Here is a 56,846-nt window from a genome sequence, read left to right as displayed (position 1 = left end):
ATAGCCGTTCAGCATCGGCCCGCCGGTGACCACGATCGACGGCACATCACACGAAGCGGCGGCCATCAGCAGCGAGGGGGTGGTCTTGTCGCAGCCCACCATCAGAACCGCGCCGTCGATGGGCTGGCCGCGCAGCTGCTCTTCGATCGAGAGCGCCGCGAGGTTGCGGTACATCATCGCCGTCGGGCGGAAGGTGTTCTCGGAGGCCGAAAAGGCCGGGACCTCGACCGGGAAGCCGCCGGCCTCCCAGATGCCCGCCTTCACCTTCTCGGCCAGCTCGCGCAGGTGACCGTTGCAGGGGGTCAGGTCGGACCAGGTGTTCATGATCCCGATGATCGGGCGCCCGTCGAAGAGATCGTGCGGGTGGCCTTGGTTCTTCAGCCAGCCGCGGTGGTAGATCGTGTCGCGGGAATTGCCGCCGTACCATTCCTGCGAGCGCAGGCGCCGGGGCCAGGGGGCAGGTTTGAAAGTCATGTCGGTCGGTCCATTGCTAGGGAGATCTTGGCGAGGCGGGCAGGGCGCGACAGCCGCGCGCCCGTGATGGCGCCTCAGGCCTTGTTTTTCTGGTAGACGTCGAAGAACACCGCGGCGAGCAGCACGAGGCCCTTGATGACCTGCTGGTAGTCGATGCCGATGCCCATGATCGACATGCCGTTGTTCAGCACCCCCATGATGAAGGCGCCGACCACCGCACCGATGATCTTGCCCGAGCCGCCGGACATCGACGCGCCGCCGATGAACACAGCCGCGATCACGTCGAGCTCGAAGCCGAAACCGGCCTTGGGCGTCGCGGTGTTGAGACGGGCGGCAAAGATCAGCCCGGCCAGCGCCGCGAGCATCCCCATGTTCACGAAGGCGAGGAAGGTGAGCCGCTCGGTCTTGATGCCCGAGAGCTTGGCCGCCTTCTCGTTGCCGCCGAGCGCATAGATGCGGCGGCCGAGCGTGGTGTTCTCGGTGATGAAGGCATAGATCAGCGTTAGGACCACCATCGAGATCATCACGTTGGGCAGGCCACGGAACCCCGCGAGCTTGTACATGACGTAGAACAGCGCGCCGCTGACGATGATGGTGCGCGCCCAGAAGAAGGCGGCGGGTTCTTCCTCCATGCCGTACTTGCGATTGGTGATGCGCTGGCGCAGGCCGAGCCAGACGATCAGCATGACCGCGATGACCCCGGCGACCAGCGCCGTGCCGTTGGGGCGGCCAAGCCCGGTGAAGTCGGGGATGAAGCCGGTGGACAGCGACTGGAAGCTGCGCTCGAACGGGCCGACGGACTGGCCCTCGAGCAGCCACAGCGACAGGCCGCGGAACACCAGCATGCCCGCCAGCGTGACGATGAAGGCCGGGATCTTCCAGTAGGCGACCCAGTAGCCCTGCCAGGCACCGATCACGATGCCGGCCACGAGGCAGGCCGGGATCGTGGCCCAGACCGGCCAGCCCCAGTTCACCATCATCACCGCCGCCAGAGCGCCGATGAAGCCCATCACCGAGCCGACCGAGAGGTCGATATGCCCCGCCACGATGACGATCAGCATACCGAGCGCCATGATGATGATATAGCTGTTCTGCAGGAACAGGTTGGTGATGTTGACGGGTTTCAGCAGGGTGCCGTCGGTCACCACCTGGAAGAAGAGCATGATCGCGATGAGCGCCACCAGAAGCCCGTATTCTCGCAGGTGCTTCGACAGGTACTGAACGAGACTTCCGCCGTTGTTCCCGCGTTTGTTTTCAGCCAGTTCCAACTGTCCCTCTCCCTATTCCGCCGCGCCCATGGCGGGCTCGTCGACCACGTCGGTCACGATCATCGACATGATCCGCTCCTGGCTCGCTTCGGCTGCACTCAGCTTGCCGACCAGCGCGCCCTCGTTCATCACGTAAATCCGGTCGCACATGCCCAGAAGTTCCGGCATCTCCGACGAGATCATCACCACGCCCTTGCCCTGCTCGGACAGGCTGTTGATGATGTTGTAGATTTCAAATTTCGCCCCCACGTCGATGCCGCGCGTGGGCTCGTCGAGGATCAACACCTCCGGCTCCGAGAACAGCCACTTCGACAGCACCACCTTCTGCTGGTTGCCCCCGGAGAGGTTCATCACCTTCTGGAAGACCGAGGGGGTACGGATGTTCATTGCCTTCCGGTAGCGCTCGGCCACGCGGGTTTCCTCGCCCTCCGAGATGATGCCGTTGCGCGAGACGCTGGGCAGGTTCGCCAGCGTGGTGTTCTTCTGGATCGTCTCCTCGAGGATCAGGCCCAGCGACTTGCGGTCCTCGGTGACATAGGCGAGCCCGGACTCGATGGCGCGCCCGACGGTCGAGGTGTCGACCTCGCGACCGTGCATCTTGACCCGGCCCGAGATGTTCTGGCCGTAGCTGCGGCCGAAGATCGACATCGCAAGCTCGGTACGGCCCGAGCCCATCAGCCCGGCGATGCCCACCACCTCGCCGGCGCGGACCCGGAACGAGGCGTTGCGGATCACCTGCCGGTCCTTGTGCTCGGGGTGCCAGACCGACCAGCCCTCGACCTCCATCAGCATCTCGCCGGCACGATGCGGGCGCGGCGGGTAGCGGTTCGACATGTCGCGGCCCACCATGTCGCGCACGATGCGGTCCTCGGTGATGTCATCGGTGCGGGTGTTCATCGTCGACACGGTCGCGCCGTCGCGGATCACCGTGACGCTGTCGGCCACGCGGCGCACCTCGTTGAGCTTGTGGCTGATGATGATCTGGGTGACGCCCTGCGCCTTCAGCTCGAGCATCAGGTCGAGCAGCGCCTGGCTGTCGTGCTCGGACAGCGCCGCGGTCGGCTCGTCGAGGATCAGCAGCTTCACGTCCTTGGACAGCGCCTTGGCGATCTCGACCAGCTGCTGCTTGCCGACGCCGAGGCTGTCGACCAGCGTGCCCGGCGCTTCGCTCAGCCCGACCTTGTCGAGCAGGTCGGTGGTCATCCGGAAGGTCTCGCGCCAGTCGACGACGCCCTTGGTGGCGCGTTCGTTGCCGAGGAAGATGTTCTCGGCGATCGACAGCAGCGGCACCAGCGCCAGCTCCTGATGGATGATGATGATCCCCAGTTCTTCGCTGTCGTTGATGTCGGCGAACTGCGCGGGCTGGCCAGCATAGCGGATTTCGCCGTCATAGGTGCCGGCGGGATAGACGCCGGAGAGCACCTTCATCAGGGTCGACTTGCCGGCGCCGTTCTCACCGCAGATGGCGTGGATCTCACCCCGGGCCACCGTCAGGTTGACGTTGTCGAGCGCCTTCACGCCGGGGAATTCCTTGGTGATGGCGCACATCTCGAGCAGGGATGTCATGCCGCTGACCTCTCGTATTCATGGGTGGGATCCGCGCGGGGCGGCGATGCGCGCCCGCTCCGTGGGAGACCGGTGCGGATCCCGCTGGGTCGACGCCGTGGCCGGCCCGGGTCCGGGCGTCCGGGGCCGGTGGCCCCGGCTCCGGTTTGCTCAGAACTCCGAGGCGTCGTGATAGCCGCTCTCGACGACGATCTCTTCCCAGTTCGAGCTGTCCACCAGCACCGGCTTGAGCAGGTAGGACGGGACCACCTTCTCGCCGTTGTCGTAGGTCTCGGTGTCGTTGATCTCGGGCTCGGTGCCGTTCTGCAGCGCCTCGACCATGTCGACGGCGACGCCCGCCAGCTCGCGGGTGTCCTTGAACACGGTGGAATACTGCTCGCCGGCGATGATCGACTTCACCGAGGGCAGCTCCGCGTCCTGACCGGTGACGATGGGCATCTCGAGATCGCCATTGCCGTAGCCCACACCCTTGAGCGAGCTCAGAATGCCGATCGACAGCCCGTCATAGGGCGACAGGACGCCGTGCACCCGCTCGTCGGTGTAATGCGCGGAGAGCAGGTTATCCATCCGCGCCTGCGCCACCGCGCCGTCCCAGCGCAGGGTACCCACGGTGTCCATGCCCATCTGGCCCGAGACGATATTGATGGTGCCGTCATCGATCAGCGGCTGCAGCACCGACATCGCACCATTGTAGAAGAAATACGCGTTGTTGTCGTCCGGCGAGCCGCCGAACAGTTCGACATTGTAGGGTCCGTCGCCGAACCGCTCCTTCATGCCGTCGACCAGGGACGAGGCCTGCAGAACGCCGACCTGGAAGTTGTCGAAGGTGGCGTAATAGCTGACATAAGGGCTGTCGCGGATCAGGCGGTCGTAGCTGATCACCTCGATATCGGCGTAGTAGGCATTCTCCAGTGCGTTCGAGAGCGTGGTGCCGTCGATCGCCGCAATCACGAGGACATCCACGCCGCGGGTGATCATGTTCTCGATCTGGCTGACCTGGTTCGGGATGTCGTCTTCGGCATATTGCAGGATCGTCTCGTAGCCGGCGGCCTGAAGCTGCTCCTCCATCGAGTTGCCGTCGGAAATCCAGCGGGCGGACGACTTGGTCGGCATGGCGATGCCGATCAGGCCGTCGGCATAGGCGCCGGTAGCCAGCACGAGAGCGGCGGCCGAAACGGCCGCAAGTGACTTGATAGTCATGATCTCCTCCACATTCGCGGCCGGCTCCTCACGCCTTGGTGGCCGCTGATCAGTTCCTGGTCTCCTCAACCATCAACTGCGTAGCGCTTTCGATCTATATCTGTAAAATGCTATTATGGAAGAAATGCATATCATTTCAGGTATGGCGACCGGATGGATCTGAGCAGACGGCTGAAGCCGAACCACCTCAAGTTGATCGATGAGATCGCGAAGAAGCAGAAGCTGCAACTCGCGGCCGAGGCGCTGTCTATCTCGCAGCCGGCGGCAAGCCGGATGCTGGCGGATATCGAGACCAATATGGGCACGCCGCTATTCGTGCGGCACCCCCGCTGGATGGAGCTTACCCAGGCGGGGCAGGCGGTCCTGCGCCACGTGCGCGTGGTCCTTTGGGAGCTCGAGACGCTCGAGGCCGAGGTCGAGAGCATCGCGGGCGGCCGGTCAGGCGTGGTGCGGGTCGGAGCGGTGACCGGTCCGGCGGTGGGCTGCCTGATGCCGGCGCTGCGCAAGGTGAAGGACGAGAGCCCCGATATCGAGACCACGATCGAGGTCGGCCCGTCGGTGCAACTGGTTCGCGGCCTGCGCGAGGGTCGGCTTGATTTCGTTATCGCGCGGCTGACGCCGGAGCAGGACAGCAGCGAGTTCCACGTCTACCCGGCCCGCTCGGAGCGCGTCACGCTACTGGTGCGCGACACGCATCCGCTGGCGGGCGTACCGGATCTGCCCCTCGAGGCGGTGGCGGGTTACGAATGGGTGATTCAGGAGCGCGGCTCTCCGATCCGGCAGGCGGTGGAGGCGGCGTTCCTCGAGGCCGGCACGCCGGTGCCGGCGAACGTTTCGAACTCCTCGTCGCTGTTGATCGTGCTCTCGATCATCGCGCAGGCGGACGTGATCTCGCCGCAGTCCGAGGAGGTCGCCGAGATCCTGACCGGCAGCGCGCTCGGGGCGCGGCTGGTGGCGCTGCAGATGGCCTGCGACATGACGGTCTCGCCGTATTTCGTCCTTTCCAACCGCAGCCAGCAACTGCCGCGCGCCTCCGAACGGGTCTTGAAGGAAGTGCTGAAACGGTTGTGAGCAAGGCCAAGCGCGCGGCCCGGGATGACCTGACTGCTAGAGCATCGCGGACAGGCCACGCGCTCCGGCCGAGAGGGCGGTCGCGAGCAGCACCGAGAGCGACACCAGCCGGTAGCGTCTCTCGCTGGTCAGCGCGAACAGCCTGCCGCCGAGCCAGGTGCCGCCAAGCATCACCGGAAAGGCACAGAGCGCCGCGACGAGGTCGCTGCCGTGCAGGAGGCCTGCGACGGCAAGACCGGGCAGCGCGATGGCGGCGGTGATGGCCACGAAGATCATCAAGCTCGCCCGCATGCGCGCGGCGGCTGCGCCGGTATAGAGGAAATATGTGATCGCTGGCGGTCCCGGCATAGCGGCAAGCCCGCCGAAGAATCCTCCCGCGAACCCGGCCGGAAAGGCCAGCTGCAGCGCCCCGGCACCGCGCGGTTTCGGCGGCAGCGCCAGCATCGGGATGGCAAGGCAGATGATCGCCGCGATCACCACGCGCATCACGTCGGGATCGAGCCAGCCCAGAAGCAGGATGCCCGGCGGCGTGCCGATCAAAGCGCCAAGGCCCATCCGGCCGAGCTCGCACCGGTCGAACTGGCCGCGCAGGCTGATCAGGTCGCGCACCCCCACGAGGCACTGCAGCAGCACCGCGATCACCACCGCCTGCGCTGGCGGGATCACGAGGCTGAGCAGCGGCACCGCGGCGAGCGCGAAGCCGAAGCCGGTGAGGCCGCGGAGCACCGCCGCGATCCCCACCACGCCGCAGATCTCTGCGATCGTCACGAAGGCAAGACCGGTCAGCATCAGCTCATCGATAGCACGACGGTCTTCTTGCGGGTGAAATGTTCGAGCATCGACTCGAGCGAGGCCTCCTTGCCAAGCCCCGAGCGCCCGAAGCCGCCATAGGAGAGGTTCGGCTGGATGGTGAAGCCGGCATTGACCTGCACGAATCCCGCGTCGAGCTGCTTGGACGCGGTCAGCGCGGTGGCGAGGTCCTTGGTCCAGATCGAGGCGGCGAGGCCGAAATCGGTGTCGTTGGCCTGCGCCATGACCTCGTCATAGCTGGTCCATTTCCGGATCACCGTGACCGGGCCGAAGATCTCTTCCTGCACCACCGGGCTCTGAGGGTCGATGCCGAGAACCAGCGTTGGCTGAAGGAAGAGATCGGGCGCGAGCGTGTCGGCCTCGGGCAGTTTTGCGCAGCGGATCACCTCGGCCTCGGGCGCGGCATCGGCCAGCGCGACGTAGCCTTTCACCTTTGCCACCTGCTGCGGCGAGGAGATGGTGCCGATATCGGTGGCCTCATCGAGCGGATCGCCGATCACCAGCGTGTCGAGCCGCGCCTTCAGGGCCGCGACAAAGGCGTCGTGGATGTCCGCGTGCACGTAGATCCGGCTGGCGGCGGTGCAGCTCTGGCCCTGCCGGGTGAACCGCATGCCGGTCACGGCACCTTCGACCGCGCGCTCGAGATCGACATCCGCGCAGACGATCATCGGGCTCTTGCCGCCGAGTTCGAGCGACACCGGGATCAGCCGTTTCGCGGCCGAGATGTAGATCTTCTCGCCGACGGCTTCCGAACCGGTGAAGGTGATCTTGGCAACGTCGCGATGATCGACAAGCGCCTGTCCGCATTCGGCACCGCTGCCGCAGACCACGTTGATCACGCCCTCGGGCAGCAGCGCGGCCAGCATCTCGGCGCAGGCGTAGGTGGCGAAGGGGGCGACCTCGGAGGCCTTGATCACCACCGGGTTGCCGGCAACCAGCGCCGGCGCGATCTTGAGCATCATCAGCACCAGCGGCACGTTCCACGGCAGGATCGCACCAACCACGCCCACCGGCTCGCGGGTGGTGGCGGCGAAGACGTCAGGGGCGAATGGAAGGGTCTCGCCCTTGATCTCGGAGCCCAGCCCGCCGAACATCTCGAGCAGGTCGGCGGCGACGCGGATCTCGCCGCGGCACTCGGTGCGGATCGCCTTGCCGGTCTCGCGGGCCAGCAGATGCGCCAGCGGCTCGAGCTGCGCCAGCATGATGCGGCCGGCTTCGGCCACCAGCCGGCCGCGCTCGCGCGCCGGGGTCTCGGCCCAGTCATGCGCTGCGGCCTTCGCGGCGGCGACGGCGGCATTCACGTCGGCGGCGTCGTTGGCGGCCACCTCGCCAAGCACCGTCATGTGGGCCGGCTCGATCACCTCGATGGCGTTGGCCGAAGGGACCAGCCTGCCGCCGATCAGGGCAACCTTGGAATAGCGGTCGCGCCAGAGTTCGGCCTGCGCGGCGGGGGAGATATCGTGCGTGTCTTTCATCTGTCCTTGTCCGGGCTCAGGCCCGGTTATCCTTGAAATGATACCAGTGATCGGCGCAGCGCTGTCCGATCCGGCGGAGCGGCGTCGGGACGCCATGACGGGGCAGGGCGCCCCGGAAGATCGTCAGGTCCGGGATAGACGTCCTGTCGCCGGCTGCAAGCTGTGCAAGCCGCCGCCCGGCCTGCGCAGGACGCATCGCGCCGTTTTCCGGTGTCGCCGATGCTGGAGTAGATCGAATTTTCGGCATCCACGGAACGATCCCGCGCATGAGCTGGTGGCCGAGATGACTCCAGCCCACCACGCTTGAGGCGGGCGCAAAGGGCTCTGGTCGGCTTGGTTGGCCGGTCAAAGGACCCTCTCGCTGCGCGAGACCATAGCAGCGACCAAACCCTTGGAAATCCGTCATGCGTTCGTTCCGCGCCGCCGATCTACGGACCGTCAGCCTCGCTGTCCTCCACGAGAAGCGCCCCGGCAATCGAGGCCGTATTGCTGATATGAGTGCGCATCGTGAGGGCCGCCATGGCACCATTGCGCGCCCTGAGGGTTGCGAGGATCGCGTGATGTTCCGAGATCGAAGCCTCCATTCTCGAGACCTCGGTGTTCGGGATCGGAACCCTCTGGCTTTCGGTCAGCACGTCATGAATGGACCGGTAGAACATGCGCAGCATCCCGTTCGGGCAGGCGTCGGCGATCTGCGAGTGGAAATCGAGATCGGCCTCCACATGCGCCAGAAGATCACCCTTTCGCCAGGCCTGTTCGAAGGTCCGCGCGGCGGCTTCGAGCGCTGCGAGTTGTACGTCCGTCATCACCGGGGCCGCGAGGCGACACATCTCGCTTTCGATGACGAGCCTGGTCTGAAACACTTCGGTGATCGAATAGCGGGCATCATGGCGCCAGTTCTGGCCGGCCTTCGGTGCGCGCGTGCGCTCTCCGGTCACGAAGGTGCCGCGCGCGGGCAGCGTGCGGATGAGCCCGAGCGTTTCGAGGGTCAGAAGCGCCTCGCGCAAAGAGGCGCGGGAGACACCCAGTCGCTCCGACAGGATCCGCTGCGAGGGAAGCTTGGCATCGGGAGGGAATTCGCCGCTACGGATCATCTCCTGAATCCGACGCGTCACGACCTCCGTGACCGGCAGCTTTCCAAAGTCTTCTTCCATCGCTCTGTTCCTAATTCTGAGCATTGCCTGCGGCCGCGGCTCTCGCAGCGCCGAAATTAGTGATTGCACACTTGCAAAAATCTTGCCAGCGTGATCCTACCGGTATGACTGGTCTGACCGGTTGATCCGAACGCTTCGGATCCAAAACAACAGGGAGAAAAAAATGCTCAGAAAATTCATCGTTCCGGTTTGGGTCGTCGCCGCTGGCGCAGGTGCTGCGGCTCAGGCGCAGGAAGCGCTCGAGGTCGGTGCGAATATCGGCAACGTGCCTTGGGAGTTCCAGGACGAGAGCGGCGAATTCGTCGGCTTCGAGGTCGAGCTCGCAAACGCGGTCGCGTCGCAGCTCGGACGCGAGGTGGAGATCGTCAACATCCCGTTCAACGGGCTGTTCTCGGCGGTGCAGTCGGGCCGCATCGACATGGCGATGTCCTCGATCACCATCACCGACGAGCGCCTGCAGTCGGTGAGCTTCGCGCAGCCCTACTATGACAGCGACCAGTCGCTCACCGTTGGCGCCGAGGGGCCTGCCTCGCTGGACGAGATGAAAGACAAGGTCGTCGGTGTCGACACCGGCTCGACCGGCGACATGTGGGCCACCGAGCACGCCGAGGACTACGGCTTCGCCGACATTCGTCGCTACGAGGGCCTGCAGCCGGCCATGCTCGACCTGACCGCTGGCCGCATCGACGGCTACATCTCGGACATCCCGGCGCTTCAGTACTACGTGAAGGACAAGCCCGCGCTGGAGGTCGTGCAGCGCATCGAGACCGGTGAGAAGTACTCCTTCATGTTCGCCAAGGACGCGGAGCTGGCCACCGAGGTCAACGAGATCCTCAGTGGTCTGAAAGAGGACGGGACGCTCGCGGAGCTGCACGAGAAATGGTTCGGCGCAGCGCCCGAGGCCGGAACCTCGACGGTGACCGTTCTCGACATGCCGAGCGCCGAGTAAGCGCGCGCGATCCGGGCGCGGAAGCGCCCGGGTCCCTGCAGGGGATCCAGATGGACTTGTTCGAAACCTTCCTCAATTTCGAGGTGCTCGCCCGAAGTTTTCCGATGTTGCTCAAGGGGCTCTGGCTCACGCTCAAGCTGGGCGCCGCGAGCATCCTGGCCGGGCTCGTGCTGGGCCTCGCGCTGTGCATGATGCGGCTCTATTCGGTGCGGCCGGTGCAGATCCTCACGCGCATCTATATCGACGTCTTCCGCTCGATCCCGCTGCTGGTGCTGCTCATAATCGTTTACTACGCGCTGCCCTTCGTCGGGGTGCGGCTCTCGCCCTTCGCGTCGGCGATGACCGCGCTCACGATGGTCTCGGGGGCCTACACGGCCGAGATCTTCCGCTCGGGGATCGAGGCCATCCCGAAAGGCCAGTTCGAAGCCGCCGCAGCCCTGGGCCTCGGTCATCGTCAGACCATGGTCGACGTCATCCTGCCGCAGTCGATCCGCATGGTGATCCCGCCGCTGACCAACAATTCGATCAACGTCGTCAAGGACACGGCGTTGGCCTCGGTCGTGGCGATGCCGGACCTGCTGAAGCAGGCGACGCAGGCGCAGGCGCTTGCGGCCAACCCGAGCCCGCTCATCGGTGCCGCGGCGATCTATCTCGCGTTTCTGCTGCCGCTGGTGCTGCTGGTGTCGCGTCTGGAGCGGCGGCTCAACCGGGGGAAAGCATGATGTCGGGCTATATCAGCATCCGGAACCTGCAGAAGTTCTACGGTCACTATCACGCCCTGCGTGGCATCGACCTCGAGATTGCGCGCGGTGAAGTGGTGTGCGTTGTCGGCCCTTCGGGCTCGGGCAAGTCGACACTGATCCGATGCATCAACAGGCTCGAGGATTTCTCCGCCGACAGTGCCATCCATGTCGACGGCGTGCCGGTGTTGCCCGGGGCCAATCTGGCCAAGGTGCGCGCCGAGGTCGGCATGGTCTTCCAGAGCTTCAATCTCTTTCCGCACCTCACCGTGCGCCAGAACATCATGCTCGCGCCGCGCCGCGTGCGGGGAACGACGAAGGCCGCGGCGGCCGCCCAGGCCGACCAGCTGCTCGCGCGCGTCGGGCTGGAATCGCAGGCCGAGAAATACCCCAGCGGCCTGTCTGGCGGCCAGCAGCAGCGCGTGGCGATCGCCCGTGCGCTGGCGATGGAGCCGCAGGTGCTGCTCTTCGATGAGCCCACCTCGGCGCTCGATCCCGAGATGGTCGGCGAGGTGCTCGACGTTATGCGCGACCTCGCGCAGACCGGCGTGACCATGGTGGTTGTGACCCACGAGATGGGTTTTGCCCGGCAGGTCGCCGACCGCGTGATCTTCATGGATGGCGGCGAGGTGATCGAAAGCGCGCCGCCCGCGGAGTTCTTTTCCGCCCCGCGCGAGACGCGCACCCGCAACTTCCTGCACGCCGTGCTGGACCACTGACCACCACTTCGAGACAGACACAGGGGCAGCCGATGTCAGAGTACACAGATCAACTGGATATGGAGTTCGTGCGCGGCCAGTTTCCCGCGTTGGCCAAGGACTGGGCGTTTTTCGACAACGCTGGCGGCTCACAGACGCTGCAGGGCGCGATGGACCGGATCGTCGAATTCCTCACCCATCGCGATGTGCAGATCGGCGGCAGCTACGAGATCTCGCAGCTTGCGGCCGAGGCCCTGATGGAAGGGCGCCGCGCCGCTCAGACCTTCGTCAACGCCGCGCGGCCCGAGGAAATCGTGTTTGGTCCCTCGACCACGGTGTTGGTCCAGACCCTCGCGGCCGCCATGCGCAGCCAGTTCGAACCCGGCGACGAGATCATCGTGACCCATGCCGACCACGAGTCCAACATCGGGCCGTGGGAGCGGCTGCGCGAATTCGGTGTGGTGATCAAGGTCTGGCCCATCGACACGTCGTCGATGCAACTGCGTCTCGAAGACCTCGCGCCGCTGATGGGGCCGCGCACGAAGCTGGTCTGCGTGCACCATGTCTCCAACATTCTCGGCGCGATCAACCCGGTCGGCGAGATCGCAGACTTCGTTCACAGCCATGGTGCGAAGATCTGTGTCGACGGCGTCGCCTACGCGCCGCATCGCGCCATCGACGTGGCGGCCTGGGATGTCGATTACTATATCTTCAGTCTCTACAAGTGCTACGGCCCGCACACCGCGATCATGTACGGCAAGTACGAGCTGCTGGCCGAGCTCGACGGTCTGTATCACTACTTCTACGGCAAGGATAAGGTCCCCGGGAAGCTCGAGCCGGGCAATCCGAACTACGAGCTGGCCTACTCCATGACGGCTGTGGTCGAGTACGTGCAGGCGCTGGGTCGCCGCGCCGGATCGGATGCGGAGGGGCGCGCGCTGTTTGAGGCCGGCTTCGCGGCCATAGCGCGTCAGGAGGAAGTGTTGACCAACCGTCTGCTGGATTGGCTGGGCGCGCGCAACGACTGCCGGGTGATCGGCGATCCCGGGAATGGCGGCAACCTGCGCGTTCCGACGATCTCCTTCCGTGTCGAGGGCGTGAACTCGGGGGCAGTCGCGCGTGGGATGGACGACCACAAGGTCGCAATTCGGTTTGGTGATTTCCATTCGCGCCGTTTGGTCGAACGTTTGGGGGAAGATCACGACGACGGCGTCGTGCGCGTCTCGATGGTGCACTACAACACCCTCGCAGAGCTCGAGCGCATGCTCTCGGCACTGCCTGACGTTCTGAGCGGCGTCGAGCTGACACTTGCGGCGGACGCGGATTAATAGCATCGCCAGCGGAGGCCTGTGGCGCGGCTGTGATGGTCGCGCCCGCTGGGCGCGCCCGACGCCTCGGACCACAGCAGTCCGGGCGTCTGTGGGGCTTGGCTCATCCCTTCGTCCGGGTGAGTTGCAGAAGCAGCGTTTCCTGCGGTTGTCCCCGGGGGCGTGATGCCCTTCACTGTAAGGGGCAGTCTCGACCGTCGGTTGGAGGGTGCCCCTGCAGGTGCACCGCTTCTATGGGGCACGACCATTGCAGCCTGCCAGGCTGTACAATCAGAGACCCGGACAGCCCCAGGACGAATGCCATGGACCAGACCTATCACATCGCACAGCGCCTTTTGCTGGCCTACGACGAGATGCCGCGTGGAGAGCGGCGGCTGGCCGACCTTCTGCTCGAGGATGTCGGCGTGCTCGCCTACATGACCGCAGGCGATATTGCTGATCAGGCAAACGTGTCGAAGGCCACCGCGGCACGGCTCTTCCGGCGGCTCGGCTATCGCGGCTATCGCGAGGCACAGCACGAAGTGCGCGAGAGCCAGTCCGCCAAGCCCACGGCGCCCGAGGTTCCGGCGTTCTCGGGCGGGTTTCTCTCTCCGGGAGAGTATCTCGACGCGGAGGTGAAGCATCTCGTGCGGACCTTCGAAACCCTTCCGGCAGAACAGATGTCGGAAGCCGTCGAGATCCTCTGCCGCGCCGCCAAGCTCTGGGTGGTGGGCTTCGGCGAAGGCTATCCGCTGGCGCTCTTCGCTCGCGCGCTGCTCATCAAGGTCTTTCCGGACATCCGAATGATCCCCCTGAGCGGCTTCCCGGTGCCGGAGGAATTCGCCTCGATCAGCCCCGAGGACGCGGTGCTGGCCTTCGGCCTCGGTCGGCGCACGGCCGAGCTGCGCAACGTGATCGGCTCGTCACGGCGCGCGGGCGCCAAGGTCATCCTCGTCACCAACTCGCTCGCGGCGGGCGACAAGCGGGGCGCCGACCTGATCCTGCGCGGTCGCTCGGAAGGGCCGACGGTCTTCGGTTCGATGACCGCGCCGCTGAGCCTCGTCACCTATCTCTGCGCCCGGGTTGCGACGCGGACCGGCGATTCGGCGCAGAGGCGACTCGACCACATCGAGTCGATCCATTCGCAATGGGCTGAAGAAAGCAGCAAATGAGATCGCTCGGTTTTCAGAACTGAAAAGAACGATCCGCCGCGCACGTGAAAAAGATTCATTTATGAAAATCGACATGTCGTTTGTGAACCTTTTTCTTGCGCCGGCCTGTATCCTGCCCGGAGCCTTGTCTGCATGTCGCTCCTCGATCCGAGGCGACGCACCGCGACTTGATGGAGATGAGGAACATGGACGACACACGCAGAAGACCGCGCGGATTGCCCGCGCTGCCCGGGCTCGCGCTGACGGCGTCACTGGCACTCGGCGCGACAGCGGCCAGCGCTCAGGAGCTGGTCTGGGCACGCTATGGCGACATCGACAGTCTCGACCCGCACCGCGCCACAAGCACCCTGTCGATGCAGGTCTGGGACCAGATCTACGACACGTTGCTCGCCTTCGACATGGAGGGGAACCCCGGACCCAACATGGCCGCAAGTTGGGAGGCCAGCGAGGACGGGCTGGAGTACACCTTCACCCTTAACGACGGGATCATGTGCCATGACGGCTCGCCGTTCGACGCCAATGACGTGAAGTTCACCATCGACCGGGCCTTCGGCGACACGCCGAGCCTGACCAAGACCAGCTGGGGCCCGATCACCGACGTGACGGTCGTCGATCCGCTGACCTTCAAGGTCACTCTGGCAAGCAAGTTCGGCGCCTTCCTGCCGTTCCTCGCCGACAGTTTCTCGTCGATGATCTGCGACAGCAACACGGCCGAGACCTTCGGCTCGACCACCGCCATTGGCACCGGGCCGTTCAGTCTTGACGAATGGGTCAAGGGCAGCGAGGTCGCGCTGTCGAAGAACCCGGATTACGTCAATTACGGCGAGCCCTACGACAACGAGGGCGCCCCGCATATCGACAGGCTGCTGATCCGAACCGTGCCGGAGGCTCAGACCCGCCTTGCTGCGCTGCGCACCGGCGAGGTGCATATCGCCGAACCGCCCTTCGATGACATCGAGGCCATCAGGGAGGCCGGCGAGCTGGAGATCATGGTCGCCGAGAACACCGGTCAGGACGTCTTCTGGGAGTTCACCACCTCGCGTGCGCCCTTCGACGACATCCGCGCCCGGCAGGCGGTGGCCTATGCCACCGATCCGCAGATGGCGATCGACATCATCTACGGTGGCCTGACCAACCGCGAGTGGTGCCCGGTGGCGCGCGGTGTCTTCGGCAACGACCAGGAGTTCTGCAAGCAGTACGGCTACGAGTACGACCCGGAAAAGGCCAAGGCGCTGCTCGCCGAGATGGGCTACGGCCCGGACAATCCGCTCGAGACGACGATGTTCGTCTGGACCGGTGGCAACCGGCACAAGCTGGCCGAGATCTTCCAGTCGCAACTGGCGCAGGTCGGCATCGATGCGGGCATCGAGATCATGGACATCGGGACCATGAACGCCCGTGTGAAGGCGCAGAACGAGGACACCACCTCGGACGAGCCGGGCACGTTCGACATGATGACCTGGTCCTGGTACGACCCGGATATCCTCTACCAGCTGTGGCACTCGCCGGGCGCCTATTCAGGCTACCAATCGCCAGAGCTCGACGCGATGCTCGAGGAAACCCGCACCACGATCGATCCCGACGCCCGGCTTGAGAAGGTGCAGGCGGTGATCAAGTACCTGATGGAAAACGCAGTGCATATCGGCCTCTACAGCCCCGGCTGGGAGTGGGTCTTTGCGGTGCGTCCCGAAGTCGAGGGGTTCAAGGTCGGTCCCTTCCTGCACCCGAACTTCCTTGACGTGACGGTGGTGAGCGGGGGCTGAGGACCGTACCCCCACGGATCGCTTCCCCTCACGACCTCGGCGCGCGGCCTTGCTCCCGCCGCGCGCCGGACCCTTCCCTTCGGCAAGGAGATGCCCCATGGGCAAGTTCATCCTGCAGCGCCTGCTCGCCGCGCTCGTGACCATCTGGATTGCGACCATCGCGGTGACCATCCTGATCCACCTGGTGCCGGGCGATCCGGTGCGGATCATGTATGGCAGCTTCCAGACCACCCCCGAGGAACTCGAGGCGATCCGCGTGCGGCTTGGGCTCGACCAGCCGATCTGGACCCAGTACCTGATGTATCTCGAGCGCCTCGTGCAGGGCGATCTCGGCCGCTCCATCGTCGGCGACCAGCCGGTGCTCGACGTGCTGCTGACGCGCTTCCCGGCAACACTCGCGCTCACCGTGTCGAGCCTTGCGATCGCCATCGTGGTGGGCATGAGCCTCGGCTTCCTTGCCGCCTACAAGCGCGGCACATGGGTCGATGTCGGTGCCATGGTGCTGGCGATCGTCGGGGTGTCGATGCCGCATTTCTGGCTCGGCCTTCTGTTGCTGTTCCTGTTTGCCCTTCAGTTGCAATGGTTGCCCGTGGCGGGCGGTGACTGGCGCAGCCTGCTGCTGCCGGCATTGACGCTCGGGCTCGCCAATGCCGCCGTGCTGGCGCGCCTGACCCGCTCGGCGATGATCGACATCTTCGACCAGGATTTCATCCGTACCGCCCGCGCCAAGGGTCTGCCGCGCTCGATCGTGCTGTACCGCCACGCGCTTCGCTCGGGGCTCGTGCCGGTGGTGTCGATGCTGGGCCTGCAGTTCGCCTACCTCATGGGCGGCGCCATCGTGATCGAGAATGTCTTCGCCTGGAACGGCGTGGGGCGGCTGGCGATCGAGGCGGTGCTGTCGCGCGACTACCCCCTGATCCAGGGCTTCATCCTGTTCTTTGCAACCGTGGTCGCGCTGGCATCGGTGGTGATCGACATCGCCTACGCCTTCCTCGACCCCCGCATCCGGTATTCGTGATGATCCACTCATCCTCCACCGCCGAGCTGGCGGACGATCTCGCCACCGCCTCCGCGCCGCGCAAGCGCAGTTTCTGGCGGGCGCTCCTTGCCAGCCCGTCCGGCCTGATCGGCCTCGTGATCGTGGCGGTCCTGATATTCGCGGCACTGACCGCTCCGGTGATCGCGCCCTACGATCCGCTGCGTATGGCGGCCGGGCCTCGGCTCGACGCCCCATCCACGAGCTATCTCATGGGCACCGACGATTTCGGCAGGGACGTGCTGAGCCGGATCATCTACGGCGCGCGGCTGACGCTGCAGATCGGCGTGATCGCCGTCGGCATCTCGCTGTCCTGCGGACTGCTGCTCGGCCTCGTGGCCGGCTATTCCTCGGGCTGGACCGAGCGGGTCCTGATGCGGCTGGTGGACGTGCTCTTCTCGTTCACCGAGATCGTGATCGCGCTCGCCTGCCTTGCCATCTTCGGCGTCGGCCTGACGAACGCGATGATTGCCATCGGCATCGCCTCGATCCCGTTCTACGCCCGTGTGACCCATTCCGTGGTGCTGGTGGAGAAGGGCAAACCCTATTTCGAGGCTGCCGTCGCCGCGGGCGCGGGCCACCTGCGGCTGATCTTCCTGCATCTGCTGCCCAACGTGGTGCCGACGCTGATCGTCATCGGCACACTGGGGGTCTCCACCGCGATCCTCGCCGCGGCCGGGCTGTCCTTTCTCGGGCTCGGTGCACAACCGCCACAGCCGGAATGGGGCTTTATGCTGTCTTCGTCGCGCGATCTCATCAGTCGCGCTCCGTGGATGATGATCTTTCCCGGCCTCGCCATCGCCACCACCGTCCTGGGGTTCAACCTGCTGGGCGACGGCATCCGCGAGGCCCTCGACCCGAGGCAGACAGACCGATGACACCAGACACAGACGCCCCGCTCCTGTCCGTCAGGGACCTGACCATCTCGTTCGGCAAGGGCCGCCACCGGAACGTCGCTGTGAAGGACCTGAGCTACGATCTGCGCGCCGGTGAAACGCTGGCCATCGTCGGCGAGAGTGGCTCCGGCAAGAGCGTATCTTCAATGGCGCTGCTGGGCCTCTTGCCGCGGGGCGCCGCGACCATCGAGGCCGGAAGGGCCCGGTTCGACGGTCGGGATCTGCTGCACCTGAGCGACGAGCAGCTGCGCGGCATCCGGGGCGACCGGGTGACGATGATCTTCCAGGAACCGATGACCTCGCTCACACCGGTTCTGCGCATCGGCCAGCAGCTCACCGAGGCGCTGATCGAGCACAAGGGCATGAGTCGGTCGCAGGCCGCGGCGCGGGGCCGCGAGATGCTGACACTGGTGGGGCTCGACGACGCCCCACGCCGCATGAAGCAGTTCCCGCACGAACTGTCGGGCGGTATGCGCCAGCGGGTGATGATCGCGATGGCGATGGCCTCGGACCCGGCGTTCCTGCTGGCGGATGAGCCGACCACGGCGCTCGACGTGACCGTGCAGGCCCAGATCCTCGATCTGATGCGCGACCTCAAGGCCCGCTTCGGCACGTCGATCATCCTGATCACCCATGACATGGGCGTGGTCGCCGAGATGGCCGACCGGGTCGTCGTCATGCGCAAGGGGCGCAAGATCGAGGAGGGCACGGTCCGCGAGATCTTCGAGACGCCGCAGCAGGACTACACCAAGGCGTTGCTCGCGGCGGTCCCACGGCTTGGGGCCCATGCGGCGGCGGCGGAGCCGCGGCAGGTGGTCGACAGCCCTTCACGTCCCGGCGCACGGCTGCTGCACACGCACGGCATGTCCAAGACCTTTCGCGAACGCGGGCTTTTCGCGGCGAAGGCGGGGGGCACGGCGGCGATGCAGGACGTGGGCTTCGACCTCGCGGCGGGAGAGACGCTGGCGCTGGTCGGCGAAAGCGGTTCGGGCAAGTCCACCACGGGACGGGCGGTGCTGCGATTGCTGGAACTTGACCAAGGCGTGATCGAGATCGGCGGGACCGACATGCGACGGCTTTCTGGTGGTGCGGTGCGCAAGGCGCGGCGCGAGATGCAGATGATCTTTCAGGACCCCTTCGCCTCGCTCAACCCACGCCTCAGCGCCGGGCGGCTGGTGGCAGAGCCGATGGTGATCCACGGCCTTGCAAAGGGCCGCGAGTTGCAGGACCGGACCGAGCAGCTCTTCACGCGCGTCGGGCTCGAGGCAGACCACATGCGCCGCTTCCCGCACGAGTTCTCGGGCGGTCAGCGCCAGCGCCTGTCAATCGCGCGCGCCTTGTCGGTGAACCCGAAGTTGATCGTCGCCGATGAACCGACCTCGGCGCTCGATGTCAGTGTCCAGGCGCAAGTGCTCGAGCTGATGCTCGAGCTGCAGCAGAGCCTCGGCCTCGCCTATCTCTTCATCAGCCACGACATGGCGGTGGTCGAGGAGGTCGCGCATCGCGTCGCAGTGATGCGGCGGGGCAGGATCGTCGAGATCGGGCCGCGGCAGGCGGTGCTGAACGATCCGCGCCATCCCTATACCCGCGCCCTGCTCGCGGCGGTGCCGGTACCCGATCCGACCCGCACCCGGGGCACCTTGCCGACGCTTGACGCCAGCACCCTGCCCATGGGGCCGCTGACCGAGATCGCCCCCCAACACATGGTGGCAAGTTGACCATAGGAATAGCAGTGAAGGCCCCGGGTGCCGCCCGCGCGGCGCTGGCCGGGCTCGAGGCGGTCGAAGCCGTCGGGCGCGGTGCCATTGGCGGTTTCGTCAGCCTCACGGTGCTTGCACCCGATGGCGCGGTGCACGATCTCGGGGTGCAGCGCGGCGGGGCGCGGGCGATGCTGGCCGAGCCGCAGCTCGCGGCGCTGGCGGAGGCCCGGCTGGCGGTGTTGATGTCCTCGGCACCGGACCGGCCCGAGCCCCTGTCGCAGTTCACCCCCGGTGCCGCCGATGCAGGGCTGATGACCGGGCACCGCCTGCCGAACATGCCGGGCCTGAACGGGACCCCCCCGAACCTCGTCGCGCTTCAGGCGCTGCGCGAGGGGCTGTCTCCGGCGCAGGCGATCGACCGGGCGCTTGCGGATGCCCCGGATCTGGACGCCGGGCTCATCGCGATGACCCCGAGCGGCGAACTCGCGATCGGAAACTCGGCCTCGGTGGCGGAACGACCCGATATCGGAGAGGCGCTTGTGGTCGAACCGGGCCTGTCGATCGCAGTCCTTCACAACTCGATCCTGCCGCACGAGGCGCTCGCGGATCTTGCGGTCTCGGCGATCCACGACACGCTGGCGCCGCTCGACGCATGGAGCGGCTCGGGCAGCGCCATCGGTCTCAGCGTTCGCCCCGGCCCCCGCAAGCGCGCGCTTCTGCTCGACGCGGATCGCGGTACACCGCTGGGGTTCGAGGCGGAGGGAGAGGAGTGGCGACGCCCGGAATGGGAGGGCTGTCCGGTCCGACGTGGCGACCCGGTGATCGCGGCGGAGCAGGTCGTGGGCTATGTCGTGCAGGAGGCCTATTGCATCCTGCGCGGCGGCACCGTGACCCAGGCGCGGGGCGACCACCACCTTACCTGGACACGGAGCGAGGCGACATGACCGGCGATTTTGAATGCGATCTGCTGATCCGGAATGCGGAGGTTTACGACGGCACCGGTGCACCGCCCGTCATGGCCGACGTGGCGGTGGCGGGAGACCGCATCGCGGCTATCGGCGCGGGTCTGAGCCTGTCGGCGCGCGAGGTGGTCGAGGCCGCCGGGCTGGCGCTTGCGCCGGGCTTCATCGACGTCCACACCCATGATGACCTCGCCGCGATGCGCGTTGAGACCAGCCTGCCGAAGCTGAGTCAGGGCGTTACCACCGTAGTGACAGGCAATTGCGGGATCAGCCTTGGGCCAAGCCCGCTCACGCGGCGTGACACAGTCGTGCCGCCGCTCGACCTGATCGCCACGGCAGAGGAATACCGCTACCCGCGCTTTGGCGATTACCTTGACGCGCTGCGCCAGCACGCCCCCGGCGTGAACGTGGTGCCGCTGGTCGGTCACACGGTTCTGCGCGCGCGGGTGGTGGAGGATCTGACCGGGCCGGCCCGCGCTGAAGAGGTCGAAGCGATGCGGCAAGATCTGGCAGAGGCGCTTGATCAGGGCGCTGCCGGGTTGTCCACCGGGCTGGCCTATCCGCCCGCCAAGGCGGCCACGACCTCAGAGGTGCTGACCCTCGTGGGCGAGGTCGCGACCGTCGGCGCCCTCTGGACGACCCATATGCGTGACGAGCGGACCGGCGTGGTCTCGGCGGTGGCCGAGACCATCGACATCGCCCGGCGCAGCGGCGCACGGACGCTGATCTCGCATCACAAGTGCTGCGGCGAGGCCGCCTTCGGCCTCTCACGCACCACGCTCGCGATGATCGAGGAGGCGCGTGGCGAGATCCGGCTCGACATCGACGTCTACCCCTACACCGCCAGCTCGACGGTTCTGATCGAGAGCTTCGCACGCGACAGCCGGAGGGTGACGGTCAGCTGGTCGGACCCGCATCCGGACATGGCGGGGCGCGATCTCGACGAGATCGCCGCGTTCTGGGGCATCGACCCGATGGCGGCGCTCGACCGGCTGCGGCCCGGCGGCGCGATCTACCACCAGATGGACGACGACGATCTGGAGCGGATCCTGTCCTGGCCTCCGTCGCTGGTGGGATCCGACGGGCTGCCCCGCGACCGGCGCCCGCATCCGCGCCTTTGGGGCGCCTTCCCCCGCGTGCTGGGCCACTACGCCCGCGAACAGGCGCTGCTGCCGATGGCGGGCGCCATCGCCAAGATGACCGGCCAGACGGCAGACGTTCTTGACCTGCCTGACCGCGGGCGGATCGCGGAGGGGGCCTTTGCCGACCTCGTGCTCTTCGATCCCGAGACCATCCGCGATGCCGCCAGTTTCGAAGATCCCGTGCGCCCGTCCATCGGGGTCCGCGCTGTCTATATGAACGGACGCCGCGCCTATGACGGCGAGACGAACGAGGGCAGCGCCTGCGGCAGGCTGCTTGCGCGTTCCGCGTGACGCCTTCGCGGATGAAATCGGCCACATGCCCGCGCGAAATGCGGCCAGCTTGGCAGAATCGATCGTGGCCCGGGCCTCGAAGAAAAGCCGGGGCCGTTCGCGTGGAAAGCAATGCTCAGGGGGGGCTTGCTGTGCATAGGGAATGCACATGAAGACAGGGGCACTGCTCGGCTGTGCCGAGTGGAACTCAGAGTTGATGGGTGCCCGGTTAGACAATTATAAGTTGAAAAATATCGACGGGCGTGGAACACTCACGCCACACGGCATTTCCTGTGCCATTCGGCGTAATTAGCTTTGGAGTCATCGTATGACTCACTTTACTCGCCTCCCAATTGCGGCGTTGCTTCTTTTTCCAATGGCTGCTGTCCCTGCTATTGCGGAAGATTTCCAATACGACACGCCAGCCGATATCGCGGAAACCGATTTCGCTGACGATCCGGACGGGCTTGCGGAAATGCAGCGGCGATGGACCGATGCCATGACGGCTTTCACCGACATGGCCATCGCCGGAAATCCCTGGACGAATGTGAACGATGCGCCCCGGGTCAATTACCTCGATCCGGCGGAATATGATCAGACCGTCAATACGGCGGTGCAGCCGATCACGTGGACGGCCTTTCCCAACAAGGTGAACTGGTATTTCAGCACGTCGCAAGGCACCCCTTATGCGCTCGATCCCGCGCTGACCTATCCGCTGGCAGACAAGGGCAATCTTGCCGACGACGCGGTTCTGCAGACGTGGATCGACGCGCACGGCGCGACGTATGCGAAGACCCTTCGGGCAAACCTGTCGGACGTTCTCGCCAAGTATCCTGCCTTGGGCGAGACGCCGGGCGACAGCTTTGCCGCGGTGTCGATCCCGACCGGCGTCGCGGGCGTCTGTCCGGTGGTGCACTGGGACCAACCGCAGGATCAATGGGCGCTCTATAGCTCGCGGGTCGGCGGGCCGCGGGGGTGGAAGGACGAATACAACGAATGGGTGGTGACCCGGAACGACGGCGGGCAGATCACCAAGATCTCGTTCACGGCGGAGAACCCGGAATACTGGTTCACGCTCTGGGAGGTCGATCCGGAAAAGGTGCTGGGGCTTTACCAGCAGCTTGTTGGACCCCAGGTCGTGATCGAGGATCTCTACCTGCGCGATGCCGAAGGGAACGTGGTCAACGATGCCGCGGGCAATCCCGCCTACAATCCGCTCAACAAGTGGAACTACGGCAACGAGGCGACGGAGACCGGCGGCGGCGCAGTGCACCTGACGAGCCCGCCCAATACGGTGGGCGCAGAGATGTACCTTGGCGGCGCGGCAACGATCCTGCGGGATCTGCCGGGCGATCAGTACAGCCCCGCGAACATGATCTGCTCGGGTCAGTATGGCGGCAACTTCCGCAACTCCGATCCCAATATCGGCATGCAGGGAAACCAGGTGGTGCGCAATGTCGGCAAGCCGATCACGCTGACCAACCCGATCGCGCTGTACATGCAGATGCCGGACTTCTCCAACTACGAGACTCCGGACGGCACGCCCGCTTCCGAGTTCTTCACGGTGGTGCGCGGGCGCACGGCGGCCGAGGCGGGGCCGGATGTCCATTACGACCAGATCCTGCACGCGACCTTCGAGGTGCCGGCCGAGAAGGGCTACACCGTGTCAGACATCGTCATCTCGCCTCCGACGAACGAGGACCGGGTGTTTCCGGGCATGGTCTTGCGTACGCCGCCGCTGCCGATCCTGTATGGCAGCCAGATCGCCGAGACCTTCAACCAGGCGCTGGCGGCGACTGCCTATCTGGACGTGGACCTCGCGGACAGCACGCGCTTCCCACCCGTCGCCGAAAAAAGCCCCGCCTCGGCCCAGAACGGCTGGGCGCAACCGCTGGTGACGATGGCGGTCTTCGACGCAGTTCAGAGCCAGCCGGCGATCTCTGCCGCGACGATCCCGCTCTTGCCATTCGAGACGCCGCCGGGCGTGTCACTGTCGCACATGGCGCTCGAGGTGCTTGGGGGCGCGATGGCGCCGGTGATCGACTATGTGGGGCCGGACGGCACGGTGGCGCAGGGCATCACGGTTACATTGAACGGCGCCATGCCGCAGACCGATGCACCGGCGGAGGACGGCATCTACGAGGTCATTCTCTACGATCTTTCCATCGAGATCGGCTCGGACGTGCCGGACGGCAGCTACGGTGTGCGCGTCACCAATCCCGGCAACGATCCCGATGTGCCGGTACCCGGCAACATCCTTGTCCGGTCCGGCCAGTAGTTCGACAGCGGAGATCAACGTCATGACACGTCCCCTTGTCCTTTCCGCCCTCGGGCTGATCCTGAGCTCCGGAAGTGCGGCGCTGGCGCAGGACGCGCCGTCCTTCCCCTGCCTCAACCCACCGACGCTGGGTCCGACCTTTCCGGGAGACACGCTTCTCAGTGACCAGCAATCGTTCAATTGCTTCGCGTGGCAGGAGTTCATCGCGGTGACCTGGCCGCAGGCAGGCGGAGATCCCGGGGTCTACGGCGATCCGGGCGGCGGGCCCACGGTCTTCGAGACGTTCATGACTTCGGCGGAGCTTATGCCTCCGGCGGATTACGTTGCGCCGCCCGAGGCCGCGGAGGGAGTGCGCCAGCTCGCACGGACCGCGAAGCTCGACGGCAACTTCAACCCCGGGAGCGATATCAACGAGGCGACGCCGGCGACCGCGTGGCTCGCCGACCGGGATGGTAACCTCGTCTGGTACGAGATCCTCGTGAACGACGCGGAGGCCGACTACATCATCGGCAACCAGCTGTTCAAGGCGGCGAGCCAGAGGGCGATGGTCGAGGATGGCGGTCGGATCGACCTGCCAATGGGGGTTTTCAACGACAGCTCGGGAGCGGCGGAGTTCAAGGTCGCATGGCTGTCCGTCACCGACCCCGACGATCCGCGTTGGACGCGGTATCTGACGGCCGATGCCCAGTTCTGCAGCGGGACCGGTGGCGATCAGGTCTGCACGACGGGAACCGTGGCGCTCGTGGGGCTGCACATCCTGCACAAGACCTCGGCGCAGCCAAGCTGGACGTGGTCCACGTTCGATCACGTGGACAATGCGCCGGACCAGGCCCAGGTTGATGCCGGGACGCTCGACCGCGAGTACCGGTTCTACCGCGAAAGCGGGTGTGTCGAGATGCCGGTGCCTGAGTCCTGCGCGGCGTTCGACAACGCAACGACAACCTCTTGCCTGCCGAACGTGTCGCCGGCCTATGCGCTCAAAGATTTCCAAGGCGGGGTGGTGGATCCGGGAAGCGCCTGCCAACCCTACCCGATCCAGGTGACACGCCAGTTTTCGCTGCCGTCGACGAACGAGAACCCGATCGTGGCGACGAACGCCGCGGCACAGGCGATGATCGCTGCGGCCAACCCAGACAGCGTGTTCCAGTACTACCAGCTGGTCAACGTGCTCTGGGCAGACAGTCCGGTCGACGAGAACGCGGGAGCAACCGCGCCGATGTCGCCGCTGTCGGAAACCGCGTTCCGCCCGGCGCTCAATGCGTTCAAGGTGTCGAACCCAATGCTCGAGACCTATGCGCAGGACGTCTCCTGCGTGGAGTGCCATTCCGGCGCGACGATCAAAGATGGCGGTGGCTCGGACGGGGTGCCGGCCTATGCATCGGATTACAGCTTCATCTTCGGAATGGCCCAACAGTAGTCTCAACGGTCTCGATACCCGATCCCGGCGCGTTCGATGTCATTGTCGCGCGCCGAGGCGGTATCGCAGCGGCGTCGAGCCATCGAGCTCTCCGAGGCGAGCTCTCCGGTCGTGATCTCGCAGCCCTGGGCGTCTACGAGGCGTCTGCCCGTCGAAATGCGCCGATGGTCGCGCCGCGCAGGCAATTGCCCCTATCCCTCGACCCAAAGGAAGAACGGTGCCGTCTCGCCAAGCGCGTCGCCGGCATTCGCGACCGACACCGACCGGGTGCCGGGCGCGGCGTCCGCGCCGACATCAACCGTCAGGCGCAGGAGCTGCTGCGGCCCGGGTTCGGAGTTGCCGGGCACCGCGTAGACCACGTCTTCCAGCCCTTCGACCGTTACGGTGATCGCGGCGTCGGGAGATGTATCGCCTTCGCGGAAGAATGCCACCTGCGGGAGCGCTCCCTCCGCCTCGAACGCCGAGCCGAGCAGGGCCAGCGTTGCCGTCGTCCCGGGCATGATCCGCGGCGCCACGATGATCGTGTTCGATGCCAGCGTCATCACCACGCCGCGCGCGTTCGGCACCGCCGTCGCGTTGTATGCGTCCCAGAGGTCCTGATACATGATCTGCTGCGGCTGGGCCTTGGCGAAAGGTGCGGAGAGCCCCGCCACGCAGGGCTGCGGGGCCTGCGGCGTGTCGGCGGCCACCGCGCGGGGGAAGAGCGCCACCTGGATGGTCGGCAGCATCTGGCTGCCGTAGCGGATCGGCTCGCCATCGACCGCGATATCACCGACCTCGAAGCTCACGCCGGCATCGCGCCACGCCTGGGGGATCTCGAATTTCGCGTGCAGGAGGAAGTTGAAGTTGGACGGGAAACCGGGCAGCGTTTCCTGCCCGCGCAGGATGGTCCAGCAATCGGCAGCGCTGGCCCCCTCGGGCAGGTTGGGATCATCGGGCAGGACGTAATTGGTGAAAGTGGGTGTCTGGATGTAAAGGCCGATCGGATCGGCGAGAGACACCCGGAAGCCGCCGCCGAAGCCCACGATCTGGTTCGAAATCTGTCCGATATGCGGGTCTGAATTGCGCATGATCTGGCCATATTGGGCGCAGCAGATCAGATCCGTGCCGTTGGCATTGCCCATGTTGCGCAGGACCGTCGCAGCGCCGGCGAGCCCGAGTTCGGTCTGTAGCGTGTTGGGGGTGGAGGTGAGGTGCATCGCGCCGCCGCCATCGGCCGTCCGGTGCGGGCCGCGGTTCCACTTGTTGAGTGGATTGTAGGCCGGCCGCCCGGTGCCGGGATCGATCACCGGGTTTCCCGCGGCATCGTGCAGTTCCAGATCGGCAAGGGTGATCTGCGGGCGCCCGAGGATCTCCTGATAGATTTCAAGCACCGTCTCGGGCGAAACGGACCAGAGCGTGTACCAGTACTCTGGGTTTTCGCAGACAAAGTCGATGCGGGTGATCCGGCCATCGGTGCGGTCGCCCTCCCGCGTTACGGCCATCTCGCAGTACTCGTCCATCCAGCCGCGCGGACCGTAGGGCTGGAACTGGTTCGTGGGGCCATTCGCGGGGATCTCTCCACCGGTCTGCTCCGCGCAGATCGTGGTGGTCGCAGGGATGGGGGCGATGGGCGCCGAGGTCGAATAGCCGAAATCGACGAACTCGAACCGCTGCTGGTCGCTCAATGCGTCGAGATAGAACACCGCGCGGTTCGGAAAGGCGGTCCAGCTGACCTTCTCGACGATAGAGCCGGTGAGGTCGGTAGACAGCGGGTTGTAGTAGTAATCCTGGTTTGCGGCGAAGAGCGTGGTGAAGGGATTGCCGCGGATCGCCTGTTCCGTCCAGCCGTTGGCGTTGATGTTCCACGCGTCGTTCAACGCTGCCTGCAGCGTCGGATTGGCGGCCAGGTCCTGGATGAACGCGGGTGTCGAAAATGCCGACAACGGGACGCTCTGCGCAAGCGCCGGCCGTGGCAGGCCGGCGGCAAGGGCAGCGGCCGAAGCCCCGGCAAGAAAGCCGCGGCGCGAGAGGTGAGGTGATGCTGTGGGGCCCATGTCCGTCTCTCCTCTCACTCGCCAGCCGGGATTGGCCGGGCGTTCTGAAAGCTGAAGCTGTAGTCCGAAGCAAAAGGCGTCAGCGCATCGTTCTGGCTTGGCCAGGCGAGTTTCGCTCCCATATGGCAACTGATGCAGGTGGTGCCCTGGATATACGTCTCCATCGTGGTGTTCGCGACGGGTCTCTCGGTCGGCGCGGGCCGCATGCCAGAGATCGAGAGCGGGGCGGTCGATGGCGCGCGGTTGGGCGTGTTCTCGTCGACGGGACTGTCCGACCAAAGCACGTCGACCAGCATGTAGTTGGCGAAGACCGAGTCCGGAGCGGCCGCGCGGATCATCGACTGTGCGGCGGCGTTGAGGGACGCGACGAGGTTGTCCTGCCCGTCGGCAATGGCGTGCTCGCGCGCCACCTGTACCGGCATCGGCGGACAGTCCGGCGTGACGCAGAAGCCAGGCGAAGCGTTCGGTGTACAGGATGTCTCGGTCGGCGAGCCGACTTTGGAGGCGTCGCAAAAGAGCGTCCCGTCTGGCCGCGCGACTGAATTGCCGACGCATTGCGCTGGGATCGCCTGCGGCGCGCAGGACGGGTTGAAGAAACGGAACTCGTTGCCCACGTCGCCTGCCGAGACTGCGGCGGCGTCGGGAGCGTTCGCGACATGCTCGAAAGTCGACCAGATCCATTGCGGCTGGCTCTCGGTCTTGTGGATGATGTGAAGACCAACCAGCGCCAGCGTGGCAGTCTCGCAGCTGCCATGCGCGGGGTCGTGGATCAGCGCCTCGGTCAGCTTGTAGGTCGACCAGACGGGCTGAGCAGGGTCGGGGACTTCGACCCAGGCGGATTTGAGCTCGATGGCGCCCACCGCTCCGCCTGTCCGGCCGCGCGGCAGATCCACCTCCTGTCCACCGAGCGTGGCAAGATAGCCCTCCACCGCGTTGTAGAGGCGGTTCGCGACGATGTAGTCGAATTCGTCGCGGTTGATCATGATCTCGTACCAGACCTGGTTGCCGTCCCGGTCGGCGAGCCAGTTGGGCGAGCCGTCGAAGGGGAAGGCCTCGGCAATGTCGTCGGGCGCTTCGAAGTCGATGGAGACCTTGGAGGAGCGGGTCAGGACCCGCGTGCCCGGCGTGTAGGTTTCCGCACAGGCGGCAGGCGCCGGGGGCAGCTCGCCGAAGGGTGGCGGCGGGCTGCCGTCGGGCAGAAAGACGCTGTGGATGTCGGAATAGGTTTCCCAAACGGTGGGTCCGGTGTCGTCCGGTGCGCCGAAATTCGCGACCGGATCGGGGCCTGCCGGCGCATCGATGCCGTCGGCTTTCCAGTTCAGCGCGATGAATTCCTGCCAGGCAAAGCAGTTCAGCGAGTTCTGATCGGTGATCGGGCTGTCCGAGGGGACGGTCGGGTCAAGTGCTGGCGGGTCCAGGCAGGGAAAGGCCGGGCTGTCCTGCGCCGCCGCCACGGTGCCGCCACCAATGAAGAGCCCTGCGGCAAGGCCCGCCGCTGCAATCTTGCGTCTCATCACTCCGGGTCCCTCCCTCAGGAAATCATTGCCGTCGTCCGTTTCGATCAGCCGCCGCAGCATGGTGTGGCGGGGGTGTCCGCCGCGGTGTCCGCAGGCGGTGCGCCCCAATGGAAGCGCGGTACGAAGCCCGGCAGCGCCGCGGCTTCGTCATCGCCCAACCGGTGGCCATCGCTGAGGCGTGTGACGACCGCCGTGACCTCTGGAGCTTCGGGCCCCGAGAGGCCGAGCGCCGCCACGGCCCGCCGGGCAGTCATCAGACGCGTCACGCCATGTCGGATGCAGCGGCCCTTGTCGTCGACGATGCCCATGCCGATGCGCGAGAAGCGGCCCACGTAATTCGGGCAGGCCGGGCCGATATCCCCGGCATCCGCGTCCGGTTTCTCGAGAAAGACATCGATGGTGTAGCTGTCATGGGTGCAGCGCACGCCGGAGAAGGCGATCCAGGGACCGCCCGCGACGGCCGGCGCCGTGGAGAGGTCCGCAGCCTGTGGTTTGTCCTGCGCCGCGCCTTGGCGGGTGGCGCGGTAGGAGGGCACCGTCACCGGCGCATAGTCGTAGCCCAGTCGCCTGCAGTCCTGCGCCATCTGGCCGAGCGTGGTATAGCGCCAGCGCTCGGGGGAGGCCTCGTCCACGGCTGTCGCAAGCGGTCCCACGAAGGGCTGAAGCGGCGTCTGCGTCGTGTACTGCGCACCCGGGTGGGCGCGGATCCAGATCTCCAGCATCCTGTCGATGTTTGCGTGGTAGGAGATAAAGATCGGATCGAAGGCGGTGTAGGCGTTGTCCGCCATGTCGTAGCCGATCCAGCCATGGTAATTGTCATGCGGCTGCTCGTAGAGCCCGTCGAAATTGATCTGCCGGAACGGGTAGAGGTCGTCGGGCTGCGGAGGGGTGAAGACCGGGATGTTGGCCCAAGGCACGCCGGTCGCTCCCCAGGCGCCCTGCGGGGTCGAGAAGCTGTCGAACAGCAGCGCGTCGGCCACCTGCTCCTGAAAGATGCGGGGCATTTCGAAATACCGCGCGCGGTCCGGATCGGCGGGATCGGAAAAGACCTCGAGCCGCTGCACGTAGCGGCATTCGTCGCCGGTGCAGCGGTCGGGCGCGACGTCGCATTTCTTCGATCGGCCATCCTTGGCGGCGGCAAAGCGCAGCGGGTTCGGACGGGTGCTCCCGTCGGGATGCACGTAGGTCTCGTCGAGGAAGGCCTGGGGCAGGCCCGCGCGCGGGCTCGTGGGGTCGGCGGCGTCCCAGGCCATCCAGTCCCAGTAGGGGATCGCCATGCCGATCCTGTCCTCGAGATACATCAGGAACGCGCGGTGCCAGAAGCCGAAAGCCTCCTGGTAGTGCAGGCACCAGTTGGTGTGGAGATAGGCCCATTGCTGCCATGGGCTGGAGGGTGAGGATGTGCCGACATGCATGATGTCATCGAGCGCGGCGCGAAAGGCGGTCAGCTCCGCCGCGCTCAGTGAGGTGATGTCTTTCCGCACGCGCAGGCCTGGATCCGGCTGCACCGGCGGCGGGATCCGCTCCGCTGGATCGAGCGTCGACGTCGCGTCGCGTGGGCAGCCGGCATTGATCCAGGCGCGGAGGGTCTCGAGCGCTTCGTCGGGCCACATCTGCCGCTGGTCGCGGGTCAGTGGCATGTTGCGAGACGCGAGGTGGTTGTAGATCGTGACAGCCCAGGTCGTCACGCTGTCGTAGTCTGTGAAGTCGATGAGATAGGCTGCCATGCAGCGAGTCCAGAAATATCCGACATCCTCTCGCTCCGCCTCGTCGATCCAATATGGCATTGCGAAGAGTGGCGAAATATCGATGTCCCAGACAGGTGGTTTTTCTATCATTTTCTCAAAACTCATCGCGGGATGGCAGAGTTTGAATTCGCTGACGTGAATGAGAGCTTACGACACGTGTCGCGGATTTGCATTACCAATTTGGAGAGTGTTGTGATTTAATTTCTCCTAATGGTAGAGCCTCGATGACTCGCGAGGGCGCCGCGCTGCCCGATCAATTCCGCGCCAGCGGGCAAATGCGGAGGGGCAATCCGGAGAATTGACAGGGAATGTCCATGCAGTCCGTAGCCTACTTGAAGATACACCCCGGAGTAGGCATCGCACGGCTGGGCAATGCGCGCGGCGAAGGGCCTGCCGCGCAGCGGACGGATTATTTTGTCGGTCCGGTGCGCCCCGGTCCGGTGGCGCCACCGCCGGGCGGCTACAAGGTCGAGGGCTGCGTGAAGCGGCAGGCAGCGGAGTTCCGCGTCTTCGCTTACGACGCGGAGGGCGGTTGCCTTGGCGAAGTGACGGCGGCGGAGGCGCGGATCGACTGGACGGTCACCGTGGCCAATACCAAAGCATCCTGGCTGACCTTCAATGGCCAGAAGCCCGGCGCGCCGAGGAACCCGAAGATCTCCGGCCCGGCGCGCGCCGGGCTCGAGATTGCGCCGGGGCCGCGCTCCATCTCGGGTGCGCATGCGGGTCCGGTGCGGTTCGACAGCGGGCAATTCGTGGCCGACCCCGAAACTGCGCCGGTTGCGGTGCCGCTTGGCGAGTTGCTGACCGATGGCGCCGGCCGGCTCCTCGTCCTTGGCGGACATGGGCACTCCGCGGCGCCCGGGGGTGAGCCGATCGAAGATTATGCCAACAATGACGGGTGGCATGACGATACCTCGGACGGGCGGGTTGCCGCGCAGGTCACGCTGTCTGACGGTCGCGTCCTCGACGCCGCGCCGTCATGGGTGATCTGTACGGTGCCGAAATTCGCGCCCGCGCTGGAGAACGTGGTGACGGCGCATGACATGCTTTGGGACCTCTGGGTGCAGGGCCACCCGGAGGAGCGGCCAACGACCACCGACTACTGGACCGACGTGCATCCGGTGCTCCTGCGGATCATGAACGTACGCTGGACCATGGGAACCGGGCCGGTGCACGCTTTCGCCGTCCAGATGGCGATGCGGGAGGCCGCAACCCGCGGCGACCGCAAGGCGCTCTTTGATCGCATCCGCAGCCCTTACGGCGACAATCGTGGGCTGATGAACATGCCGATGCTGTATTCCGACCAGTATGTCTGGCGTCCGCAGGGCGATGCCGGCTTTGCCGTGACGGGCGTGATCTACGACCATCTGCGCCGCTGGGTCGACGCGGGCGCACCCGGGGGGGCGCCGCCCGCGACGCCGGGTGCCGACGCCCCGGTGACGCCCGAGGGGATGGACCGTGCGGCGTTGGAGAATGCCTGTGGCGGGCCGTTCTACCCGGGCATGGAGTTCGGCTGGATGATGCGCGATGTCTACACCTGGGCAGAGCCCTTCCGGCTGGCGGAGGCGCAGCGGGCCTCGGTCACTGGCAAGCTCGAGCCCGGCGACGTGACGAAGCAGATGGCCGTGCCTTGGCAGGCGGATTTCCTGCAGTGCCGGCGCGACACGGTTGACGCTCCGGCGCCCGGGGCGACGAAGGCGCCGCCTGAAGACACGGCGCAGCTCGCCGGGCCGGTCTACTATCCGGGCTGGTGGCCACAGCACAGGCCGGACATGGTGACCCCCTTCGGGCAGACCGTGCCAAGGGTCTGGACCCGGGGGATCGGGATCAACGATACCGCCGGGTTTATTGCAGAGTGGTCGAAACTTGGCTTCGTTCTGGAGCGCGCTGGCGTCTACTGGGAAACCGAGCGCGACCTTCCGGAGCCGCCCGAGCCGACATGACTGTGCACGATGTCGCAGTCATAGGGGCCGGGCCTGCGGGGCTGGCGGCGGCCCTGACGCTGGCAGAGGGCGGCGTTCGGGTGGTCGTGTTGGAGCGGTCCGAGTCGTTTCGCGATACACCCGGCGAGCACCTCGGGCCGGCAGCCCTCCCGGTCCTCGCGCGGCTCGGCTGGACGCCCCGAGCGCCCGGCGCGGTGCCGCTCTCTGCCATCGTCAGCCACTGGCGCGCGGGTCCGCCCGTGCGGCAGGAGGCGCTGTTCGACCCGTATGGCCTCGGCTTCGCCATCGAGCGCGCGACGCTCCTGTCGGATCTCGCCGCACGGGCCGGGGCGGCAGGTGCCGCCCTGCGGTTCGGATCCACCGCGCGAGGGATCTCGGGTCGCCCCGGTGACTGGCGCATCACCTGCGATTCCGGTGACGTGACGGCCGGAGCGATCTTCGACGCAAGCGGCCGGGCGCGGCGCGTGGCGCGGGCGCTCGGGGCGGCCGCGGGAGCGGCTGACGACTTGATCTGCCATCACCGCGTTCTGGCAGGGGCGGACGCGGGCGCGGTCGAGCTCGTTCTGGAAGCCGTGGACCAGGGCTGGTGGTATACCTTGCCTCTGCCGCGGCCCGGCCGGATCGCGGCAGGGTTCGTCACCGACCGCATGACCGGCGCGGTTTGGGAGAGTGCCCTTGGCCGCGCCCCCGCGACGAACGCTCGGATCGGCGGCCTTTCCGAGTGCACCCGCTGCACCGTGCCCTGCGGCAGCCCGGGCGAGCACCTCGCGGGCGGCGCGGGCTGGCGGGGACTGGGGGATGCGCACGCGGCGTCCGATCCGCTGTCGGGCCTTGGTCTCGCGCGGGCGCTGTCGGACGGGCGGGAGGCCGCGCGTGTCTATCTTGGACTTGCTCCGGAACCGGTGCCGTTGCCGCCCCGCAGCGCCGAGACCGCCACGCGCCGCCTGCTCTATGCCGAGGCCGGTGCGCGCTGGCCATGTGCGTCGTTCTGGCGGGCGCGAACCGACGACAAGTGGCGGCCTCTTGCGCTTCGGGAGGAGGCGTAAACCTGCGGTTGCGGGCTGCGCCATCCTCGACATGTATCTGCCCCGGCTCGACGGCTTCGAGCTGGCCGAGCGGGTCGCGGCGATCCGGTTGTCCGCCGACATGACCGGACGGGGCGGGAAAGCCTCTCACCGCCGCCAGTTGTCCGGTGCGTTGCGCGCCGCGTGCGGTCTCAGAACTCGACGCCCTTCTGTGCCTTCACCCCATCCTTGAACGGGTGCTTGAGCAGCGTCATCTCGGTCACGAGGTCGGCCGCCTCGAGCAGCTCGGGCTTGGCGTTGCGCCCGGTCAGGCAGACATGGGTCATCGGCGGCTTCTCGGTGAGGAGGAAATCCACCACCTCGTCGATGTCGAGGTAATCGTAGCGCAGCGCGATGTTGATCTCGTCAAGCAGCACGAACTGGATCTCGGGGTCACGGATCTGGGCCTTGGCGATCTCCCAGCCGTTCCGCGCCGCAGCGATGTCGCGTTCGCGATCCTGCGTGTCCCAGGTGAAGCCCTCGCCGGAGATGAAGAAGCGGCATTCCTCGGAGAAGCGGTTGCGCAGGAACTCGGCTTCGCCCGTGACCCAGTTGCCCTTGATGAACTGGACCACGGCGCAGGGCATGCCATGCCCGATGCAGCGCATGATCATCCCGAAGCCCGAGGAGGACTTGCCCTTTCCGGGGCCGGTATGGACGATGATCAGGCCTTTCTCCTCGGTCTTTCCCTGCATCATTCTGTCGCGGGCGGCCTTGATTTTCTTCATCTTTTCTTTGTGACGGGCGTTTTCGTCGGCGGGTGTCTCGTCGCTCACCGGAAGCTCCTTCGCTTGACAAGGGCGGAAATTGCGGCGCATCTGGCACCACGCTGGTGCCTGTGTAAACAGGTGAAAAGGGAATGCGCCAGCCCGGGAAACCGGGTCAAGCGCAGCCGCCCCCGCGACCGTGACCGGAAAGGTCCTCCACCGCCACTGGCCTCGCGCCGGGAAGGCAGGGGGGCCGCTGGATGGCGCTGCCATCCTGCATCCGCAAGCCGGGAGACCTGCCAGCGCAAGACGACACCAAGACCGGACGGGGTGTGCCGGGGACGGGTTCATGCCGCCGGTTCATGCCGGGGGTGATCCTGCTCGCATGCCTTTGCCGACACCAGCGGAGAGGCCTGTGCAGAACGATCCACAATCCAGCGCCGAGAGCGAGCTCCTCGTTTGCGTCAAGTGCCGCCGCGGCGCCGAGGCGCCCGCCGATGACCGCCGTCCGGGGCGCCGCCTCTACGACCGGCTGTGCGCGCTCGGGCCCCCCGAGGGGGTGCGGCTGCGCGCCGTGGAGTGCCTGCAAAACTGCGAGGCGGGCTGCACCGTGGCGCTGCGCGGCGCGGGCCGGTGGACCTATGTCTACGGGCAGCTCGACGACGAGGCCCATGCCGAGACGCTGCTCGACGGCGCCGGCCGTTATCACGCCACCGCCGACGGGCTGATCCCGTGGCGCGAGCGTCCGGAGCATTTCAAGCGCAACTGCGTGGCGCGCGTGCCGCCCGCGACCTTTCCAGACCCCGTTCAGGAGACCGACCAATGAGCGACCTCAGCAAGCTGCCCGTCACCGTGATCACCGGCTTTCTCGGCTCCGGCAAGACCACGCTGATCACCGAGCTGATGAAGACCCCCGGCGGCAAGCGCCTTGCAGTGGTGGTCAACGAGTTCGGCGATGTGGGCGTCGATGGCGAGATCCTCAAGGGGTGTGCGATCCCCGACTGCCCGGCCGAGAACATCATGGAGCTGTCGAACGGTTGCATCTGCTGCACCGTGGCGGATGACTTCATCCCCACCATTGAGGCGCTGATGGCGCTCGAGCCGCGCCCCGATCACATCCTGATCGAGACCTCGGGGCTGGCGCTGCCGAAGCCGCTCCTGAAGGCGTTCGAATGGCCCGACATCCGCTCGCGGATCACCGTCGACGGCGTGATCGCGCTGGCCGACGCCGAGGCGGTGGCGGCGGGGCGTTTCGCGCCCGACGTGGCGCGGGTCGACGCGCAGCGCGCCGCCGATGACAGCCTCGATCACGAGACCCCGCTGTCGGAGGTGTTCGAGGACCAGATCGCCTGCGCCGACATCGTGCTGCTGACCAAGCCCGATCTCGCCGGTCCCGACGGCGTCGCGCGCGCCAGGGAGATCATCGCCGCCGAGGCGCCGCGCCCGATCCCGGTGATCGAGGTGGCCGAGGGCGTGGTCGATGCCCGCGTGATCCTCGGGCTCGAGGCGGCGGCCGAGGATGACATGGCGGCGCGCCCGAGCCACCACGACACCCCGCATGACCACGACCACGACGAGTTCGACTCGATCGCGGTGGAGCTCCCCGAGCTGTCGGATCCCGCCGCCCTCGTCCGCGCCATCGAGGGGCTCGCGCGCGAGCACAACATCCTGCGGGTCAAGGGCTATGCCGCGGTGGCGGGCAAGCCGATGCGCCTGCTCGTGCAGGCGGTCGGTGCGCGGGTGCGTCACCAGTTCGACCGGCCTTGGGGCGCGGGCGAGGCGCGGCAGGGCCGGTTGGTGGTGATCGCCGAGCATGACGACATCCGCCGCGACGTGATCGAGGCGGCGCTCGGCACCGTCCGCCAACCCGCCGAGTAAGGCCCGCCCGCCATGCACGTCATCTTCCGCGAAAGCCACGGGCTCGAGGAAAGCGAGACCCCCACCGATCTCGGGCAGAGCCCGGCGGATCTGGTGGTGCTGTCGTTCTCCGACAGCGATCTCGGGGCCTTCGCTGAGGCGTGGCACCGGGCGGCTGGCGGCCTGCCGGAGCTGCGGCTGGCCAATCTCGCGGCGCTGAAGCATCCGCTGTCGGTCGACACCTATGTCGAGCAGACGCTGGCGGGCGCGAAGGGCATCCTGATCCGGCTGATCGGCGGGATGCCCTACTGGTCCTACGGTCTGGCGCAGGTGCGGGTGCTGGCGCAGCAACGAGGGATCGCGCTGGCGGTGCTTCCCGCCGACGGGCGCGAGGATGCGCAGCTCGATGCGGTCTCGACCCTGCCGGGCTCGACCCTGCGGCGGCTGGCGCTTCTCTGCGACACCGGCGGCGCGGTGGCGGCGCAGGCGGCGCTGGCCCAGATGGCGCTGGCGGCAGGGCTCTATGCCGGGCCGGTGCCGGGCTCGAAGGCGCTGCCGCCGTGGGGGCTTTGGACGCCTGAGCACGGCGTGATCGAGAGCGTGCCGCCGCGCGCTTCGGTTGATCCGCAGGGCGCACTGGCCGGGCGCCGGGTGCTGGTGGTGTTCTACCGCTCCTACCTCGTGGCCGCCGACATGGCCCCGGTCGAGGCGCTGTTTGCGCAGTTCCGCGCCGAGGGGGCCGAGGTTCTGGCGCTGTTTGCGCCCTCGCTCAAGGTCGCCGCGCTGACCGATGAGATCGAGGGAGCGATCAGGGCGTTCGCCCCGGATGCAATCGTGAACCTGACGGCGTTCTCGGGCCGTGGCGAGAGCGGCGGCTCGGTGCTCGACGTGGCCGGAGTGCCGGTGTTTCAGGCCGCGCTCGCGACCTCTACCCGGCGCGCGTGGGAAGAGGCCGAGCGCGGGCTCTCGCCGGCCGATCTGGCCATGCACGTGGTGCTGCCCGAAGTCGACGGGCGGCTCAGCGGCGGGGTGATCTCGTTCAAGGAGTCGGGCACGCGCGATCCGGCGCTGCAATTCGCCCGCATGGTCCACCGCCCGCACGCGGCGCGGGTGGCCGCACTGGTGGCGCGGGTCGCGGGCTGGCTGCGTCTGTCCTCGTCCGACGCGGCGAAGCGGCGGGTGGCGCTGGTGCTGTCGACCTATCCCGGCAAGGACTGGCAGATGGGCCACGCGGTCGGGCTCGACGCGCTGGCCTCGGCGGCGGCGATGTTCGAGGATCTGCGCGCGGCGGGCTACGACATTCCGGCGACGACGGGGGATCTGACCGCGCGATTGATGGCGCGCGACCTGCGCTGGCCGCTTGCAGAGTACCGCGCCGCGCTGGCCGCCCTGCCGCAGACGCTGCGCGACGATCTCGCCGCCGCATGGGGGGCGCCGGAGGACGATCCGAGCTGCGAGGACGGCGCGTTCCGTTTTCCGGCGGTCGAACTTGGCGCGGGGCTGCTGGCCCTGCAGCCCGAGCGCGGCACGCCCGCGCGGCGCGAGGACGACTACCACGATCTGCAGCGCGTGCCGCGCCATGGCTACGTGGCGTTCTATCTCTGGCTGCAGGGCCGGGCCGACGCGCTGGTCCATATCGGGGCGCATGGCACGCTGGAATGGCTGCCGGGCAAGTCGGTGGCGCTGTCCGAGCGCTGCTGGCCCGAGGCGCTGACCGGCGCGCTGCCGGTGATCTACCCGTTCATCGTCAACGATCCGGGCGAGGCGGCGCAGGCCAAGCGCCGCATCGGCGCGGTCACGCTGGGCCACATCCCGCCTCCGCTGAAACAGGCCGGCACGCCGGAGCGGCTGGCCCGGCTCGAGGCGCTGCTGGACGAGTTCTCCACGGCGGACGGGCTCGACCCGCGCCGCCGCGACCGGTTGCAGGGCGACATCCGGGAGGAGGCCCGCAGCCTCGGGGTCGAGGACGATCTGGGGCTCGATGCCGCCGGGTGCAGCGCCGAGGCGATCACCCGCATCGACCGCTTCGTCTGCGATGTGAAGGAAAGCCATTTCGGCGAGGGGCTGCATGTCTGGGGCCGCCCGGCGCGGCCCGGCGCCCCGTTCGAGACCGCGGCCTCGGTCGACGCGGAGCGCGCCGCGCTGCTTTCGGCGCTCGAGGGCCGGTGGATCGCGCCGGGGCCGTCGGGCTCGCCCTACCGGGGCCGGGGCGACGTTTTGCCCACCGGGCGCAACCTCTTCACCACCGATCCGCGCACGGTGCCGACGCGCGCCGCCCACGCTCAGGGCGTGCGCCTCGCCGACGAGCTTGTCCGCCGGTACCTGCAGGACGAAGGCGACTGGCCGCGCGGGCTGGTGGTCGATCTCTGGGGCTCGGCCACCATGCGCACCGCCGGCGAGGAGTTCGCCATGACGCTGCACCTGCTGGGCTGCCGCCCGGTCTGGGATGCGGGCAGCGAGCGGGTGAGCGGCATCGAGGTGCTGCCCATCGCCGAGCTCGACCGCCCGCGCATCGACGTCACGCTGCGGGTCTCGGGACTGTTCCGCGATGTCTTTCCCACGCTCTCGGCGCTGTTTGCCAGCGCGGTGCGGGCGCTCGCGGCCCGCGACGAGGCGGCGGATTTCAACCCCTACGTCCTGCGCCCCGGCGCGCGGGTCTACGGGCCGCGACCGGGCAGCTTCGGGCTGGGGATGCTGGACGCGCTCGAGGATTACAGCGAGGACGGGCGTCGCCGCGCCGGCGAGGCGTGGCTGGCGGCCTCGAGCTGGGCGCTCGACGGCGAGACCGCGGCGCATGATCCCGCCGGGCTACGCGGGCAGGTCGCCGCGGCGGACGGTTTCGTGCACCCGCAAGACCTGCCCGAGAGCGACCTGCTGCTGGCCGCCGACTATGCCGCGCACGAGGCGGGCTTTGCGGCGGCCACGGAGATCACCGGCGGCGCGGCGCGGCTCTACCATCTCGACAACACCGATCCGGCGCGCCCGCGTGCCCGCGCGCTGAGCGAGGAGGTCGCGCGCGTCGTGCAGGCCCGCGCCGGGTCGCGCGGCTGGATGCAGGGGATGCGGGCGCATGGCTTTCGCGGTGCCGCCGAGATCGCCGCGACGCTCGATCACATGGCCGCCTTCGCGCATCTCGCCGGGGTCGTGGGGCCGCATCTCTTCGATCTCTATTACGAGGCCACGCTGGGCGATGACGACATCGCGGGCTTCATGGCCGAGGCCAACCCGCAGGCGCTCGAGGCGCTGCGGGCGCGGTTCCGGGCCCTGGCGGAGGCCGGGCTGTGGCAGAGCCGGCGCAATTCGATCCGTGCCGCGCTGGAGACGGGGGCATGAGCCGGGTGAAGGGCTGGTGTCCGGGCGCGCATCGCCCGATGATGTCGGGCGACGGGCTGGTGGTGCGGGTGCGTCCGAGGCTGGCGAGGCTCGACCGCGCGCAGGCGCTGGGGCTTGCGGCACTGGCGCAGCGCTTCGGCAGTGGTGTCATCGATCTGACCAGCCGCGCCAACCTGCAGATCCGCGGCGTGGCCGAGGCCGATCACGAGGTGCTGCTGCAGGAGTTGGCGCGGCTTCATCTGCTCGATGCCGATGCGAGCCTCGAACGCCGGCGCAACGTGCTTGTCACGCCGTTCTGGCACGCAGGCGATCTGACAGAGCGCCTCACGCAGGCGCTGCTCGCGGCGCTGCCCGCGCTGCCGGAGCTGCCGGCGAAGGTAGGCTTTGCCATCGACACCGGCGTGGCGCCGCTGCTGGCGGGAGCTTCGGCGGATCTCCGGTTCGAGCGCGGAACCTCGGGCCTGATCCTGCGCGCCGACGGGGCCGCAAGCGGCAGGCCGGTGCCGGAGCAGGGGGCGATCCCGGCGCTGCTCGAGATGGCGCGGTGGTTCGACGCCCGGCGCAGCGACAGCGCGCGGCGGATGCGCGCGGTGCTCGGACAGGCAGCGTTGCCCGAGGGCTGGCAAACCGAGGCGCCCCGCGCCGCCGGCGTGCCCCCCGAGCCGGGGCCGCACGCGGCGGGCATGGTGATCGGCGCCGCCTTCGGCCAATTCGACGCTGCCGAGCTGGCGCGGCTGCTGGACGACAGCTATGCACCGGCGATCCGCGTGACGCCGTGGCGGATGCTGCTGCTCGAAGGGGTCGCCGACCTGCCTGCCGGCCCCTTCATCACCGCGCCCGGCGACCCCCTGCTTGGCGTCGACGCCTGCCCGGGCGCGCCATTCTGCGCCTCGGCCAGCGTCGAGACGCGGCCATTGGCCCGCAAACTGGCTGCGAGACTGGCCCGCGATGCCGCGGGACCGGGCGGGCTGCACGTCTCGGGCTGCGCCAAGGGCTGTGCCCGCGCGCGCCCCGCCGCCCGTACCCTTGTCGGGCGCGACGGCCGGTTCGACCTCGTCGAGGACGGCTGCGCCGGCGACCCCCCAAACCGAACCGGGCTCAGCCCCGAAGACCTTGTGACCGGAGCCATCTAGCCGATGACCTATACCTACCAGACCGACGGCGCGGCGATCTATGCCGAGAGCTTCGCCACCATCCGCGCCGAAGCCGCGCTCGACCGGTTCCCCCCCGAGGACGAACCGGTGGTGGTGCGCATGATCCATGCCGCCGGCATGGTCGGGCTCGAGGCGCATGTGCGGCTGTCGGAGGGCTTCACCGCCCGCGCCCGGGCCGCGCTCGGGGCCGGTGCGCCGATCCTGTGCGACGCGCGCATGGTGTCCGAGGGCATTACCCGCCCGCGCCTGCCGGCGGACAACCGGGTGATCTGTACCCTGCATGATCCGCAGGTGCCCGCGCTGGCCAAGGAGATGGGCAACACCCGCTCCGCCGCCGCGCTGGAGCTCTGGCGGCCGCATCTGGAGGGCGCTCTGGTGGCGATCGGCAACGCGCCGACGGCGCTGTTCCACCTGCTCAACATGCTGCAGGACCCCGGCTGCCCGCGCCCGGCGGCGATCATCGGCTGCCCGGTGGGGTTCGTGGGCGCCGCCGAGAGCAAGGCGGCGCTCTGGGCCGACCAGCCAACGCCCTGCTGCGTCGTCGAGGGCCGGCTCGGCGGTAGCGCCATCACCGTGGCCGCCGTCAACGCCATCGCGAGCCGCGCCGAATGAGCGGCGCGGTCCCTCCCGGCACGGTCTACGGCCTCGGTCTCGGCCCGGGCGATCCGGACCTGATGACCGTGCGCGCCGACCGGCTGCTGCGCGGCGCGCGCCACGTGGCCTTCTTCCGCAAGGCCGGGCGCAAGGGGCAGGCGCGCGGCATCGTCGAGGGGCTGCTTCCCGAAGGCGCGCAGGAATTGCCGATGGAATACCCGGTCACCACCGAGATCCCGTTCACCGACCCCGAGTACAACCGGCTTCTGGCGGAGTTCTACGAGGCCTGCACCGAGCGGCTCGCGGCGCTGGCCGAGGCCGGCGAGGACGTGGTGGTGCTCTGCGAGGGCGATCCGTTCTTCTATGGTTCGTTCATGCATCTCTACATGCGGCTGGCCGACCGGGTGCCGCTCGAGGTGGTGCCGGCGATAACCGGCATGTCGGCGGCCTGGACCGCGACCGGCGCACCGATCACCTGGGGCGACGACATGCTGAGCGTGCTCATGGGCACGCTGCCCGAGGACATGCTCGCGGCGCGCATGGCCGAAAGCGACGCGCTGGTGGTGATGAAGATCGGGCGCAACCTCGACAAGGTGCGCCGGGCGCTGCGCCGCGCCGGGCGGTTCGATGCCGCCTGGCTGGTGGAGTTCGCCTCGATGCCGGGGCAGAGCGTGCAGCGCCTCGCCGAGGCCGAGGGCCGGGTGACGCCCTATTTCTCGATCATCGTGGTGCATGGACAGGGGCGGCGGCCATGACCGGGCGCGTGGTGGTGGCCGGGCTCGGACCCGGCGCCGAGGCGCTGGTGACGCCCGAGGTGCGCGCGGCGCTGGCCGCGGCCACCGACGTGATCGGCTACATCCCCTACGTCGCGCGCGTGGCCGACCGGCCCGGACTGGTCAAGCACGCCTCCGACAACCGGGTCGAGCTGGACCGGGCGCGCCATGCGCTCGAGCTGGCCGGGCAGGGGCGGCGCGTGGTGGTGGTATCGTCGGGCGATCCCGGCGTCTTCGCCATGGCCTCGGCGCTGTTCGAGGCGGTGGAGGCCGGGCCGCCCGCGTGGTGCGATCTGCGCATCGAGGTGCTGCCCGGCATCACCGCCATGCTGGCGGCGGCGGCGCGGGCCGGCGCGCCGCTCGGACATGATTTCTGCGCCATCAACCTGAGCGACAATCTCAAGCCCTGGGCGCTGATCGAGAAACGGCTGCGGCTGGCGGTCGAGGCGGATTTCGCCATGGCGCTCTACAATCCGCGCTCCAAGGCGCGGCCCGAGGGCTTCGTCCGTGCGCTCGACCTGCTCCGCGAGGCCTGCAACGACGCCCGCCCGGTGATCTTTGCCCGCGCCGTGTCGACCCCCGAGGAATCGCTGCGCGTGGTGCCGCTGCCCGAGTGCCGGCCCGAGATGGCCGACATGCGCACGGTGGTGCTGGTGGGTTCCTCCCGGACCCGGGTGATCGCGCGGACGGGCGCGCCTTACGTCTTCACCCCGAGGTCGGCATGACCGAGCCAGCGCATCACCGCCCTTGGATCGTGGGTCTCGGCCCGGTCGGGCAGGGTGGGCCGGTCAATCATGAGAACCGGCAGCCCAAGCTGGCGCGCGGCGGCGATCTTGGCCACCGCGCCGGGGCCGCCGGCATTCTTGGCGACCACGAGCTCGGTGCCATGCGCGCGCATCAGCGCCAGATCGCCTGCGAGCGTGAAGGGGCCGCGCGCGACGACGCAGTCGTGGCGCGGCAGCGGCACCGCCTCCGGCGCATCAATGAGGCGCAGCAGATAGTGGTGCTGTGGCTGGGCGGCGAAGGCTTCGAGGTGCATCCGGCCCACCGCGAGAAAGACCCGCATCGCGGGGCGGTCGAGCGCGGCCACCGCGCCGGCGATGTCGGGCACGCGCTGCCAGCGATCCCCGGCCTGCGGCTGCCACGGCGCCCGGCTGAGCGCGAGGAGCGGCAGGTTCAGCGCGTCGCAGGCCTGCGCGGCGTTGCGGCTCATCTGCGCGGCGAACGGGTGGGTTGCGTCGATCACATGGGTGATGCGCTGCTCTCGCAGGTAGCGCGCCAGCCCCTCCGCCCCGCCGAAGCCGCCGGTGCGGGTCGGCAACGGCTGCGCGGCGGGCGCCTTGGTGCGCCCTGCGAGCGACAGCCGCGCCGCGATGCCGGCCCCGGCCAGCAGCGCCGCGAGGGCCGAGGCCTCGGTGGTGCCACCAAGCAGAAGGGGGCGCGGCATGTCTGGTGAGGCTATCATGAGGGATCCGTGGCTGACGATTGTCGGGCTCGGCGAAGATGGCGCGGAAGGGCTGCCGCCCGCAAGCCTTGCCGCGCTCGATGCGGCGGAGGTCGTGATGGGGCCGCCACGCCACCTCGCGCTGCTGCCGGACGTGCAGGCGAGAGGCATCGCCTGGCCGGTGCCCTTCGCCGACGGCATTCCGCAGCTTCTGGCCTTGCGCGGGCGGCGGGTGGTGGTGCTGGCGTCGGGCGATCCGTTCTGGTGCGGGGCGGGGACGGTGTTGGCGCGTCATCTGGGTCCCGGGGAGTGGCGCGCGCTGCCCGGGCCGTCATGCTTTTCGCTGGCGGCGAGCCGGATGGGCTGGGGCCTCGAGAGCGTGCTGTGCCTCGGGCTGCACGCCGCCCCCCTGAGCCGCCTGCGCCCGCATCTGGCGCCCGGCGCGCGACTGGTGCTGACGCTGCGCGACGGGGACGCGGTGGCGGCGCTTGCGGGCGTCCTTTGCGAGGCGGGGTTCGGCGCCTCGCGTGTGACGGTGATGGAGGCGCTCGGCGGCCCGCGTGAGCGGATCACGACCAGCCGCGCAGATGCCTTGCACGGCAATTTCGCGCATCCTCTGTGTGTCGCGCTCGAGGTGGCGGGGCCGGGGGCCGCGCTGCCGCTCGCCGCGGGGCGGGGCGATAACTGGTTCGAGAGCGACGGCCAGATCACCAAACGCCCGGTGCGGGCGCTGACCCTGTCGGCGCTGGCCCCGAGGCAAGGCGAGCACCTGTGGGACATCGGCGGCGGCTCGGGCAGTATCTCCATCGAGTGGCTGCTGTCGCACCCCTCGCTCAGCGCCACCGCCATCGAGCCGCGCGCCGATCGGGCGACGCGCATCCGAGGCAACGCGGGGCGGCTCGGCGTCGACCGGCTGCAGGTCGTCACCGGGTCGGCGCCTGAGGCGCTCGACGGGCAGGAGGCGCCGGATGTGGTGTTCATCGGCGGCGGGCTCGATGCGGCGCTGCTCGGCTGGCTCGAGGCGCGGCTCGCGCCGGGCACGCGTCTCGTGGCCAACGCGGTGACGCTCGAGACCGAGGCGCTTTTGCTTGAGGCGCAGGTCCGGCGCGGTGGCGACCTGCTGCGCATCGAACTGGCGGCTTCGGCGCCCTTGGGAAGCCGCCGCGGCTGGACGCCGTCGCGGCCCGTCGTGCAGTGGAGTGTGACGTTGTGATCGTCGCCGGGTTCGGATTCCGGGCAGGGGTCAGCGCGCAGAGCCTTGCCGACGCGCTGGCGCTGACCGGGGCGGCACCGGACGCGCTGGCCACCGCCGAGGACAAGGCTGCGCACCCGGCCTTACGCGCCCTTGCCCACGCGCTGAACCTGCCGGTCCACGCGCTGCCTGCCGCAGCGCTCGACCAGCCGACCGCGACTAACTCCGCGGCGTCGGTCGCGGCGCGGGGCACCGGCAGCGTTGCCGAGGCCACGGCGCTCGCGGCGGCCGGCCCCGGCGCGCGCCTGCTCGCACCGCGCCAGATTTCACCCGACAGGATGGCCACATGCGCCATCGCGACAGGAGACCCCTAATGACGGTTCACTTCATCGGCGCCGGACCCGGCGCTCCAGACCTGCTGACCCTGCGCGGGCGCGACCTGATCGCGGCCTGCCCGGTCTGCCTCTATGCCGGCTCGCTGGTGCCCGAGGCGGTGCTCGCGCATTGCCCGGAGGGGGCGCACATCGTCAACACCGCGGCGCTCGACCTCGATGCGATCGTGGCCGAGATCCGCGCCGCGCACGCGGCAGGCCAAGACGTGGCACGGCTGCATTCCGGCGACCTCTCGGTCTGGTCGGCCATGGGCGAGCAGCTGCGGCGGCTGCGGGCCGAGGGCATCCCGGTCTCGGTCACGCCGGGCGTGCCGGCCTTTGCCGCCGCCGCCGCCGCGCTCGGGGCGGAACTGACGCTGCCGGGGCTGGCGCAGTCGGTGGTCCTGACGCGGACGCAGGGCCGGGCCAGCTCGATGCCGGAGGGCGAGACGCTGGCCAATTTCGCCGCAACCGGCGCGACGCTGGCGCTGCACCTGTCGGTGCAGAACCTCGCGACCGTGGTGGCCGAGCTTGCGCCGGTCTACGGTGCCGACTGCCCGGTGGCGGTGGTCTACCGGGCGAGCTGGCCCGACGAGCGCATCCTGCGCGGCCGGCTTTCCGATATCGAGGCCCGGATGGAGCCGCAGATCACCCGTACGGCGCTGATCCTCGTGGGTCCCGCGCTGGCCGGCGAGGGCTTTGACGAAAGCTGCCTCTACGCCCCCGATTACGACCGGCGCTACCGCCCGCAAAGCGCCTCGAGCCCGTGGTCGGGCTGGAGCGAAGACTGATGCTCGGGGTTCTGATCTCGGCCCCGTCCTCGGGCACCGGCAAGACCACGGTGATGCTCGGGCTTCTGCGCGCTCTCTCCGAGGACGGGCTCGCCGTGCAGGCGTTCAAGTCGGGCCCGGACTATATCGACCCGGCCTTCCACCGCGCCGCCTGCGGGCGGCCCTCGTTCAACCTCGACAGCTGGTCGATGGGCGAGGGGCTGCTCTCGGCCATTGCCGGGCAGGCGGCAGGCGCCGGGATCTGCGTCGCCGAGGGCTCGATGGGGCTCTACGATGGGGTCGCGACGCGCGGCCTCAGCGGCTTTGGCACCAGCGCCGAGACCGCGCGGCGCATGGGCTGGCCGGTGGTGCTGGTGCTCGACGTGGGCGGACAGGCGCAGAGCGCCGCCGCCACGGCGCTGGGGTTCCGCAGCTACATGCCCGAGCTGCCCTTCGCCGGGGTCATCCTCAACCGCGTGGCCTCCCCCCGGCACGAGCGGCTGATCCGGGCGGGCATGGAGCGCGCCGGCCTGCCGGTGCTGGGCGTGCTGCCGCGGCGTGGCGACCTGACCCTGCCCGAGCGCCATCTGGGCCTGATTCAGGCGGTGGAGCATCCTGATCTCGAGACCGCGATTGCGGGCTACGCGGCCTTCCTGCGTGACCATGTCGATCTGGCGGCGATCCGCGCCGCCGTCTCCGGCCATCCGCTGGGCGAGGCCGGGCCGCTGCCCGCGCCGCCCGCGCAACGCATCGCGCTGGCGCAGGATGCGGCGTTTTCGTTCACCTATCCGCACCTGCTCGAGGGCTGGCGCGCGGCGGGGGCCGAGATCCTGCCGTTCTCGCCACTGGCCGACGAGGCCCCCGATGCACGCGCCGATCTGGTCTGGCTGCCCGGCGGCTACCCGGAGCTGCACGCCGGCCGGCTGGCCGCGGCGCGGCGGTTCCGCGCCGGGCTGCGCGCCCATGCCGAGACCCGCCCGGTGCATGGCGAATGCGGCGGCTACATGGTTCTGGGGCAGGGGCTGATCGACAAGGATGGCACCCGGCACGAAATGGCGGGCCTGCTGGGGCTGGTGACGAGCTACGAGCGGCGCAAGTTCCACCTCGGCTATCGCCGGGCGGTGCTGCACGCGCCGATGCCGGGCCACGCGGCGGGCACCGCCCTGCGCGGGCACGAGTTCCACTACTCGACCATCCTCGAGCAGCCCGATCCGGCGCTGGCCGAGGTCGCGGATGCCGACGGCGCTCTGGTGCCGGAAACCGGCTCGCATCGCGGCCCTGTCAGTGGCACCTTCTTTCACCTGATCTCGCAAGAGGAGCGCGCGTCATGAGCGGATTCGTCAGTTTCGTGGGGTCCGGCCCCGGCGATCCGGAGCTGCTGACCCTCAAGGCCGTGGACCGGCTGGGCCGCGCCGAGGCGGTGCTGTTCGACGATCTCTCCGCCGGGCCGATCCTCGCCCATGCCAACCCCAAGGCGGATCTGGTTGGGGTCGGCAAGCGGGCCGGGCGGGCCTCGCCCCGGCAGCACCATGTCAGCCGGCTGCTGGTCGACTATGCCCGCACCGGGCAGCGCGTGGTGCGGCTGAAATCCGGCGACAGCGGGCTGTTCGGCCGCCTCGAAGAAGAGCTTCTGGCGCTGCGCGAGGCCGGCATCGGGTACGAGATCATCCCCGGCGTGCCGTCTGCGGTGGCGGCGGCGGCGGCCTGCGGCATCCCTCTGACCCGGCGGCTCACCGCGCGGCGGGTGCAGTTCGTCACCGGGCACGGCGCCACCGGCGCGCTGCCCGACGATATCGACCTCGCGGCGCTCGCGGATGCCGGCGCCTCGACGGTGGTGTTCATGGGCAAGCGCACCTTTCCCAAGCTCGCCGAGATGCTCTTCGCGCGCGGCCTGCCGCCCGGGACCCCGGCGCTTCTGGCCGAGGCGGTCTCGACCCCCGAGCAGCAGCTCCACCGCAGCACCGTCGCCACTCTGGCCGAGCGCCTGCAGGCGGGCTTTGCTGACGCGCCGGCGCTGATCCTCTACGGGCCGCTGGCCGAAATCGGGGTGGGCTTCGATGACTGAGCTCTGGCTGATCGGCATCGGCACCGGCAACCCGGCGCACCTGACGCTCGAGGGCCGGCAGGCCCTGCGCGAGGCGGCCTGCGTGCTGCTGCCGCGCAAGGGGGCGGGCAAGGACGATCTCGCGCATCTGCGGCTTGCGATCCTCGCGGAGTCCGGCAGCGCCGCCGAGGTGATCCCTTTCGACATGCCGTTGCGCAACGAGGCGCTGCCCTATGCCGAGCGGGTCGCGCGCTGGCACGATGCCATCGCCGTGCGCTGGCAGGCGGCGTTGGAGCGCGCGCCAGAGGGGCCGGTGGCGCTCTTGGTGTGGGGCGATCCGGGACTTTACGATTCCACCCTGCGCATCGCCGCGCGGCTGCCGGGGCCGACGCAGTTGCGGGTGGTGCCGGGGATTACCGCCCTGCAGGCCCTGACCGCCGCCCACGCGACCCCGTTCAACACGATCAACGGCGCGGTCACGGTGACCACCGGCCGGAGGTTGCGCGACGGGGGCTGGCCCGAGGGTGTCGAGAGCGTGGTGGTGATGCTCGACGGGGAATGCAGCTTCCGCAAACTGCCGCCCGAGGGGCTTCGGATCTGGTGGGGCGCATTTCTCGGGATGCCGGAGCAGGTGCTCGACCACGGAGCGCTGTCAGAGGCCGGACCGCGTATCGTGGCGCAGCGAGCCGAGGCCCGTGCCCGGCATGGCTGGATCATGGACACCTACCTGCTGCGCCGCGCGCCGGTCTAGACCGGCACCAGACGCCCGTCGCGCAGCTCCAGAGCCTCGGGCGCCAACGCCGCGCGGAAAGAGGGGGCGTGGCTGACCAGGAGGATCGCCTGCGGCAGGGCACAAAGGATCTCGAGCAGGCGCGCCTCGTTCTTGGTGTCGAGCGCGTTTGTCGGCTCGTCGAGCAGCAGCGCCTCGGGCTCCATCGCCAGCACTGCGGCCAGCGTCACCAGACGCTTCTCGCCCCCCGAAAGCTTGTGGGTGATGCGCCCTTTCAGGTGCATGAGGTCGAGATCGTCCAGAACCTTGTCGACGATGGCCAGCGCTTCGTCCCGAGAACGTCCGAGATTGAGCGGGCCGAAGGCGATGTCCTCGGCCACGGTCGGGCAGAAGAGCTGATCGTCGGGATCCTGAAAGACCAGACCGACGCGGCGCCGCAGCTCGTGGAAATCGCCCTCTTTCGAGCGTGATGTGCCGAACGCGGTGATCGTACCCGAGTCCGGCGCCTGCAGCCCCATGATGATCCGCAGAAGGGTCGACTTGCCCGAACCGTTGGGCCCGGTCAGGGACAGGCGCTGGCCGGGCGCAAGGCGGAGCGAGGCCCCGTCGAGCACCGGCGGATGGCCGGGATAGGCAAAGCGGATGTCCCGCAGATCGAGCAGCGTCATAGGGTATCCAGCAGCAGAAGGCCAAGGCAGAGCGCGGTCATCGCCGCGCCGACGACCCGGTCGCGCCCGGTCAGTGCGAAGTCCTGCAGCAGGAGCAACCGGCCCGAGAAGCCCCGGCATTTCATCGCCCCGAGGATGCGCTCGGAACGTTCGATGGCCCGTACCAGCATCATGCCGACAAGATAGCCGAAGCTGCGATAGGTGTGCCAGTTGCTGCCGGGGCGGAAGCCGCGCACCTTCATCGCGCCGCGCAGGCGCAGGTATTCCTCGCGCAGGACCTCGATATAGCGGATCGTGAACATCAGCAGGTGCACCAGCGTTTCGGGGCAGCGCAGCCTGTGCAGCGCGTGGCCCAGCGTCACCGGCTCGAGCGTTCCGACCAGAACCATCAGGGCGAGGATCACCGCATTGGCGGTCAGGGCGATCTCGACCGCCTGCCAGAGCCCGGCCCAGCTGGCGGTGAGGCCCCAGATCGTGACGATCGGAGGGCCCGGGACCGAGAACGGCAGCAGCACCAGCATGAACAGGATGAAGCCGTCCATCATTGCCATCCGCCTCAGGGTGGGCACCGGTGGCAACCGCGACGCGGCAAGTAGCAGCAGCGCCGTGGCCAGCGCGGCGCAGAGCGCCGGCAGCGAGGTCAGCGCCACCGTGACGGTGCCGAAAAGGCAGGCCATGACGATGCGCAGACGCGGATCGAGTGCTCCGATGATCCCCGCCCGATCGCTGTCGCCGGCCTCGGAGAGGGTCGCCTCGCGATGTCCGAGCGCATGTGCCATCAGCCCGCGAGCCTGCGCCGTGCGGCAAGGTAGAAGCCCAGCCCGAACAGCCCGACGATATAGCCGATGCCGCCGAGGATGGTCTGCAGGTCGTTGTGCTCTCGATAGGCGGCGATCTCGCGACGCAACGGGCGGATCTCGTTGCGCACCGCCTCGGCGATGGCCCGCCGCTGGGTCTCGGCAAGCGCGGCCATGCTGGCGTCGGCGTCGGGGGCAGGAGCGGCGGGCGGTTCGGCCTCCGGGGTGGCGGGTGCGGCGGCACCGAGGATTCCCGCCACCTCTTCGGCCGGCATGGTGACTTCGGCCACGTGACCGGCGCCGAGATCGGCACGGAAGGTGTGAGCGACGGGCGCGGTCGGGACGAAGAGGAAGAAGCCGTCCTCGTCGGTGATCGTGCGGCCAAGCTCGGCCCCGTCCGGCCCGGTCACGACGACCTCGGTCCCCGCGGCCATGTCGCCGTTCGAGAAGCCGAGCTCGCCCTCGATGGCATCACCGGACGGAAACACACCGGCGATGACCTTGTGGGCCAGAGCGGGCAGTGGCGCGCAGAGCAGCGCCGCGATCAGGAAAAGATGTCTCATGCGATGGCGTTCCGGGTGAAGAGCTCCGGTTTGACCTTGCGGGCGAGCAGCACGGCAAAGCCGGTGAGCAGCGCCTCGATGGCCATGACCGGAATATGGGCAAAGAACACGAGCTTGGCGGCGGGCAGGAACGCGTCTCCCGACAGCGCCAGCGACAGGGCGACCATCGCGGTTGTCCCGGCGATGGCGAAGCCGCCGCCAAGGCCGCCCCAGAGCGCGCCCTGACCGGGAGTGCCGCGCCCGATCAGCCGCCCGAAAATCAGCCCCGCCAGCACCGCTGGCAGGGCGATGTTGAGGGTGTTGATCCCAAGGACCGTGAGCCCGCCGAAGCCGAAGAACACCGCCTGCAGCAACAGGCCGACGAAGAGCGCCGGAAAGGCGGCCCAGCCGAGCAGCAGCCCGGCCAGCCCGTTGAGGATCAGATGCACCGAGGAGGGCCCGATCGGCACGTGGATCAGCGACGCGACGAAGAAGCTTGCAGATAGAACGCCCGCGGTCGGGATCCGGTCGATGTCGAGCGATCTCAGGCCCATGGCGATGCCACCGGCGGCGGCGATGCCGCCACCGAGGACCACCGCGTTCGACAGGGCGCCGTCGACGATGTGCATGCGCGCCTACTCCAGATCCCAGGCGCGGATCCAGATCACCGCGTCCTGGCTGAGTTCCTTGCCCTCGTGCTCGGTCTCGGGGCCCGAGCCTAGCGCGGCAAAGCCCCAGTAGCCGGCCTTGGGGACGCCGAAGGTGAAGTAGCCATTGGCGTCCGAGACCGCCACCACGGCCCCGCCCGGCAGCGGCGAGACGGTTGGCTCGGAGGATGCCATGCTCTCCATGTCGGGCTCGGCCGCCATGTACTCGATCTCGATTTCTGCCCCGGCAACCGGGGCGCCATCGGCGACAACCTGGCCTGTGAAGGTGCCCCCGGCGATGACGTTGTAGGGCTTGTTCAGCGGGATGATCTCGGTTGGCAGGCCGACCGGCTGGTCCCAGTCGGTGGGCAGTTCGTTGCGGTTCAGGAAGGCCTTGGTGATCTGCTGGATATAGAGATCCTCGGAGTCCTCGTAATAGGGCTGCGGCACCGTCACCAGCACGTAATCGCCCGAGCGCCTGACCGGCACCGTGCCCCGGAAGGCCGCGCCCTCGTTCTCGCCGCCGCTGAACATGACCGGTTCGAGCGTGCCGAGAAGATCTGTCTTCTCGCCGTTGTGGATCATGAAGAACGCTTCGGGCGTCTCCAGGTCCATCACGTGGCCGTTCTCGAACGGGTGCCAGAAGATCAGCTTCACCGGCACATCGCCAGGCGTCTCGATCATCGTGTCGGTGGTGTATTCCAGCAGGAAATGCGCCTGCGCGGCTGCCGGGATGGCAAGCGCCGCTGCTGCGGCAATCAGGGTCGTCTTCATCAGGCTCGTCGTCCTTGTCCTTTGCGCCACACCCGGCGCAACTGTCTTTGAGACATCGGGACAAGAGCTTGCGATCCTCGCGCGCGGACAGGGCCGGCACCACGCGGATCCGCTCTGGCGCTCACCCCGACGCCCGGCTTGGCGCCCGTTCCAGGGGCGCGTATCCGGCAGGTCTCCTGACTTGCGGGTCGTCGCGCGGGCTGGCCTTCCCGGATTGCTCCAGTGGCACGATCAGCCGTTGCTTGCCGCTTACAGTTGCGGGGGCAGTCGCAGAATTAGCCGTGACCGAATGGCCCGTGCCGCACTGCGTTCCCTTCTTGCGCCCGGGGCAGAGACTGCACCGGGACCGGATATGCGTCAGTGATGCCAGAGTTTTGCCGCACGCGTCAATCGGCGTCTCGCCGCAGGGCAGCGAGACGCGCCACCGCGACCCTGTCAAGGACCTGCGGCAGCCACTCGGGCTGCCGGGGCTTGCCGCGGCGCTGGTGCAGGCGGCCCACCATCCGACATTCCCGGTCGGAGCCCGGCCGAGGCACCCTCCGGGCGTGGCCATCCGAAGCCGCCACCAAGCGTCTTGGCAAGTTTGCAACATCGTTTGGAAACCTTAAACATGCAATTGCATGTTATGCCATGCCCGGAGTAAGCGAACGTCAAGCCAGGCCCTGCCCAGCCAACCTTTGGGAATTTGTGAGGGGAACAGGGATCATGGCATCGACCATCACCAAAACGGTATTGCTGGCCGGCACCGCAAGCGCGGCGTTCGCGGCGCAGGGCTGGGGGCAGGAGCTTGAGGGCTACTACGCTCTAGACCCGTTGTATTTCGAACAGCTTGACGGCCTTGCCGGAGCCGCGGACCGCGCCACGTCGATGTACGTGTCGGGGCGCGAGCTTGAACATGCGCGCACCGGCGATCTGAAGGACCTGTTCTCCGGTATTGCCTCGGTGAGTGTCGGCGGGGCCATCCCCGTCGCCCAGAAGATCTTTGTCAACGGCGTCGACATGCTCAATCTCGGCGTCGTGGTCGACGGCACCGCGCAGAACAACCGCACCTTCCATCACGCCACCGCGAACGCCATCGATCCCGGCCTGCTGGAAGAGGTGCGTGTCGATGCCACCGTCTCGCCCGCCGATGCCGGGCCCTATGCGCTGGCCGGCTCGGTGGTGATGGAGACCGTGGACCCTGAGCGCCTGCTGGGCGAAGGGCGCAACTTCGGCGGCAATGTGCGCCTGAGCTACGGCGACAACGGCGAGACCTTCCAGCGCGCGCTGACGCTTGCGGGCCGCACCGGCGGGCTGTCGGTGCTGGGCTATGCCAAGCGTGCCACCGGCGAGGACTATGTCACTGGCGATGGCGACACCATGGGGGGCACCGCCGCCGATCTCGACAGCCTGCTCGGCAAGATCGCCTACGAGAGCGAAAGCGGTCATCGCATCGAGTTCTCGGGCCAGCAGCTTCGGGATGACACGTTGCGCCAGTACCGGGCCAATTTCGGCGGCGACGACTCGGACCTGCGCACCTACGACACCACGCGCACCAGCTATTCGCTGCGCTACGAGAACACCGTCGCCACGGGGCTGTGGGATCCCTCGGCGCATCTTGGCTATTCCGAGAGCGACATCATCATCGAAGAGCCATATGACAGCAACGGCCTGTCCTGGACCAAGTCGGCGACGCTGATGAACACCTTCAACCTCGCGACAGGCACGGTCAACGCGGGCTACGACTGGCGCGAGCGCTTCGGCGAATACGACAGCCCCGCCTTTGACGAGTACCAGACCGAACAGAGCGTCACTCACGGCCTTTTCGCACAGGCCCGTCTGCAGCCGACCGACGCGCTCGGCCTGTCCTTCGGCGCGCGCTACGACTGGCAGGAGTTCGAGGGCGTCACCGGCGAGGAGGTGTCCCATTCCGGTGCCTCGGGCAACCTTTCGGCGACCTACGCGGTCACCAATGAGCTGACGCTGCGCGGCGGTGTCTCGTCGGTCTTTGGTGGCATCGACATCGAGGACAACTACACCTATTGGGAGTTCCTGCCGCCTTTCGACTATGGCACGCTCGATCCGTCCCGCGCCCGCAATGCCTCGCTGGGCCTCGACTGGGAGCGCGGCAGGCTCAAGCTTGGCGGCGAGCTCTTCATCACCCAGATCGACAATGCCCGCGGCGGCACCGACAATTTCGACTTCGAGAGCCGCGGCGTCAACATCGGCGCGAGCTACGGCTGGGACAGCGGATTTGCCCGTTTCACTCTTTCGAAAAGCGACACCCGCATCGACGGAGACCGGTCCGACAGCTACGACCAGCTTGATTTCGGTGCGCCGCTCGGCACGGTCATGGCGTTCGAGATCGATCAGGAGACCGGCGTAGATGGACTGAACGTTGGTGGCGGCATAGATGCCGCGCTCGATTACGAGATGCCCTCGGGCCTCGAGGATCTCGAGGGTTACACCGTCGTCAATGCCTATGCCGAGTACGTGCCGCCGCAGCTCGACAACATCACCGTGCGCGCGTCCGTCGACAACCTGTTCGACACGGAATACGCGGATCGCGCCACCTATGGCAGCGACTACGCCGGCTTCACCACGCTCAAGGAGCCGGGGCGGACGTTCTCCCTCACCGTCGTCGGACGCTTCTAGGCACCGCACCGCGCCGCGCCCGCAGGTCGGGCGCGGTGCCCCATTCAGGGATAGAGCCGGATCAGCATCCGTGACAGCGCATAGGCCTCCTCGGTGCTCATCCGTGGACCGAGCCGCGCGCGAATGGCCTCCTCGTAGACCCTCCAGAGCCGTTCGTGCAGCCCTTGCCCGGCCTCGGTCAGCGCGAGCATCTGCCCGCGCCCCGGCCCCGGTCTCGGGCTGCGGCGAATCCAGCCGGTCGCCTCGAGCCGGGCGGCGTGTCGTGATAGCGAATATTGCGGCATGAACAGCTTGTCTTCGAGCGTGGCCATCGCGATGCCATCCGGGCCGGCGCGCTCAAGCTCGAGCAGGATCTCGTACCAGACCGGATCATCGACGCCCTCGCCCTTGAGCGCGCGGGCGATGTCGGGGCCAAGGCAGCGCTGGATCCGCAGAAGATTGAACCAGACGCGGTTGTAGGCCATCTCGTCGTAGGAATCTGATGCGAATGCCGGGTGCCTGCTGTCGGTGCCTTGCGCGCTCACGTCGGGTCTCCAGAGTGTTTCCGGGATCGGGATACCCGGCCCGGGCCGGCGGGCCAAGGCCCGGCAGCGATGCTGGCGAGCGACGCGCACATCTTGACCCCGACCACGCCACTTTCCGAGCGAGGGAGGAGGGGCCAGCCTGTCGGTCGAGGCGCAAGAGACAGGGAGGTTGGTTCAGCCCGCTTGTCGCTGAGGCCGCAGCCGCCAGTCCTCGGAACGGATCGGGCGCCACCGTCGCGCGGTGCCCGATCCGTTGTCACGTCATCGTTTCGGCAAAAGCCTCGAGCAGCCTGAGCCGATCGGTGGCATACTCGACGATCTGGCTGGCGGTGTCCGTGGGCACGCTGTCGGGCAGCAGCTCGAGCGCGCGATGCAGCGCACCGGGCGCGGCGGCCAGGAGATCGCGGACGGCGCGATGCCGCGCCTCAACCGGCACACCGGCGCGATGTGCGGTTTCGTCGAAGTGCCGTGGCAGGATCTTGTCGAGACGATAGTGGCCGCGCTTGCCGACCGACATGGCCAGCTGGAGATCCTTGTGCCGGAACCCTGCGCGCAGCCGTTCAGGGGCGGCGCTCATGATGTCGTAAAGCGGCGTCATGCGAAAGCCGTCGCCCTCGAGGAAGATCGAGTAGTTCTTGGCATGCCCGTCGATCGCCGCGATCATCCAGTTGAAGATCTGCGCTTTCAGGAAGGCCGCCTGATCGTCGATCGGGGTGTCGGACTGCTGCAGCAGCGCGAAGCACTCTGCCATCGATGGCCCGCCATGCTGCTGGTACTTCTCGGCCGAGAATCGGCCCATCGCCTGCAGGAAATCCTCCTGCGGCACCCGCACGAGGCCGCCGGCCCGTCTTGGCCGCCGGTCGAAGCGCTCGACGACCAGGGCGATCTGGTCCTCGAACTGGTGGATCTCGGCCTGGTTCGCCGGCAGTCCCATCTCGCGGGCGAGCAGGAGGCAGAAATACTCGTTCTCGACGCTTCCGCTCATGTCGAGCCCGCCGCCCACGATGCCCATGGGGCGCTTGAAGATATGCGTCGTCGGGGTCGATCCGAGCGGGCGCATCCAGGCGCCGTCCTTGCGCAGATAGGCGGTCTTTTCCTGTGCCCCCGCCAGCGAGATCCGAAACGGCGCGCCGGGGTCGATGCCCAGCGGGGTGGTGCTCAGCGACCTGAGCGTGTCTGCGATCTCCGCCTCGGATTGAGCCTCGCCGTCGATCCGGAACGGGTCGGGCGGGGTCGCGCCATGCGGCAGGAACTGCATCGCGCCAACGCAATCCTGTCCGATCGCGGCCAGAAGGTCGTGGGGCCGGTCGCTGCGCGCCTCGGTGCGCTCCGCGATCTTCTTCCTCAGGTCGGCGCCATCGGGGAGCAGGTTTTCGAACACCGCGTCCACCTCATCGCCCGCGCGTATGTCCGGCCCAAGCGGAAGGCGGCGCGAGATCGGGAAGGCATACGCCCAGCCCAGCCAGTCTTCGGCGTATTGGAAGCTCGCGCCGGCAGAGGGGCGGTAGCGATAGTAGCCGGCCAGCCGCCCGTTGACATGGACGTCGAGCGTGCGGGTCAGAGGCTTGCGACCCATCAGAAGATGTCTTCGGGCCGGGGGCGGGCGGTCTCGGGTGAGGCGCCTTGCCGTGGCAG

The 56,846-nt window shown here is 68.0% G+C and carries 51 protein-coding genes and 2 riboswitches (2 of these 53 running past the window's edge); of the genes, 30 read left to right on the top strand and 21 right to left on the bottom strand.

Going from position 1 to position 56,846, the window contains the following annotated elements:
* From araD to chvE, 4 genes are all read right to left on the bottom strand, one after another.
* A protein-coding gene (gene araD / locus JF542_RS05365; RefSeq protein ID WP_207075028.1) for an L-arabinonate dehydratase crosses the window boundary here: on the bottom strand, positions 1-474 show its 5' end (the start). Its footprint begins 1,272 nt before the window's first position; only the first 474 of its 1,746 coding nucleotides appear in the window; it begins with the start codon at positions 472-474; its stop codon lies beyond the left edge, outside the window.
* Positions 475-548: 74 nt separating this feature from the next.
* Positions 549-1,742 (bottom strand): multiple monosaccharide ABC transporter permease, encoded by a 1,194-nt coding sequence (mmsB, locus tag JF542_RS05360; protein WP_007802949.1) that lies wholly within the window; start codon positions 1,740-1,742, stop codon positions 549-551.
* Between the two features lie 12 nt (positions 1,743-1,754).
* Positions 1,755-3,308 carry a multiple monosaccharide ABC transporter ATP-binding protein gene (mmsA, locus tag JF542_RS05355; protein WP_207075027.1) on the bottom strand — a complete coding sequence of 518 codons (1,554 nt, stop codon included), beginning with the start codon at positions 3,306-3,308 and terminating at the stop codon, positions 1,755-1,757.
* Between the two features lie 150 nt (positions 3,309-3,458).
* Complete coding sequence (chvE, locus tag JF542_RS05350; RefSeq protein WP_040545869.1) at positions 3,459-4,508, bottom strand: multiple monosaccharide ABC transporter substrate-binding protein; 1,050 nt, start codon at positions 4,506-4,508, stop codon at positions 3,459-3,461.
* Between the two features lie 153 nt (positions 4,509-4,661).
* On the opposite strand from chvE, the gene JF542_RS05345 reads away from it, so the two are divergent.
* Positions 4,662-5,579: a LysR family transcriptional regulator gene (locus tag JF542_RS05345; RefSeq protein ID WP_207075026.1), complete on the top strand. Its 918-nt coding sequence runs from the start codon at positions 4,662-4,664 to the stop codon at positions 5,577-5,579.
* A 36-nt stretch (positions 5,580-5,615) separates the two neighbouring features.
* Here the strand turns inward: JF542_RS05345 and JF542_RS05340 are convergent, their stop codons facing one another.
* From JF542_RS05340 to JF542_RS05325, 4 genes are read right to left on the bottom strand one after another with little or no spacing between them, the layout of a single operon-like run.
* Positions 5,616-6,368, bottom strand: coding sequence for a sulfite exporter TauE/SafE family protein (locus JF542_RS05340; protein ID WP_207075025.1), 753 nt, complete (start codon positions 6,366-6,368; stop codon positions 5,616-5,618).
* Complete coding sequence (locus tag JF542_RS05335; protein ID WP_207075024.1) at positions 6,368-7,864, bottom strand: aldehyde dehydrogenase family protein; 1,497 nt, start codon at positions 7,862-7,864, stop codon at positions 6,368-6,370. Before JF542_RS05335 ends, JF542_RS05340 begins: the two co-directional genes overlap by 1 nt.
* 16 nt (positions 7,865-7,880) lie before the next feature.
* The gene (locus tag JF542_RS05330; RefSeq protein ID WP_207075023.1) at positions 7,881-8,270 is read right to left on the bottom strand and encodes a hypothetical protein; all 390 of its coding nucleotides are present in this window, start codon (positions 8,268-8,270) and stop codon (positions 7,881-7,883) included.
* 22 nt (positions 8,271-8,292) lie between these two features.
* Positions 8,293-9,018, bottom strand: coding sequence for a FadR/GntR family transcriptional regulator (locus JF542_RS05325; protein ID WP_207075022.1), 726 nt, complete (start codon positions 9,016-9,018; stop codon positions 8,293-8,295).
* Between the two features lie 163 nt (positions 9,019-9,181).
* Here JF542_RS05325 and JF542_RS05320 point away from each other — a divergent pair, with 163 nt between their 5' ends.
* From JF542_RS05320 to JF542_RS05260, 13 genes are all read left to right on the top strand, one after another.
* Positions 9,182-9,967, top strand: coding sequence for a transporter substrate-binding domain-containing protein (locus tag JF542_RS05320; RefSeq protein ID WP_242533600.1), 786 nt, complete (start codon positions 9,182-9,184; stop codon positions 9,965-9,967).
* Positions 9,968-10,017: 50 nt separating this feature from the next.
* Positions 10,018-10,689, top strand: a complete 672-nt coding sequence (locus tag JF542_RS05315) for an amino acid ABC transporter permease (protein ID WP_007802965.1) — start codon at positions 10,018-10,020, stop codon at positions 10,687-10,689.
* A complete protein-coding gene (locus JF542_RS05310) occupies positions 10,689-11,426 on the top strand; it encodes an amino acid ABC transporter ATP-binding protein (RefSeq protein WP_207075021.1) in 738 nt (245 codons plus the stop codon). Before JF542_RS05315 ends, JF542_RS05310 begins: the two co-directional genes overlap by 1 nt.
* A 32-nt stretch (positions 11,427-11,458) precedes the next feature.
* Positions 11,459-12,733, top strand: a complete 1,275-nt coding sequence (locus JF542_RS05305; RefSeq protein ID WP_242533599.1) for a cysteine desulfurase-like protein — start codon at positions 11,459-11,461, stop codon at positions 12,731-12,733.
* 302 nt (positions 12,734-13,035) lie between these two features.
* Entirely contained in the window at positions 13,036-13,884 is an 849-nt protein-coding gene (locus JF542_RS05300; RefSeq protein ID WP_207075020.1) for a MurR/RpiR family transcriptional regulator, read from the top strand.
* A gap of 185 nt (positions 13,885-14,069) precedes the next feature.
* The gene (locus JF542_RS05295) at positions 14,070-15,647 is read left to right on the top strand and encodes an ABC transporter substrate-binding protein (protein WP_242533598.1); all 1,578 of its coding nucleotides are present in this window, start codon (positions 14,070-14,072) and stop codon (positions 15,645-15,647) included.
* Positions 15,648-15,744: 97 nt separating this feature from the next.
* Positions 15,745-16,665 carry an ABC transporter permease gene (locus JF542_RS05290; RefSeq protein ID WP_207075019.1) on the top strand — a complete coding sequence of 307 codons (921 nt, stop codon included), beginning with the start codon at positions 15,745-15,747 and terminating at the stop codon, positions 16,663-16,665.
* Positions 16,665-17,561, top strand: a complete 897-nt coding sequence (locus JF542_RS05285) for an ABC transporter permease (protein WP_207075018.1) — start codon at positions 16,665-16,667, stop codon at positions 17,559-17,561. Before JF542_RS05290 ends, JF542_RS05285 begins: the two co-directional genes overlap by 1 nt.
* Positions 17,558-19,297 (top strand): ABC transporter ATP-binding protein, encoded by a 1,740-nt coding sequence (locus JF542_RS05280; RefSeq protein WP_207075017.1) that lies wholly within the window; start codon positions 17,558-17,560, stop codon positions 19,295-19,297. Before JF542_RS05285 ends, JF542_RS05280 begins: the two co-directional genes overlap by 4 nt.
* Entirely contained in the window at positions 19,294-20,223 is a 930-nt protein-coding gene (locus JF542_RS05275) for a DUF6963 family protein (RefSeq protein WP_242533597.1), read from the top strand. The genes JF542_RS05280 and JF542_RS05275 overlap by 4 nt, the downstream gene beginning before the upstream one ends.
* Positions 20,220-21,674, top strand: coding sequence for an N-acyl-D-amino-acid deacylase family protein (locus JF542_RS05270; protein WP_207075015.1), 1,455 nt, complete (start codon positions 20,220-20,222; stop codon positions 21,672-21,674). The genes JF542_RS05275 and JF542_RS05270 overlap by 4 nt, the downstream gene beginning before the upstream one ends.
* Before the next feature lie 478 nt (positions 21,675-22,152).
* Positions 22,153-23,931, top strand: a complete 1,779-nt coding sequence (locus JF542_RS05265) for a hypothetical protein (protein ID WP_207075014.1) — start codon at positions 22,153-22,155, stop codon at positions 23,929-23,931.
* A 22-nt stretch (positions 23,932-23,953) separates the two neighbouring features.
* The gene (locus tag JF542_RS05260; RefSeq protein WP_207075013.1) at positions 23,954-25,348 is read left to right on the top strand and encodes a hypothetical protein; all 1,395 of its coding nucleotides are present in this window, start codon (positions 23,954-23,956) and stop codon (positions 25,346-25,348) included.
* A 191-nt stretch (positions 25,349-25,539) separates the two neighbouring features.
* On the opposite strand, the gene JF542_RS05255 is transcribed toward JF542_RS05260, so the two are convergent.
* From JF542_RS05255 to JF542_RS05245, 3 genes are all read right to left on the bottom strand, one after another.
* A complete protein-coding gene (locus tag JF542_RS05255) occupies positions 25,540-27,273 on the bottom strand; it encodes a hypothetical protein (protein ID WP_207075012.1) in 1,734 nt (577 codons plus the stop codon).
* 125 nt (positions 27,274-27,398) lie between these two features.
* Positions 27,399-28,898 carry a hypothetical protein gene (locus JF542_RS05250; protein WP_207075011.1) on the bottom strand — a complete coding sequence of 500 codons (1,500 nt, stop codon included), beginning with the start codon at positions 28,896-28,898 and terminating at the stop codon, positions 27,399-27,401.
* 47 nt (positions 28,899-28,945) lie between these two features.
* Positions 28,946-30,628 (bottom strand): tyrosinase family protein, encoded by a 1,683-nt coding sequence (locus tag JF542_RS05245; RefSeq protein ID WP_242533596.1) that lies wholly within the window; start codon positions 30,626-30,628, stop codon positions 28,946-28,948.
* A gap of 335 nt (positions 30,629-30,963) precedes the next feature.
* On the opposite strand from JF542_RS05245, the gene JF542_RS05240 reads away from it, so the two are divergent.
* Positions 30,964-32,592 (top strand): LodA/GoxA family CTQ-dependent oxidase, encoded by a 1,629-nt coding sequence (locus JF542_RS05240; RefSeq protein ID WP_207075009.1) that lies wholly within the window; start codon positions 30,964-30,966, stop codon positions 32,590-32,592.
* Positions 32,589-33,638 carry an FAD-dependent oxidoreductase gene (locus tag JF542_RS05235; protein WP_207075008.1) on the top strand — a complete coding sequence of 350 codons (1,050 nt, stop codon included), beginning with the start codon at positions 32,589-32,591 and terminating at the stop codon, positions 33,636-33,638. The genes JF542_RS05240 and JF542_RS05235 overlap by 4 nt, the downstream gene beginning before the upstream one ends.
* Before the next feature lie 170 nt (positions 33,639-33,808).
* On the opposite strand, the gene cobO is transcribed toward JF542_RS05235, so the two are convergent.
* Positions 33,809-34,474 (bottom strand): cob(I)yrinic acid a,c-diamide adenosyltransferase, encoded by a 666-nt coding sequence (cobO, locus tag JF542_RS05230; RefSeq protein WP_242533595.1) that lies wholly within the window; start codon positions 34,472-34,474, stop codon positions 33,809-33,811.
* A riboswitch (cobalamin riboswitch) is annotated at positions 34,470-34,681 on the top strand. It overlaps the preceding gene by 5 nt.
* Positions 34,682-34,778: 97 nt before the next feature.
* On the opposite strand from cobO, the gene JF542_RS05225 reads away from it, so the two are divergent.
* From JF542_RS05225 to cobJ, 7 genes are read left to right on the top strand one after another with little or no spacing between them, the layout of a single operon-like run.
* Positions 34,779-35,189, top strand: coding sequence for a DUF1636 family protein (locus JF542_RS05225; RefSeq protein WP_340689139.1), 411 nt, complete (start codon positions 34,779-34,781; stop codon positions 35,187-35,189).
* Positions 35,186-36,241: a cobalamin biosynthesis protein CobW gene (cobW, locus tag JF542_RS05220; RefSeq protein ID WP_207075005.1), complete on the top strand. Its 1,056-nt coding sequence runs from the start codon at positions 35,186-35,188 to the stop codon at positions 36,239-36,241. Before JF542_RS05225 ends, cobW begins: the two co-directional genes overlap by 4 nt.
* Positions 36,242-36,253: 12 nt before the next feature.
* Positions 36,254-39,553, top strand: coding sequence for a cobaltochelatase subunit CobN (gene cobN / locus JF542_RS05215; RefSeq protein ID WP_207075004.1), 3,300 nt, complete (start codon positions 36,254-36,256; stop codon positions 39,551-39,553).
* Positions 39,550-40,686 (top strand): cobalamin biosynthesis protein CobG, encoded by a 1,137-nt coding sequence (locus JF542_RS05210; protein WP_207075003.1) that lies wholly within the window; start codon positions 39,550-39,552, stop codon positions 40,684-40,686. Before cobN ends, JF542_RS05210 begins: the two co-directional genes overlap by 4 nt.
* Positions 40,687-40,689: 3 nt before the next feature.
* On the top strand, positions 40,690-41,319 hold the full coding sequence (locus JF542_RS05205; RefSeq protein ID WP_207075002.1) for a precorrin-8X methylmutase: 630 nt from the start codon (positions 40,690-40,692) through the stop codon (positions 41,317-41,319).
* Positions 41,316-42,056, top strand: a complete 741-nt coding sequence (locus JF542_RS05200; RefSeq protein ID WP_207075001.1) for a precorrin-2 C(20)-methyltransferase — start codon at positions 41,316-41,318, stop codon at positions 42,054-42,056. Before JF542_RS05205 ends, JF542_RS05200 begins: the two co-directional genes overlap by 4 nt.
* Positions 42,053-42,799 (top strand): precorrin-3B C(17)-methyltransferase, encoded by a 747-nt coding sequence (gene cobJ / locus JF542_RS05195; RefSeq protein ID WP_207075000.1) that lies wholly within the window; start codon positions 42,053-42,055, stop codon positions 42,797-42,799. The genes JF542_RS05200 and cobJ overlap by 4 nt, the downstream gene beginning before the upstream one ends.
* Here cobJ and JF542_RS05190 read toward each other — a convergent pair.
* Positions 42,772-43,521, bottom strand: a complete 750-nt coding sequence (locus JF542_RS05190; RefSeq protein ID WP_207075196.1) for a cobalt-precorrin-6A reductase — start codon at positions 43,519-43,521, stop codon at positions 42,772-42,774. The two genes, cobJ and JF542_RS05190, sit on opposite strands and share 28 nt — an antisense overlap.
* Before the next feature lie 13 nt (positions 43,522-43,534).
* Here JF542_RS05190 and cbiE point away from each other — a divergent pair, with 13 nt between their 5' ends.
* Genes cbiE through cobF form a run of 6 tightly spaced genes read left to right on the top strand, consistent with a single transcriptional unit; the run spans position 43,535 to position 48,646 of the window.
* A complete protein-coding gene (cbiE, locus tag JF542_RS05185) occupies positions 43,535-44,731 on the top strand; it encodes a precorrin-6y C5,15-methyltransferase (decarboxylating) subunit CbiE (RefSeq protein ID WP_207075197.1) in 1,197 nt (398 codons plus the stop codon).
* Positions 44,728-45,084: a cobalamin biosynthesis protein gene (locus tag JF542_RS05180; protein ID WP_207075195.1), complete on the top strand. Its 357-nt coding sequence runs from the start codon at positions 44,728-44,730 to the stop codon at positions 45,082-45,084. Before cbiE ends, JF542_RS05180 begins: the two co-directional genes overlap by 4 nt.
* Entirely contained in the window at positions 45,084-45,872 is a 789-nt protein-coding gene (cobM, locus tag JF542_RS05175) for a precorrin-4 C(11)-methyltransferase (protein ID WP_207074999.1), read from the top strand. The genes JF542_RS05180 and cobM overlap by 1 nt, the downstream gene beginning before the upstream one ends.
* The gene (locus tag JF542_RS05170) at positions 45,872-47,182 is read left to right on the top strand and encodes a cobyrinic acid a,c-diamide synthase CobB (RefSeq protein ID WP_207074998.1); all 1,311 of its coding nucleotides are present in this window, start codon (positions 45,872-45,874) and stop codon (positions 47,180-47,182) included. Before cobM ends, JF542_RS05170 begins: the two co-directional genes overlap by 1 nt.
* Entirely contained in the window at positions 47,179-47,916 is a 738-nt protein-coding gene (gene cobA / locus JF542_RS05165; RefSeq protein WP_207074997.1) for a uroporphyrinogen-III C-methyltransferase, read from the top strand. Before JF542_RS05170 ends, cobA begins: the two co-directional genes overlap by 4 nt.
* Positions 47,909-48,646 (top strand): precorrin-6A synthase (deacetylating), encoded by a 738-nt coding sequence (gene cobF / locus JF542_RS05160; protein WP_207074996.1) that lies wholly within the window; start codon positions 47,909-47,911, stop codon positions 48,644-48,646. Before cobA ends, cobF begins: the two co-directional genes overlap by 8 nt.
* Here cobF and JF542_RS05155 read toward each other — a convergent pair.
* From JF542_RS05155 to JF542_RS05135, 5 genes are read right to left on the bottom strand one after another with little or no spacing between them, the layout of a single operon-like run.
* Positions 48,643-49,293 (bottom strand): energy-coupling factor ABC transporter ATP-binding protein, encoded by a 651-nt coding sequence (locus JF542_RS05155; RefSeq protein ID WP_207074995.1) that lies wholly within the window; start codon positions 49,291-49,293, stop codon positions 48,643-48,645. The genes cobF and JF542_RS05155 overlap by 4 nt on opposite strands.
* Positions 49,290-50,072, bottom strand: a complete 783-nt coding sequence (gene cbiQ, locus JF542_RS05150) for a cobalt ECF transporter T component CbiQ (RefSeq protein ID WP_207074994.1) — start codon at positions 50,070-50,072, stop codon at positions 49,290-49,292. The genes JF542_RS05155 and cbiQ overlap by 4 nt, the downstream gene beginning before the upstream one ends.
* Positions 50,072-50,653 (bottom strand): cobalt ABC transporter permease, encoded by a 582-nt coding sequence (locus JF542_RS05145; protein ID WP_207074993.1) that lies wholly within the window; start codon positions 50,651-50,653, stop codon positions 50,072-50,074. The genes cbiQ and JF542_RS05145 overlap by 1 nt, the downstream gene beginning before the upstream one ends.
* Complete coding sequence (cbiM, locus tag JF542_RS05140; RefSeq protein WP_207074992.1) at positions 50,650-51,261, bottom strand: cobalt transporter CbiM; 612 nt, start codon at positions 51,259-51,261, stop codon at positions 50,650-50,652. The genes JF542_RS05145 and cbiM overlap by 4 nt, the downstream gene beginning before the upstream one ends.
* 6 nt (positions 51,262-51,267) lie before the next feature.
* Positions 51,268-52,053: a DUF4198 domain-containing protein gene (locus tag JF542_RS05135; RefSeq protein ID WP_207074991.1), complete on the bottom strand. Its 786-nt coding sequence runs from the start codon at positions 52,051-52,053 to the stop codon at positions 51,268-51,270.
* A 149-nt stretch (positions 52,054-52,202) separates the two neighbouring features.
* Positions 52,203-52,419: riboswitch (cobalamin riboswitch) on the bottom strand.
* 339 nt (positions 52,420-52,758) lie between these two features.
* On the opposite strand from JF542_RS05135, the gene JF542_RS05130 reads away from it, so the two are divergent.
* Positions 52,759-54,687, top strand: a complete 1,929-nt coding sequence (locus tag JF542_RS05130; protein ID WP_207074990.1) for a TonB-dependent receptor domain-containing protein — start codon at positions 52,759-52,761, stop codon at positions 54,685-54,687.
* Between the two features lie 44 nt (positions 54,688-54,731).
* Here JF542_RS05130 and JF542_RS05125 read toward each other — a convergent pair whose 3' ends face one another.
* From JF542_RS05125 to JF542_RS05115, 3 genes are all read right to left on the bottom strand, one after another.
* A complete protein-coding gene (locus JF542_RS05125; protein ID WP_207075194.1) occupies positions 54,732-55,151 on the bottom strand; it encodes a MarR family winged helix-turn-helix transcriptional regulator in 420 nt (139 codons plus the stop codon).
* A gap of 316 nt (positions 55,152-55,467) precedes the next feature.
* Positions 55,468-56,787 carry a HipA domain-containing protein gene (locus tag JF542_RS05120; RefSeq protein WP_207074989.1) on the bottom strand — a complete coding sequence of 440 codons (1,320 nt, stop codon included), beginning with the start codon at positions 56,785-56,787 and terminating at the stop codon, positions 55,468-55,470.
* Positions 56,787-56,846, bottom strand: partial view of a helix-turn-helix domain-containing protein gene (locus JF542_RS05115; protein ID WP_207074988.1) — the 3' end only. 207 nt of this gene lie beyond the right edge of the window; the window shows 60 of its 267 coding nt (coding positions 208-267); the start codon falls outside the window, past its right edge; the stop codon is at positions 56,787-56,789. Before JF542_RS05115 ends, JF542_RS05120 begins: the two co-directional genes overlap by 1 nt.

Source organism: Salipiger bermudensis (genome assembly GCF_017309175.1).
Classification (GTDB): domain Bacteria; phylum Pseudomonadota; class Alphaproteobacteria; order Rhodobacterales; family Rhodobacteraceae; genus Salipiger; species Salipiger bermudensis.
The sequence above is the reverse complement of the archived record's forward strand: the minus strand, read 5'-3'. Positions and strand labels throughout refer to the sequence as shown.

Bases quoted from the DNA above. Each gene is read 5' to 3' on its own strand.
- JF542_RS05345 (WP_207075026.1), top strand. From the start codon at position 4,662: ATGGATCTGAGCAGACGGCTGAAGCCGAACCACCTCAAGTTGATCGAT.
- JF542_RS05290 (WP_207075019.1), top strand. From the start codon at position 15,745: ATGGGCAAGTTCATCCTGCAGCGCCTGCTCGCCGCGCTCGTGACCATC.
- cobA (WP_207074997.1), top strand. From the start codon at position 47,179: ATGAGCGGATTCGTCAGTTTCGTGGGGTCCGGCCCCGGCGATCCGGAG.
- cobJ (WP_207075000.1), top strand. From the start codon at position 42,053: ATGACCGGGCGCGTGGTGGTGGCCGGGCTCGGACCCGGCGCCGAGGCG.
- JF542_RS05135 (WP_207074991.1), bottom strand. From the start codon at position 52,053: ATGAAGACGACCCTGATTGCCGCAGCAGCGGCGCTTGCCATCCCGGCA.
- JF542_RS05245 (WP_242533596.1), bottom strand. From the start codon at position 30,628: ATGGCAGCCTATCTCATCGACTTCACAGACTACGACAGCGTGACGACC.
- JF542_RS05240 (WP_207075009.1), top strand. From the start codon at position 30,964: ATGCAGTCCGTAGCCTACTTGAAGATACACCCCGGAGTAGGCATCGCA.
- JF542_RS05125 (WP_207075194.1), bottom strand. From the start codon at position 55,151: ATGGCCTACAACCGCGTCTGGTTCAATCTTCTGCGGATCCAGCGCTGC.
- JF542_RS05260 (WP_207075013.1), top strand. From the start codon at position 23,954: ATGACACGTCCCCTTGTCCTTTCCGCCCTCGGGCTGATCCTGAGCTCC.
- JF542_RS05200 (WP_207075001.1), top strand. From the start codon at position 41,316: ATGAGCGGCGCGGTCCCTCCCGGCACGGTCTACGGCCTCGGTCTCGGC.
- JF542_RS05265 (WP_207075014.1), top strand. From the start codon at position 22,153: ATGACGGCTTTCACCGACATGGCCATCGCCGGAAATCCCTGGACGAAT.
- JF542_RS05320 (WP_242533600.1), top strand. From the start codon at position 9,182: ATGCTCAGAAAATTCATCGTTCCGGTTTGGGTCGTCGCCGCTGGCGCA.
- JF542_RS05280 (WP_207075017.1), top strand. From the start codon at position 17,558: ATGACACCAGACACAGACGCCCCGCTCCTGTCCGTCAGGGACCTGACC.
- chvE (WP_040545869.1), bottom strand. From the start codon at position 4,508: ATGACTATCAAGTCACTTGCGGCCGTTTCGGCCGCCGCTCTCGTGCTG.
- JF542_RS05205 (WP_207075002.1), top strand. From the start codon at position 40,690: ATGACCTATACCTACCAGACCGACGGCGCGGCGATCTATGCCGAGAGC.
- cbiM (WP_207074992.1), bottom strand. From the start codon at position 51,261: ATGCACATCGTCGACGGCGCCCTGTCGAACGCGGTGGTCCTCGGTGGC.
- cobO (WP_242533595.1), bottom strand. From the start codon at position 34,474: ATGCGCCGCAATTTCCGCCCTTGTCAAGCGAAGGAGCTTCCGGTGAGC.
- JF542_RS05325 (WP_207075022.1), bottom strand. From the start codon at position 9,018: ATGGAAGAAGACTTTGGAAAGCTGCCGGTCACGGAGGTCGTGACGCGT.
- cbiQ (WP_207074994.1), bottom strand. From the start codon at position 50,072: ATGGCACATGCGCTCGGACATCGCGAGGCGACCCTCTCCGAGGCCGGC.
- cobW (WP_207075005.1), top strand. From the start codon at position 35,186: ATGAGCGACCTCAGCAAGCTGCCCGTCACCGTGATCACCGGCTTTCTC.
- JF542_RS05235 (WP_207075008.1), top strand. From the start codon at position 32,589: ATGACTGTGCACGATGTCGCAGTCATAGGGGCCGGGCCTGCGGGGCTG.
- JF542_RS05305 (WP_242533599.1), top strand. From the start codon at position 11,459: ATGTCAGAGTACACAGATCAACTGGATATGGAGTTCGTGCGCGGCCAG.
- JF542_RS05145 (WP_207074993.1), bottom strand. From the start codon at position 50,653: ATGAGACATCTTTTCCTGATCGCGGCGCTGCTCTGCGCGCCACTGCCC.
- JF542_RS05130 (WP_207074990.1), top strand. From the start codon at position 52,759: ATGGCATCGACCATCACCAAAACGGTATTGCTGGCCGGCACCGCAAGC.
- JF542_RS05155 (WP_207074995.1), bottom strand. From the start codon at position 49,293: ATGACGCTGCTCGATCTGCGGGACATCCGCTTTGCCTATCCCGGCCAT.
- JF542_RS05190 (WP_207075196.1), bottom strand. From the start codon at position 43,521: ATGCCGCGCCCCCTTCTGCTTGGTGGCACCACCGAGGCCTCGGCCCTC.
- JF542_RS05250 (WP_207075011.1), bottom strand. From the start codon at position 28,898: ATGAGACGCAAGATTGCAGCGGCGGGCCTTGCCGCAGGGCTCTTCATT.
- JF542_RS05285 (WP_207075018.1), top strand. From the start codon at position 16,665: ATGATCCACTCATCCTCCACCGCCGAGCTGGCGGACGATCTCGCCACC.
- JF542_RS05335 (WP_207075024.1), bottom strand. From the start codon at position 7,864: ATGAAAGACACGCACGATATCTCCCCCGCCGCGCAGGCCGAACTCTGG.
- JF542_RS05300 (WP_207075020.1), top strand. From the start codon at position 13,036: ATGGACCAGACCTATCACATCGCACAGCGCCTTTTGCTGGCCTACGAC.
- JF542_RS05210 (WP_207075003.1), top strand. From the start codon at position 39,550: ATGAGCCGGGTGAAGGGCTGGTGTCCGGGCGCGCATCGCCCGATGATG.
- mmsA (WP_207075027.1), bottom strand. From the start codon at position 3,308: ATGACATCCCTGCTCGAGATGTGCGCCATCACCAAGGAATTCCCCGGC.
- JF542_RS05120 (WP_207074989.1), bottom strand. From the start codon at position 56,787: ATGGGTCGCAAGCCTCTGACCCGCACGCTCGACGTCCATGTCAACGGG.
- JF542_RS05315 (WP_007802965.1), top strand. From the start codon at position 10,018: ATGGACTTGTTCGAAACCTTCCTCAATTTCGAGGTGCTCGCCCGAAGT.
- JF542_RS05330 (WP_207075023.1), bottom strand. From the start codon at position 8,270: ATGACGGATTTCCAAGGGTTTGGTCGCTGCTATGGTCTCGCGCAGCGA.
- JF542_RS05340 (WP_207075025.1), bottom strand. From the start codon at position 6,368: ATGCTGACCGGTCTTGCCTTCGTGACGATCGCAGAGATCTGCGGCGTG.
- cobF (WP_207074996.1), top strand. From the start codon at position 47,909: ATGACTGAGCTCTGGCTGATCGGCATCGGCACCGGCAACCCGGCGCAC.
- cobM (WP_207074999.1), top strand. From the start codon at position 45,084: ATGACGGTTCACTTCATCGGCGCCGGACCCGGCGCTCCAGACCTGCTG.
- cobN (WP_207075004.1), top strand. From the start codon at position 36,254: ATGCACGTCATCTTCCGCGAAAGCCACGGGCTCGAGGAAAGCGAGACC.
- JF542_RS05170 (WP_207074998.1), top strand. From the start codon at position 45,872: ATGCTCGGGGTTCTGATCTCGGCCCCGTCCTCGGGCACCGGCAAGACC.
- JF542_RS05270 (WP_207075015.1), top strand. From the start codon at position 20,220: ATGACCGGCGATTTTGAATGCGATCTGCTGATCCGGAATGCGGAGGTT.
- JF542_RS05310 (WP_207075021.1), top strand. From the start codon at position 10,689: ATGTCGGGCTATATCAGCATCCGGAACCTGCAGAAGTTCTACGGTCAC.
- JF542_RS05295 (WP_242533598.1), top strand. From the start codon at position 14,070: ATGGACGACACACGCAGAAGACCGCGCGGATTGCCCGCGCTGCCCGGG.